This window comes from Caulobacter radicis, from assembly GCF_003094615.1.
In the GTDB taxonomy this organism is placed as follows: Bacteria; Pseudomonadota; Alphaproteobacteria; order Caulobacterales; family Caulobacteraceae; genus Caulobacter; species Caulobacter radicis.
This window is the reverse complement of the sequence record NZ_QDKO01000037.1, coordinates 1-57,671: the sequence shown is the minus strand read 5'-3', so window position 1 is coordinate 57,671 and position 57,671 is coordinate 1. Positions and strand designations below refer to the sequence as shown.

The 57,671-nt window shown below is 68.4% G+C and carries 41 protein-coding genes (1 of these 41 running past the window's edge); 12 read left to right on the top strand and 29 right to left on the bottom strand.

From position 1 onward, the window contains the following. Window positions 1-790, bottom strand: the 5' portion of a protein-coding gene (locus tag DDF62_RS20225) for an MFS transporter (RefSeq protein ID WP_116490771.1). It extends 452 nt beyond the left edge of the window; 790 of the gene's 1,242 nt are visible here — the first part of the coding sequence; its start codon is at window positions 788-790; the stop codon falls past the left edge of the window. 327 nt (window positions 791-1,117) lie between these two features. On the opposite strand from DDF62_RS20225, the gene DDF62_RS20220 reads away from it, so the two are divergent. Together DDF62_RS20220 and DDF62_RS20215 are read left to right on the top strand one after the other, a co-directional pair. Further along, complete coding sequence (locus DDF62_RS20220; protein WP_101717966.1) at window positions 1,118-1,348, top strand: DUF5961 family protein; 231 nt, start codon at window positions 1,118-1,120, stop codon at window positions 1,346-1,348. A gap of 54 nt (window positions 1,349-1,402) precedes the next feature. After that, window positions 1,403-1,582: a hypothetical protein gene (locus tag DDF62_RS20215; RefSeq protein WP_133244793.1), complete on the top strand. Its 180-nt coding sequence runs from the start codon at window positions 1,403-1,405 to the stop codon at window positions 1,580-1,582. A gap of 6 nt (window positions 1,583-1,588) precedes the next feature. Here the strand turns inward: DDF62_RS20215 and DDF62_RS26515 are convergent, their stop codons facing one another. The 4 genes from DDF62_RS26515 to DDF62_RS20195 form a co-directional block, all read right to left on the bottom strand. Beyond that, window positions 1,589-3,610: a S9 family peptidase gene (locus DDF62_RS26515; RefSeq protein WP_116490769.1), complete on the bottom strand. Its 2,022-nt coding sequence runs from the start codon at window positions 3,608-3,610 to the stop codon at window positions 1,589-1,591. Window positions 3,611-3,663: 53 nt separating this feature from the next. Beyond that, on the bottom strand, window positions 3,664-6,777 hold the full coding sequence (locus DDF62_RS20205; RefSeq protein ID WP_116490768.1) for a TonB-dependent receptor: 3,114 nt from the start codon (window positions 6,775-6,777) through the stop codon (window positions 3,664-3,666). Between the two features lie 105 nt (window positions 6,778-6,882). After that, on the bottom strand, window positions 6,883-7,830 hold the full coding sequence (locus tag DDF62_RS20200; protein ID WP_165832317.1) for a FecR family protein: 948 nt from the start codon (window positions 7,828-7,830) through the stop codon (window positions 6,883-6,885). Further along, the gene (locus tag DDF62_RS20195) at window positions 7,824-8,297 is read right to left on the bottom strand and encodes an RNA polymerase sigma factor (protein ID WP_116490766.1); all 474 of its coding nucleotides are present in this window, start codon (window positions 8,295-8,297) and stop codon (window positions 7,824-7,826) included. Before DDF62_RS20195 ends, DDF62_RS20200 begins: the two co-directional genes overlap by 7 nt. A 241-nt stretch (window positions 8,298-8,538) precedes the next feature. Here DDF62_RS20195 and DDF62_RS20190 point away from each other — a divergent pair, with 241 nt between their 5' ends. After that, the gene (locus DDF62_RS20190; RefSeq protein ID WP_116490765.1) at window positions 8,539-9,339 is read left to right on the top strand and encodes a universal stress protein; all 801 of its coding nucleotides are present in this window, start codon (window positions 8,539-8,541) and stop codon (window positions 9,337-9,339) included. Here the strand turns inward: DDF62_RS20190 and mnhG are convergent. From mnhG to DDF62_RS20160, 6 genes are read right to left on the bottom strand one after another with little or no spacing between them, the layout of a single operon-like run. Further along, window positions 9,336-9,680, bottom strand: coding sequence for a monovalent cation/H(+) antiporter subunit G (mnhG, locus tag DDF62_RS20185; RefSeq protein ID WP_116490764.1), 345 nt, complete (start codon window positions 9,678-9,680; stop codon window positions 9,336-9,338). The two genes, DDF62_RS20190 and mnhG, sit on opposite strands and share 4 nt — an antisense overlap. Further along, window positions 9,677-9,958 carry a K+/H+ antiporter subunit F gene (locus DDF62_RS20180; RefSeq protein WP_116490763.1) on the bottom strand — a complete coding sequence of 94 codons (282 nt, stop codon included), beginning with the start codon at window positions 9,956-9,958 and terminating at the stop codon, window positions 9,677-9,679. The genes mnhG and DDF62_RS20180 overlap by 4 nt, the downstream gene beginning before the upstream one ends. Beyond that, window positions 9,955-10,446, bottom strand: a complete 492-nt coding sequence (locus DDF62_RS20175) for a Na+/H+ antiporter subunit E (RefSeq protein ID WP_116490762.1) — start codon at window positions 10,444-10,446, stop codon at window positions 9,955-9,957. The genes DDF62_RS20180 and DDF62_RS20175 overlap by 4 nt, the downstream gene beginning before the upstream one ends. Next, window positions 10,443-12,035, bottom strand: a complete 1,593-nt coding sequence (locus DDF62_RS20170; protein WP_116490761.1) for a monovalent cation/H+ antiporter subunit D — start codon at window positions 12,033-12,035, stop codon at window positions 10,443-10,445. Before DDF62_RS20170 ends, DDF62_RS20175 begins: the two co-directional genes overlap by 4 nt. After that, the gene (locus DDF62_RS20165; RefSeq protein WP_058347490.1) at window positions 12,032-12,376 is read right to left on the bottom strand and encodes a Na+/H+ antiporter subunit C; all 345 of its coding nucleotides are present in this window, start codon (window positions 12,374-12,376) and stop codon (window positions 12,032-12,034) included. The genes DDF62_RS20170 and DDF62_RS20165 overlap by 4 nt, the downstream gene beginning before the upstream one ends. Then, window positions 12,373-15,300, bottom strand: a complete 2,928-nt coding sequence (locus DDF62_RS20160) for a monovalent cation/H+ antiporter subunit A (RefSeq protein WP_244286887.1) — start codon at window positions 15,298-15,300, stop codon at window positions 12,373-12,375. The genes DDF62_RS20165 and DDF62_RS20160 overlap by 4 nt, the downstream gene beginning before the upstream one ends. 204 nt (window positions 15,301-15,504) lie before the next feature. Here DDF62_RS20160 and DDF62_RS20155 point away from each other — a divergent pair, with 204 nt between their 5' ends. After that, window positions 15,505-16,983 carry a glycosyl hydrolase family 28 protein gene (locus tag DDF62_RS20155; protein WP_165832316.1) on the top strand — a complete coding sequence of 493 codons (1,479 nt, stop codon included), beginning with the start codon at window positions 15,505-15,507 and terminating at the stop codon, window positions 16,981-16,983. Window positions 16,984-17,043: 60 nt separating this feature from the next. On the opposite strand, the gene DDF62_RS20150 is transcribed toward DDF62_RS20155, so the two are convergent. From DDF62_RS20150 to DDF62_RS20120, 7 genes are all read right to left on the bottom strand, one after another. After that, on the bottom strand, window positions 17,044-19,953 hold the full coding sequence (locus DDF62_RS20150; RefSeq protein ID WP_116490758.1) for a TonB-dependent receptor: 2,910 nt from the start codon (window positions 19,951-19,953) through the stop codon (window positions 17,044-17,046). Window positions 19,954-20,178: 225 nt separating this feature from the next. Next, window positions 20,179-22,491 carry a heparinase II/III domain-containing protein gene (locus tag DDF62_RS20145; protein ID WP_133244962.1) on the bottom strand — a complete coding sequence of 771 codons (2,313 nt, stop codon included), beginning with the start codon at window positions 22,489-22,491 and terminating at the stop codon, window positions 20,179-20,181. An 83-nt stretch (window positions 22,492-22,574) separates the two neighbouring features. Then, window positions 22,575-23,237, bottom strand: coding sequence for a putative 2OG-Fe(II) oxygenase (locus DDF62_RS20140; RefSeq protein ID WP_133244961.1), 663 nt, complete (start codon window positions 23,235-23,237; stop codon window positions 22,575-22,577). Window positions 23,238-23,252: 15 nt separating this feature from the next. Continuing rightward, window positions 23,253-25,598, bottom strand: coding sequence for a hypothetical protein (locus DDF62_RS20135; RefSeq protein ID WP_116490755.1), 2,346 nt, complete (start codon window positions 25,596-25,598; stop codon window positions 23,253-23,255). A gap of 90 nt (window positions 25,599-25,688) precedes the next feature. Further along, a complete protein-coding gene (locus DDF62_RS20130; protein ID WP_165832315.1) occupies window positions 25,689-28,514 on the bottom strand; it encodes a TonB-dependent receptor plug domain-containing protein in 2,826 nt (941 codons plus the stop codon). Window positions 28,515-28,905: 391 nt separating this feature from the next. Beyond that, on the bottom strand, window positions 28,906-29,193 hold the full coding sequence (locus DDF62_RS20125) for a GntR family transcriptional regulator (protein WP_116490753.1): 288 nt from the start codon (window positions 29,191-29,193) through the stop codon (window positions 28,906-28,908). A gap of 18 nt (window positions 29,194-29,211) precedes the next feature. Next, window positions 29,212-30,642 carry a glycosyl hydrolase family 28 protein gene (locus DDF62_RS20120; protein WP_116490752.1) on the bottom strand — a complete coding sequence of 477 codons (1,431 nt, stop codon included), beginning with the start codon at window positions 30,640-30,642 and terminating at the stop codon, window positions 29,212-29,214. 266 nt (window positions 30,643-30,908) lie between these two features. Between DDF62_RS20120 and DDF62_RS20115 the strand changes: the two genes are divergently transcribed. The 3 genes from DDF62_RS20115 to DDF62_RS20105 are packed head-to-tail and all read left to right on the top strand — an operon-like array spanning window position 30,909 to window position 34,314. Continuing rightward, window positions 30,909-32,186: an oligosaccharide MFS transporter gene (locus DDF62_RS20115; protein WP_116490751.1), complete on the top strand. Its 1,278-nt coding sequence runs from the start codon at window positions 30,909-30,911 to the stop codon at window positions 32,184-32,186. Between the two features lie 2 nt (window positions 32,187-32,188). Beyond that, window positions 32,189-33,385, top strand: a complete 1,197-nt coding sequence (locus DDF62_RS20110) for a glycoside hydrolase family 88 protein (RefSeq protein WP_116490750.1) — start codon at window positions 32,189-32,191, stop codon at window positions 33,383-33,385. Further along, window positions 33,382-34,314: an ROK family protein gene (locus DDF62_RS20105; RefSeq protein WP_116490749.1), complete on the top strand. Its 933-nt coding sequence runs from the start codon at window positions 33,382-33,384 to the stop codon at window positions 34,312-34,314. The genes DDF62_RS20110 and DDF62_RS20105 overlap by 4 nt, the downstream gene beginning before the upstream one ends. Here DDF62_RS20105 and DDF62_RS20100 read toward each other — a convergent pair. Further along, window positions 34,311-35,411, bottom strand: a complete 1,101-nt coding sequence (locus tag DDF62_RS20100) for a LacI family DNA-binding transcriptional regulator (protein ID WP_116490748.1) — start codon at window positions 35,409-35,411, stop codon at window positions 34,311-34,313. The genes DDF62_RS20105 and DDF62_RS20100 overlap by 4 nt on opposite strands. A 188-nt stretch (window positions 35,412-35,599) precedes the next feature. On the opposite strand from DDF62_RS20100, the gene DDF62_RS20095 reads away from it, so the two are divergent. Together DDF62_RS20095 and DDF62_RS20090 are read left to right on the top strand one after the other, a co-directional pair. After that, window positions 35,600-36,622, top strand: coding sequence for a LacI family DNA-binding transcriptional regulator (locus DDF62_RS20095; protein ID WP_244286886.1), 1,023 nt, complete (start codon window positions 35,600-35,602; stop codon window positions 36,620-36,622). 102 nt (window positions 36,623-36,724) lie between these two features. Next, window positions 36,725-38,428, top strand: a complete 1,704-nt coding sequence (locus DDF62_RS20090; protein ID WP_244286885.1) for a glycoside hydrolase family 43 protein — start codon at window positions 36,725-36,727, stop codon at window positions 38,426-38,428. Between the two features lie 166 nt (window positions 38,429-38,594). On the opposite strand, the gene DDF62_RS20085 is transcribed toward DDF62_RS20090, so the two are convergent. From DDF62_RS20085 to DDF62_RS20060, 6 genes are all read right to left on the bottom strand, one after another. Continuing rightward, the gene (locus DDF62_RS20085) at window positions 38,595-40,544 is read right to left on the bottom strand and encodes a glycoside hydrolase family 97 protein (protein WP_116490747.1); all 1,950 of its coding nucleotides are present in this window, start codon (window positions 40,542-40,544) and stop codon (window positions 38,595-38,597) included. 150 nt (window positions 40,545-40,694) lie between these two features. Continuing rightward, entirely contained in the window at window positions 40,695-42,575 is a 1,881-nt protein-coding gene (locus tag DDF62_RS20080) for a coiled-coil domain-containing protein (protein ID WP_116490746.1), read from the bottom strand. A 36-nt stretch (window positions 42,576-42,611) separates the two neighbouring features. Beyond that, on the bottom strand, window positions 42,612-43,496 hold the full coding sequence (locus DDF62_RS20075) for a hypothetical protein (protein ID WP_133244960.1): 885 nt from the start codon (window positions 43,494-43,496) through the stop codon (window positions 42,612-42,614). Between the two features lie 247 nt (window positions 43,497-43,743). Beyond that, on the bottom strand, window positions 43,744-46,683 hold the full coding sequence (locus tag DDF62_RS20070; RefSeq protein WP_244286884.1) for a TonB-dependent receptor: 2,940 nt from the start codon (window positions 46,681-46,683) through the stop codon (window positions 43,744-43,746). Window positions 46,684-46,836: 153 nt separating this feature from the next. Continuing rightward, window positions 46,837-47,829 (bottom strand): FecR family protein, encoded by a 993-nt coding sequence (locus DDF62_RS20065; RefSeq protein WP_116490744.1) that lies wholly within the window; start codon window positions 47,827-47,829, stop codon window positions 46,837-46,839. A 76-nt stretch (window positions 47,830-47,905) separates the two neighbouring features. Beyond that, a complete protein-coding gene (locus tag DDF62_RS20060) occupies window positions 47,906-48,415 on the bottom strand; it encodes a sigma-70 family RNA polymerase sigma factor (RefSeq protein WP_208866906.1) in 510 nt (169 codons plus the stop codon). 281 nt (window positions 48,416-48,696) lie between these two features. Between DDF62_RS20060 and DDF62_RS20055 the strand changes: the two genes are divergently transcribed. Genes DDF62_RS20055 through DDF62_RS20045 form a run of 3 tightly spaced genes read left to right on the top strand, consistent with a single transcriptional unit; the run spans window position 48,697 to window position 50,445 of the window. After that, a complete protein-coding gene (locus DDF62_RS20055) occupies window positions 48,697-49,293 on the top strand; it encodes a biliverdin-producing heme oxygenase (RefSeq protein ID WP_116490742.1) in 597 nt (198 codons plus the stop codon). Further along, on the top strand, window positions 49,277-49,687 hold the full coding sequence (locus DDF62_RS20050; protein ID WP_116490741.1) for a YbaN family protein: 411 nt from the start codon (window positions 49,277-49,279) through the stop codon (window positions 49,685-49,687). The genes DDF62_RS20055 and DDF62_RS20050 overlap by 17 nt, the downstream gene beginning before the upstream one ends. After that, a complete protein-coding gene (locus tag DDF62_RS20045) occupies window positions 49,684-50,445 on the top strand; it encodes a TonB family protein (protein ID WP_208866905.1) in 762 nt (253 codons plus the stop codon). The genes DDF62_RS20050 and DDF62_RS20045 overlap by 4 nt, the downstream gene beginning before the upstream one ends. Before the next feature lie 12 nt (window positions 50,446-50,457). Here DDF62_RS20045 and DDF62_RS20040 read toward each other — a convergent pair whose 3' ends face one another. From DDF62_RS20040 to DDF62_RS20025, 4 genes are all read right to left on the bottom strand, one after another. Then, a complete protein-coding gene (locus tag DDF62_RS20040) occupies window positions 50,458-51,573 on the bottom strand; it encodes an acyltransferase family protein (protein WP_116490740.1) in 1,116 nt (371 codons plus the stop codon). A 9-nt stretch (window positions 51,574-51,582) separates the two neighbouring features. Beyond that, window positions 51,583-53,892 (bottom strand): alpha-N-acetylglucosaminidase, encoded by a 2,310-nt coding sequence (locus DDF62_RS20035; RefSeq protein ID WP_116490739.1) that lies wholly within the window; start codon window positions 53,890-53,892, stop codon window positions 51,583-51,585. A gap of 108 nt (window positions 53,893-54,000) precedes the next feature. After that, window positions 54,001-56,682, bottom strand: coding sequence for a TonB-dependent receptor (locus DDF62_RS20030; protein WP_116490738.1), 2,682 nt, complete (start codon window positions 56,680-56,682; stop codon window positions 54,001-54,003). A gap of 478 nt (window positions 56,683-57,160) precedes the next feature. Beyond that, on the bottom strand, window positions 57,161-57,671 hold a 511-nt coding region (locus DDF62_RS20025; RefSeq protein ID WP_165832314.1), incomplete at its 5' end, for a PTS sugar transporter subunit IIB.

Sequence of the window (57,671 nt, the reverse complement as noted above, 5' to 3'; positions counted from 1 at the left end):
GGCTGAGCGAGATCGCGGCCACATCCAGTCCCGACACCTGCTCCAGCACCGGCCGGACGTAGGTGAAGCCGGCGAAGTGGCCCGAGATCACCAGCAGCACGCCGACCAGGGCGGCGGCCACCGCCGGACGTCGCGCCACCTCGACCAGGCCGCCCAGGCGCGGGACCGAGGTCGGGGCCAGGCGCGGCAGGGTGAAGGCCTGGGCCGCCAGCGCCGCGAGACCCACGACCCCGGCGATCACGAAGGCCGCCCGCCAGCCCAGGGTGTCGCTGACATAGGCCCCGACCGGCGCGGCCGAGACCGTGGCGATCGACACGCCGGCGAAGATCAGCGACATCGCCTTGGGGATCGCCGCCTTGCGCACGAGCCGCATGCCCAGGGCGGCGGCCATCGACCAGAAGCCGCCCAGGGCCGCGCCCAGCAGCACCCGGGCGACCAGCAGCACCGGCAGGTTGGCGGCGAAGATGGTCAGCAGGTTCGATACCGCCAGCACCACCATCAGGCCCAGCATCACCAGGCGGCGATCGAACCGACCGGTCAGCACCGGCGTCAGGGGCGCCGCGAACGCGCCGACCACGGCCGTGGCCGTCACCGCCTGCCCGGCCGCCCCGACACTGACCCCGAGGTCGGCGGCCAGCGGCGTCAGCACGCTGGCGGGCAGGAATTCCGAGGTCACCAGGGCGAATACGCCCATCGTCAGGGCGATCACGCCGGGCCAAAGGGCGGGCGGCTCGACCTCCGTCGCCATGTCCACGTCGTCGACGCGCTCGGCCAATACTGAACTCTGCATGCTACCCTCCACCGCGACAGGCGGGAGCGACCCGGCCTGGACTGGTCGGTTAGGTAAGGCTGCAACCTGACCTTTGCCGCTCCACGGCCGGCCAGAAATTCAGGGCGGAGACGCAGAACTTCTCAGGCGGCCTCGACGACTCAGGCAGAGGGCGAAACATTCCGCTATTCCAGCGCCTTAGTAGCGACTTGAGAGAAGCCGATAAGGCTGTTGAGCCTTACTCGCTTGGCCGGAGGCCGGAATTCGACGTCGCCCACTGGACGGCGAACCGCGACGGGCGTTGAATCCTCCACGCTCGCCATGCGTTGGATGTCCGGAGGAAACGCCATGTTCGAGACCCGCACCTTCCGCGTCCACGCCCTGCACGACGGCTGCGACCACGCCCACGGCGTCGACGCCGAGACGTTCGAGGAGGCGGCCGTGGCCTTCATGGAGGCCTGGCATCCCGAGGTGGATTCCTACGGTCAGGCGTCCGTCGTGGTCCGCGACGTCGAGACAGGCGTCGAGCACTGCTTCCGCGTCGACTTCGAGAGCGGCGAGACCTCGGCCTGCCAGTAGATTTCGGCGAACCTGCGCCATGGACCCGTGCGTTGGTAGATCATGGACATGCTCATGACCGATCCGATCGCGCCGCCGCAACCCGATCCCACACCCGGCCGTCCGCCGCCCGAAATCCCGCCGGACGGCCCGCCGCCGGAGATCGACGATCCGGTCGTCCCGTTCGAGGATCCGCCAAGGTCGCCGCCCGTCGATCCCGACGAGCAGCGCCCCTACGACACGCCGTTGCAATAGGCGGTCTCAGTCGGTCTCGTCCTTGGCGTCGGGGGCCGCGCTCCAGTCGTAGTCCTGGCCAAGGACGCGCTTGCTGAACCAATCCATCTGCACGTTCACCTGGAACAGGCGGTGGCGCAGTTCGCGGAAGTTGTGCGGCTCGCGCGGGGCCAAATAGAGCTCGGTCTCGACGCCAAGCGCCTTCAGCGCCCGGTGCAGCATCACCGACTGGGTCCAGGGCACCCGCTCGTCCTCGGCCCCGGCCAGGATCAGGGTCGGGGTCCTGACCTTGTCGAGCTGGCTGAGTGGGGAGTTGTCGACATAGAGATCGCGGCGAGCCGCTGAGCCATAGGGCGGAGTCACGAACCACTCGCTGCGCTGCCAGCGGGTGTCGGATGTCAGGTACATCGACGGCCAGTCGACCGCGCCGGCGCCCGAGGACGCGGCCTTGAAACGGTCGGTGACGGTGATCAGGCGGTTGGTCATATGGCCGCCGGCGCTCCAGCCCATCACGCCCAACCTGTCGGGATCGACCAGCCCCTTGGCGATCAGGTTGTCGACGCCCGACAGCACGTCCTTGTCGGCATGACGGAAGTAGCCGGCGTTCATGCCTTGCAGGAACTCGTCGCCGTAGCCCGTGCCGCCCCGATAATTGACGCTGAGCGTCATCACGCCCTTGGCCGCCAGCAGCGGGTTGAAGCGGCCATAGGCGAAGATATTGAACACGTCCGACGAGCGCGGCCCGCCGTGGCTCTGCACGATCAGCGGGTAGCGACGGCCCGGCTGGTAGTCGAGCGGATAGGTGACGAGGCCTTCCAGCGCCTGGCCGTCCGGCGCGGTCCACTGGATCGCCTCCTGGCGCGGCAGGCGGAAGCGGGTCGCGATATCGTCGTTGAGGTGGGTGACCTGCGCCGGCGCCGGCCGCGCCGGATCGATCCGGAACACCTCGCCCGGCGAGGTCGCCGAGGCCTTGAAGAACACCAGAGCCTTGCCGTCGCGGGTCAGGGTGACGTCGCCGGCGGCGTGGTCGCCCCGGGCCAGCGGCCGCACCGCCTCGCTCTTGACGTCGATCGCGAACAGTTCGCGGCGAACGCCGGTGGTGGCGGTGATGTAGATCTCGCGGCCGTCGGCCGACCAGACGGCGTCCTCGATCTCGTAGGGCAGACCGTGGGCCAGTTCGCGCGGCGTCCCGCTGGCCGCCGGCAGCACGAAGAGGTTCGGATTGACCGTGCCGTAGCGGCCGTTCTCCGCCGTGGCCAGGAACAGGACCGAGCGGCCGTCGGGCGACAGGCGCGGCGTGCTTTCCTGGAAATCGTTGTCGGTCAGGCGGCGATCAGCGCCCTTCCCTTCCTTGAGCCACAGCTCGGATTTGGGGTTGTCGTCCAGCAGGTCGGACGGCGCGCGGCGATAGAGGATGGCCTTGCCGTCGGCCGACAGGTCGAAGGCCTCGACCTCGAACTCGCCTTCGATCACCGGCTCGGCCTTGCCGTCGGCGAGCGCGATCCGCCACAGCCGGCCGCGCCCCTGCGGGGTCTCGAACGACAGCATGTCGTCCTTCTCGCGCTTGCGCTTGGCCAGGGCCTTGCCGTCCGGCGCGGCGGCCAGGAAGTAGATCGCCGAGCCGTCCGGCGACCAGCGCAGAGAGGACGGGCTGGTGCGGACCTTTCCCAGGCGCCTGGGCTCGCCGCCGTCGATGGGCGAGATGTAGATCTGGCGCGTGGCGTCGCCGTCGCGCTTGGCCACGAAGGCGAAGCGCCCGCCATCGGGCGCCCAGGCCGCGCCCGAGGCGGGCCCCTCGACCATGCGGCGGGGGTCCGAGCCATCGAGGCCGACACGCCACAGGTCGTCCTGAACGGCGTTGGCCTTCCAGTCGACACGGCCGACCGAATAGAGGACGAACCGGCCTTCGGGCGAGACCTTCGGATCGGATAGCTTCTCCAGCCCGACCAGGTCCACCGCAGTCATGACGCGGGGGGCGGACCAGGCCGACGGCGCGGAAAGCGCGAGCAGGCCTCCGGCGGCAAGGGCCGCCAGGCGGGACAGGGTCATGGGAAGCTCCGGAGAAAGAGGTCGCCGGCGCCCGAAGGCGCCGGCGAGATGCGTCAGAACGCCAGTTGCAGACCCAGGGTGAAGGTCCGGCCAGTGACGCCGTAGACGGCGCTGTAGTTGTAGTCGTTGCCCGACTCCGTGCCGCTGGGCAGGAACGGACCTTCGTTGTCGAACACGTTCCGCACGGTGCCGAACACGCGCAGGTCCTTGTTCTTCGGATCGGGCGAGAACCGCACCGACAGGTCGTGGCGCCAGAAGGCGGCGACGTTGGAGAACAGCGGCGTGCCCAGGCCCGATTCGGCATAGGCGGCGGCCAGGTCGTTGTCGTCCACGGCCTTGCCGATGTAGGTGGCCGACCACTGCAGGTTCCAGTGGCTGTTGCGCCAGGCGATGCTGGCCCGCCCCTCGTGCTTGGACGAGCCGACTTCGCCCAGGTCGTCGTTGAGGATCGTGCCGTCGATGCCCTGGTAGCGGGTCTCCAGCTTCAGGCGGCGGCCGTAGTTGGCCCGGAAGGTGAAGTCGCCCGGCACGTTCCAGCGGTCGAGGTCGAAGCGGTAGCGCACGGCCACGTCGACGCCGCTGGCGCGCAGGTCGTCCAGGTTTTCCTCGAGGTTCAGGATCCGGGTGATCTGGCCCTCGGCGTCACGGGTGATGACGTTGCAGAACCGGTTGTCCGTGCCGCCGGTCGAGCCGTAGCACTCGGCCATCAGCTGGGCGTTCGACAGCGACGAGATCGCGTCCGAGATCTTGATGTCGTAGTAGTCGAGGCTGAGGTTGAAGCCCCGCAGGAAGGTCGGCTGAAGCACGAAACCGACCGTCAGGGTGTCGGCGGTTTCTTCCTTGAGGTCGACATTGCCGCCGTTGGGCGCGTTGACGCTGGTGACATCCGAGACGAACGCGCCGTTGGCCGCGATCGCCGCGGCGATGCCCGGGTTGGCGCGGCAGTTCTGAGCGATCGTGCCCGACGAGCTGGCCGTGACGCCCGAGCAGATGTCGACGATCGAGTCGAAGTCGTCACGCGGCGGCGAATAGAGCTCGGTGGTGTCGGGCGCGCGCTGGGCCCGGCTCCAGGCCGTGCGGAAGCGCAGGCTCTTGACCGGCGCCCATTGCAGGCCGGCGCGATAGCTGAGCGTCGTGCCGACGTTTTGCAGGTTGTAGTCGGCGACACGCACGGCGCCGTCGATTTCCAGGCGATAGGCGAACGGCAGGTCCTTCACCAGCGGCGCGGAGGCCTCGATGAAGGCTTCCTTGGTCTTCACCACCCCGCTGTATTCGGGGATGTAGGCGAAGTTGGTCAGGCCGTTCTGGGTCAGCTCGTCGGTGGTGGTGCGGGTCTTGTCACGACGCAGCTCGAAGCCGAACGCCGTCTGGATCGGGCCGGCCGGCAGCTGGAACAGCTCGCCGGTCATGTGACCCTCGACGGTGTCCTGGCGATTCTGGGGCCGGTACCAGACGTTGGCGCGGATGTAGTTCGCCATCTCCGGCGTGATCGAGCCGATGCCGAACAGGTTCAGGGGCACGCAGCCGTCGGCGCGGGCCGCGGCGTCCCGGCACTGGACCACGCCGGCCGATGTGCGCTCTGCGTTCAGGGCGTTCTTGACGTTGGCCATGTTCAGGCCGTTACGGCGGACCTGATAGCCGTCGTACTCGCCGTAGCCGTAGGTCAGGCCCCAGTCCCAGTCGCCGAACGCCTTGCCCTCGGCGCCGGCCCAGCCGCGCAGGGTGGTGCGGCGGTTGTAGATCTCCAGCTCGCCGACCTCGGTCATCCGACGACGGAAGTTGATCGTGGTGGTCGCCGCCGAATAGATCGCGGCGGGCACGAACGGGTTGGTCCGCGAGATGTTGCCGATCGTGAACTCGTCGTTCACGCCGTAGGTCGTCGAATTGTAGAGGCCGTACGGCTCGCGCACCGAATTGGTGGTCACGCGCGAGGCCTGGAACTGGGCCCAGATCTTCAGATCGGGCGTCACGTCATAGGCGATCTTGAGCGCGCCGGACGAACGCTTGGCCGGCGTGATCAGGGTGCCGTTGGTGCGGGTCTCGTAGCCGTTCACCGCGGTCACGAAGTTCTGCTTCAGGCCGCCTTCGTCATAATAAAAGGCGTTGGTGCGGAAGCGGCCGCCCGGCGTGTAGGTCGACAGATCGGGACCCGAGACCGTGTTGGTGTCCGGATCATAGACCACCGACTGGAGCGCCCACTTGCGGTCGGTCGCGTTGAGAGCGTCCTGCTTCTCGAAGGTGCCGCCGGCCATGACGAACAGCTTGTCGTTCAGGAAGCGCTTGCCGGCCGCGATCGAGTATTCGGTGCTGCTGCCGCCGCCGTCGTCGGTGGCGCCGGCCACCACGCGGGCCTTCACGCCGTCCATCTTGGAGGTCGTGATGATGTTGACGACGCCGGAGATGGCGTCCGAGCCGTAGACAGCCGAGGCGCCGCCGGTGCTGACCTCGATGCGATCGACGAAGAACTGCGGGATGGAGCTGAGGCTCACCGCGTTCATGTTGCCGGCGTTGGACACCGTGCGGTGGCCGTCGATCAGGGTCAGGGTGCGGTTCTGCCCGAGGCCCCGCAGGCTGACGGTGGACAGGCCGTTGTCCTGCACGGCCGACTGGCTGGTCGACAGGTTCACGCCGATGTCGACGCCGGGCATGTCGGTCAAGGCTTCGGCGATGTCGACATAGCCGCTTTCCAGCAGGTCCTCGCGCTCGATCTCGACCACGGGCGACGGGCTGTCGAAGGTGGTGCGACGAAGGCGCGAGCCGGTCACCACGACTTCTTCAACCTCGACAGAAGGGCTTTGATCTACGGCCTGGAACGAGGCCGGCTGCAGGGTCGCGGCGGGCGCGGCGCCCGGCGCGCGGACGATCAGGGCGCCGGCGCCGTCCTCGACCACTTCCAGGCCGGCCGAACCGGCCATGCGGCGAGCGGCTTCCAGAGGAGTATACTTGCCGACCACGGCGGCCGAGCGGCGGCCCGAGACGGTCTTGGGCGAGAACAGGATGTTGGTCCCCGTCTCCTTGCCCAGTTCGCGCAGCGCCTTGTCCAGCGATTGCGCCTGCACGTCCACGGTCACGGCCTGGCCGAAGGCCGCCCCGGCCGTCAGCAGAACGCCCACGGCGGCCGATCCGGCCAGCATCCGGCGCAGACGGCCGTCTTTCCCCATCGTCATGAAATTCTAGTCCCCTCTCGGCCCGACGTTTTCGGGCTTAAGAGGCCTGACGACGGAGGTCGATTTTTCCTCAGCAACTTTTTTCGAGCGGTCCAGGCGACCGGTTCATGCCCCGCCGCGCGGCTCGATCAGCAGGCCGCCGCCGCTAACGCGGACATCCAGGTCCAGCAGGGTCGCCACGGAACGGGCGAAAGCCTCGTTGTCGCCAGCCTTGTAGACGCCGCTGATCCGCAGGTTCTCGAGCGCCGGGTCGGACAGCACGATGCGCCGGCGGCTGTAGCGGTTCATCTCGGCAAGGGCCTGGGCCAGGGTCTGGTCGTCGAACACCGCCTGGCCGAACCGCCAGGCCGTGGCCGACTGTACGTCGGCGGCCTCGCGGCGTGCGGGTCCCTGCCCCATGGCGATCACCCGCTGGCCGGCCGAGGCGGTGATGCGCCCGGACGGCTGGCCCGGCGTCATCACCAGCACCTGCCCCTCGACCGCGACCACCGACACCGTCCGCGACAGCACCGAGACCCCGAAGGCGTCGCCGCCGTCGCCGACGATCTCGCGCCCCTCGGCGGCGACCACGAACGGACGGGCCGGATCGCGCGCGGCGCGGAAGAAGGCCCTGCCCTTGTCGAGCCCGGCGCGGCGCTGGCGGCCGTCGATGCGCACGCTGAGCCGGCTGTCGGCGTCGAGCAGCACCGACGAGCCGTCGTCCAGGTGCAGGGTCCGCGTCTCGCCAACACCCGTGGCGTAGACCTCCGGCGCGAAGGCCAGCCAACCCAGGCCGACGGCCGAGACGCCGGCGCCGGCCAGCACCGCCCGGCGGGCCAGGCGCGCCGGTTTGCGCGGCGTCGCGGCGACGATTTCCGGATCATGGCGCAGGGCCCCGGCCAGTTCCCAGGTCGAGGTCAGGGCGTCGAAGGTGGTGCGATGGTCCTCGGCGCGATCCAGCCACGCCTTGAAGCCGGCCTCGTCGCGTTCAGTGCGTGAGTCGCTTCTGAGGCGCGCCAGCCAGTCGGCCGCTTCGCGGCGGACGGCTTCCAGATCGCGCTGCGGCTTCACCACGTCTCGGTCCATTTCGTCAGGAACAGGGCCGCCTTGGCCACGTGCTTTTCGACCGCGCTGACCGTGATGCCCAGCCGTTCGGCGATCTCCCGATACTTCAGCCCTTCCAGCCGGTGAAGCAAAAAGACTTCGCGTGTCCGAGGACTGAGGCGCGCCAACCCCAGCTTGAGCCGCGCCAGGCGCTCCCGCGCCCGCAGGACCTCGTCCTGCAGCGGACCCGCATCGGCCAGGGCGTCCTCGACGAAATCCAGGTTCTCCTCGGGGCGGCGAGCGCGCTGGCGTCGTTCGTCGATCGCCAGGTTGACCGCGGCGCGAGCGACGAAGCCTTCCGGATTGCTGAGCGTGTTGGCGCGCCGGTATTCCAGCATGCGCACCATCGCCGACTGCACGACGTCCTCGGCGCCCGAAGGATCACGGGTGATGCGCGTGATCCGGCGCACGAGCCCGCGCCACCCCTCGTCCTTCAAAACCGCTCGCCTCTGCCCGCCCTCGGTGGCGCGCTTCTTCTGTTCCGGCGCGCCGATCCGTCAACGCCCTAGCTCTGCAAGCGGACGTCGGGCGCGTCAACTGCCCGTCATGCAGGCGCCGAAATAGCCGAGCAAAGACAAGGCGAAGGACCATCGCAACCCCAGATGACAGGCCTTTTACATTGCAACGCCCGCGAGCCAGGGCCAACCTCGACGCGCCCAGCCAGTGAGGAGTTCGTCGATGACCCACCCCGTTCGCTCGATCCTGGTGGCCACCGACCTCACCGCCCGCAGCGACCGGGCCGTCGACAGGGCGCTGGAGCTGGGCCACGAATGGAACGCCGACGTCCATGTGCTGCACGCCATCGAACGGGACGCCCCGACCACGGCGCTGGACGTGCGCCGAGCGCTGCCCGATCCCGGCGCCAAGGCCAGCGTCAGCCTGCCCTACGGCCCCGCGCCCAAGGCCATCACCGACACGGCCCGCGAAAGGGACAGCGATCTCGTCGTCACCGGCGTCGCCCGCTACAACGATCTGGGCGACTACCTGCTGGGAACGGCGGTTGACCACGTGGTTCGCAACGCCCCCTGCCCGGTCCTGGTAGTCAAGCAGAGGGCGCACGGTCCCTACCAGCGCCTGCTGGTCGCCACCGACTTCTCCAAGGGGGCCAGGGCCGCGCTGCTCGGCGCGGCGGCGCTGTTCCCCGAGGCCAGGCTGCACCTCGTCCACGCCTACCACGTGCCGTTCGAAAGCCGGATCAAGTCGGAGGAGGTCCGCGACATCGCTCGCTCGGAGGCCCAGCAGAAGCTCGACGCCCTGCTGGCCGACCTGCCCGAGAGCGTACGAGTCCGTGTCGAGCCTCACCTGACGGCGGGCGAGCCCGGCAGCGTGCTCGACCAAGTCGCCCGCGAGGTCTGGCCCGACCTGGTGGTGATCGGCGCGCGCGGCGTCAGCGGCTTCGTGCAGGCGGCGCTCGGCAGCGTCGCCTCGACGCTGTTGCAACGCATCCCGGTCGACACCCTCGTGATCAAGGAAGACTAGGCGTCGTCCGAAGCGTCGTCGCGCGCGAACTCGGTGCGGTCGCGGAACAGCGCCGCCCGTCCCAGCAGGATCAGGGTCACCGGCGTGGTCACCGTCAGGAAGACGCCGATCAGCAGCTCCCGGGGCATGAACCGTCCCTCGACCAGGGTGAAGAACAGGATCGAGGCGGCGACGATCAACGCCATCCCCAGCGTCGCCCCCAGGGTCGGGGCGTGCACGCGCTCGTAGAAGGTCTTGAAGCTGCACAGGCCGACTGCGCCGAGGAAGGACAGCGCCGCTCCGGCGACGGCCAGCAGGCCAACCGTCACGCAGGCCCAGGCGGGCAGGTCCGCGACAGTCATTCGATCACCTCGCCGCGCATCAGGAACTTGGCCAGGGCGACGGTGGCGGCGAAGCCGAGCATGCCGATGATCAGCGCCGCGTAGAAATAGATCGCGCCGCCCGTGCGCACGCCGAACACCAGCAGCAGAAGCATGCCGTTGAGATAGAAGGTGTCGAGGCCCAGCACGCGGTCCTGGGCGCGGGGTCCGTGCGCGGCGCGCCAGGCGGCCATCGCCATGGCCGCGACCAGCAGGCCCTGGGCCAGGGTCAGGCACCAGAACAGGATCGCCTGGCTCATTCGAAGATCTCCATCAGGCGGCGCTCGTAGCGGTCCTTGATCAGGCGGATCCACTCCTCCTCCTCGACCAGGTCCAGCACGTGCAGCAGCAGGCGGCCGGTGGCGCTGTCGTACTCGACCCACAGCGTGCCGGGGGTGGCGGTCAGGATCACGGCCAGCACCGCCAGGGCGTAGCGGTCCTTCAGGTCGAGCGGCACGTGGATGAAGCCCGAGCGACGCTCATGCCGCCGCCGGCCCAGGATGATCGCCGACACCGCCCAGTTGGAGCGCAGCACGTCGATCACCACGCAGCCGGCCAGGGCGAGGATGGCCCGGGGCGAGCGGATGCGGATGGTCTGGGCGTCGAGCGCCCGCATCACCTGGGGCGTGGCCAGCGCCAGCACCGCGGCAAGCGCGATAGCCGGCGGCTCGACCGAGCCGCTCATCAAGAGCGAGGTTGCGAACAGGCCCAGCGCCAGGAGCGGATGGGGAAACAGCGCACGGATCATGGCGTGGTCCCCAGCACGGCGCGGATATAGGCGTCGGGACGGCCCAGCCACTCGGCGGTGTGCTCGGCGAAACCGAGCCCGGCGCCGCCGAAGATCGCCAGCAGCACGCAGGCGGCCAGCAGACCGCCCATGCCGGCAAGCTCGGCCGCGCCGACCACCAGTTCGGGCGCGTCCTCGTCACGGGCCCAAAGCGCGCCGACGCCCAGGCGCGTCAGGCCGATCAGCCCGCCCAGGCTGGACAGCGACAGGCCCACGATCACCGCGACGCTGGCCGGCCCGACCGACCGCGCCAGGGCGTCCAGCATGGCCAGCTTGCCGACGAAGCCCGACAGCGGCGGCAGGCCGGCGATCATCAGGGTGCAGATCAGGAAGGCGCCGCCCAGCGCAGCGACGGCGGCGGGGATGACGAGGCCGGGCTCGTTGCGCTCGTCGTCGTCGAACGGGTCGCGGTACTCGTCGTCGAACACCGCCCGCTCGCGCTGGCCGCCGGAGTCGACGCCGCGTTGCAGCACCTCGGCCAGCAGGAACATCGCCCCGCAGGCCAGGGTCGAGCCGATCAGGTAGAACAGCGCCCCGCCCAGCACGGCCTGGTCGCCCACGCCCGCCACGGCCAGGATCGTCCCGGACGAAACCATGACGGCATAGGCCCCGGCGCGCGACAGGTCGCGGGCGGCGATCAGGCCCAGGGTTCCGAAGGCCAGGGTCGCAAGGCCCATGACCAGCAGCCACGACTGGCCGAAATGGGCCGAGGCCCCGGCGTCGTCGCCGAAGGCCAGCAGGCTGAGCCGCAGCACGACATAGACGCCGACCTTGGACAGGATGGCGAAGGCCGCCGCCGAGGGCGCGCTGGCGGCGGTGTAGGTCGGGGCCAGCCAGAAGCCCAGCGGCCAGGCCGCGCACTTGATCAGGAAGGCCGTGCCCAGGATCGCCGCGCCGACGTGCAGCAGGCTGCGGTCGTCGGGCGCGATGGTCCGCACCTTCAGGGCGAACTCGGCCATGTTCAGCGTGCCGGTCACGCCATAGAGCAGCGACACGCCGATCAGGAACAGCAGCGAGGCCGTCAGGTTGATGGCGATGTAGGTCAGGCCCGCCCGGATCCGCGCGTCGCCAGAGCCGTGCAGGGCCAGGCCGTACGAGGCCGCCAGCATGATTTCGAAGAAGACGAACAGGTTGAACAGGTCGCCGGTCAGGAAGGCGCCGTTGACGCCCATGATCAGGAACAGGAACAGGGCGTGGAAACGCGGCCCCGCCCGATCCCAGCGGGCCAGGGCGAAGGCCAGGACGCCGGCGCCGAGCACGCTGGTCAGCGCCACCATCATCGCCGACAGCCGGTCGGCCACCAGCACGATGCCGAACGGCGCCGACCAGCCGCCCAGGCTGTAGACGCGGGCGGTGTCGCCGCCGTCGGCCGCGCCGGTCATGCTTTCGTGCAGCAGGGCCAGGGCGACCAGCAGGATCGCGGCCATGGCGGTCAGGCTGATGACGCTCTTGAGCCGCCGGCGACGCTCGTCGAACAGCAGCATGGCCGAGGCCATGACCATCGGCAGCAGGATCGGCAGCAGGATCAGGTGATGGTCCCAGAGGCTCATTCGGCCGGCTCCCGTCCATCGACGTGGTCGCTGCCGGTGGCGCCGCGCGAGGCCAGCAAGACCACCAGGAACAGGGCCGTCAAAGCAAAGCTGATGACGATCGCCGTCAGCACCAGGGCCTGGGGCGTCGGGTCGGCATAGAGCTCCGGCCGCTCGGCGCCCTTGGCCGTGATCGGCGGCATGCCCGAGCGCAGGCGGCCCATGGAGAAGATGAAGAGGTTCACCGCGTAGGACAGCAGCGACAGCCCCATGATCACCTGGAAGGTGCGGGGCCGCAGCAGGAGCCAGGTCCCGGCGGCGGACAGGACGCCGATGGCGGCCGCGAGCACGAACTCGGTCATGCGCCCTCCTCCGCTTGCTCGGTTTCGGAGTCGTCCTTGGCGCGGCGCAGCGACTGGTGGGCCAGGGCCACCAGCATCAGCACCGTGGCGCCGACCACCAGCAGCACGACGCCGAGGTCGAACACCACCGCGCTGGCCAGCGGCACGCGACCCAGCAGCGGCAGTTCGACATACTTGAAGGCCGAGGTCAGGAACGGCCGGTTGAAGCCGATCGCCACCAGGCCGCAGCCGGCGGCGATGGTCAGGCCCCAGCCGATCCAGAGAATGGGGCGCAGCAGAAGCCGCTCCTCCACCCAGCGCGCACCGTTGGCCATGTATTGCAGCAGCACCGCGATCGACAGCGCCACACCCGCCGCGAAACCACCGCCCGGCTGGTCGTGGCCGCGCAGGAAGAGGTGCACGGCCAGAACGATGACGAACGGGAACATCCAGCGCATGACGACGCGCGGGATCAGCATCGTGTCGCGCAGGGCGTCGACCGCCTTGCGGCCTTCGGCGACGGGGCCCGTGCGCTCGCGCGCCTGCTTCTGGTTGGGCGCCGGCAGGCTGTCGCTGGCCGGGCGGAAGCGGCGAAGCAAGGCAAGGACGGTCAGGCCGACGATGCCCAGGACGGTGATCTCGCCGAAGGTGTCGAAGGCGCGGAAATCGACCAGGATGACGTTGACGACGTTGCGCCCGCCGCCCTCGCTGTAGGCTCGCTCGACGAAGAAGCGCGATATGCCCTCGACCATCGGCCGGGTCATGACCGCGTAGGAGACGAAGGCCAGGGCCAGGCCGACGATGGCGGCGATGACGAGATCCACCCGCCGGCGACGGCGCGAGCGGATCAGCTCGGACCGCGAGGCCTGGATGTCCTCGCGACGCTTGGGCAGCCAGCGCAGGCCCAGCAGCAGCAGAACGGTGGTGACCACCTCGACCAGCAGCTGGGTCAAGGCCAGGTCCGGCGCCGACAGCCAGACGAAGGTGATGCAGCTGACCAGGCCCGCCCCGCCCATCAGCACCACCGCGGCCAGCCGGTGATACTTGGCCTGCCAAGCGGCCGCGATGGCGCAGGCGCCGCCGGTCAGCCACAGGCCCGCGAACACGAACTCGGCGGCGCCGGGCGTCGACCACGAAGGCCGGATCGCCACGCCGCCCGCGAAGGCCGCCGCCGCGCCCGCCGCCAGGGCGGCCAGGACGACGAGGCGCAGTTGCGGCTGCATCCGCTCGGTTCCCAGGCGGCTCTCGACCCAGCGCGCGCCCTTGACGATGCCCGTCATGGCCTTCTCGAAGAGATAGCCGCCGTTCAGGCGCTTGAGCCCCCAGGGCCCGCCGCGCGGATTGGTGTTCAGCTTCTGGCCGAAGACCGCGTAGGCGGCCACGCCGCCGGCCAGGGCCAGCACGCTGAGCAGCAGCGGCATGTTGAAACCATGCCAGAGCGCCAGGCTGTAGTAGGGCAGATCATCGAAGCCCAGCACGGCGACGGCGGCGCTGCGCAGGAACGGACCCACGGTCAGGGCCGGCAGCACGCCGACCAGCAGGCACAGCGCGACCAGGATCTCGACCGGACGGCGCATCCAGGCCGGCGGCTCGTGCGGGACCTTGTCCAGGGCCGTAGGCGGCGGGCCGAAGAAGGTCGCCAGGATGAAGCGCAGCGAATAGAGCACGCCGAACGCGCTGGCCAAGGTGGCCAGCACCGGCAGGGCGGCGTTCAGGGCGTGGCCGTCGCTGCCGGCCACCACCTCGGCCAGGAACATCTCCTTGGAGAGGAAGCCGTTCAGCAGCGGCACCCCGGCCATGGCGGCGGCGGCGACGATGGCCAGCGTGCCGGTGATCGGCATGAACCTGTAGAGGCCGCTCAGCTTGCGCATGTCGCGCGTGCCGGCCTCGTGGTCGATGATGCCGGCGGCCATGAACAGCGACGCCTTGAAGGTGGCGTGGTTGACCGTGTGGAAGATCGCCGCGATCGCCCCGAGCGGCGAGCCCAGGCCCAGCAGCAGGACGATCAGGCCAAGGTGGCTGATGGTCGAATAGGCCAGCAGGCCCTTGAGGTCGTGCTGGAAGATGGCGCACCAGGCGCCGATCAGCAGCGTGGCCACCCCCGCCCCGGCGACGACGAAGTACCAGAGCTCGGTCTGGCCGAAGATCGGCCACATGCGCAGCAGCAGGAAGATCCCGGCCTTCACCATGGTCGCCGAGTGCAGATAGGCGCTGACTGGCGTCGGCGCGGCCATGGCGCGCGGCAGCCAGAAGTGGAACGGGAATTGCGCGCTCTTGGTCAGGGCCCCCATCAGCACCAGCGCGAGGGCCACCACGGACCGGGGATCGGCGAGGATCACGCTCTTGGCGGCCAGCACGTCGTCGAGGTCGTAGCTGCCCGCGATCGACCCGATCAGGATCATGCCGACCAGCAGGCACAGCCCGCCCAGCGCGGTGACCGTCAGGGCCATGCGCGCGCCCTCGCGGGCCGAGGGGTTCTGGTGCCAGTAGCCGATCAGCAGGAAGGAAAAGAGGCTGGTCAGCTCCCAGAAGACCGCCAGCTGGATCAGGTTGCCCGACAGCACCACGCCCTGCATCGCGCCCATGAAGGCCAGCAGGAACGAGAAGAACCGCGGCACCGGGTCTTTGGGCGACATGTAGTAGCGGGCGTAGAGCACCACCAAGGCGCCGATCCCGAGGATAAGGGCGGCGAAGATCCATGACAGCCCGTCCAGCCGCAGGATCAGGCTGACGCCCAGCGACGGCAGCCAGGGAATCGCCAGCCGCAGCACCTCTCCATCCGCGAACCTCGGCCAGAGCGCGGCCAGGCTCACCAGGCAGACCAGCGACACCAGCCACGAGAGAATCGCCGCCGCCGTACGCGCATGTCGCGGAAGGCCGGCCGCCACGGCCGCGCCAAGGAACGGCGCCGCCAGGATCACAAGAAGGAGCAGGTTGGAAGACAAAACGGTTGGGGGCCTCCTGCCACGGAACGGGTCTAGCCGGGGTCCGACGCCTAACAGGCCTCGAGGACCACCATAGGAAGACCGTTCCAATGCGTCAAAGCGACGGTTCCGAAAGTCACGCTTCGTCACACATGTCGACGTTATTGATATCGATATCATATCGATATCATAATGACCCATGCTGCCCCGTCCTTGGGAGGAAACATGAGCCGACAGAAGAACCCGGCCCGCCGCGCCGCCACCGCGCTCGCCGCCATGCTGCTGACAGGCGCGGCCGGCCCCGTCCTGGCCGACACGCTGCTGACCTACCCCGTGCCGCCGCAGCTGATGTACGCGGCGCACAACGACGACTTCACCGTGCGGGTGCGCACGCCCGGCGGCGAATGGCGCGACCTCTACGAGTACCGGGTGCAGGTCGACACCGACACCAAGCAGAACGCCTCGCTGGTCTATTTCGACTTCGACGGGACGGTCGAGCTGGAGGTGATGAAGAACAACGGCCGCTTTTCCGAAGTCTCGGTCGCGCCGCTGTCGAGCGTGGTGAAGCCCCGGCGCGAAGGTTCGATCCTGCGCATGACGCTGGGCAAGCCCGAGCGCTTCTCGCTGCAGTTCGACGACGACCGCCTGCGCAACCTGCACATCGTGGCCGGCGCCCCGCCCCCTGCCCGCCCGACCGGCGCCGACGTCGTCTATTTCGGCCCGGGCTTCCACGTCCCGCCGGCGGGCCTCGACCATTTCCCGGTCAAGTCGGGCCAGCGGATCTACATGGACGGCGGCGCGGTGCTGAAGGGCGCCTTCGACCTGGATGGGGTCAGCGACGTGAAGATCTCGGGACGCGGCCTGTTGTGGGATCCGGGCCGGGCGATCGACCTGGAAAAGGCCCGCGATGTCGAGGTCTCTGACCTGATCATCGTCAACAGCGACCGCAAGGACGCCGCGCGGGTGATGAACATCCGCAATTCCGAGAACGTCACGATCAGCCAGCTGACCGGCTTCACCTCGGGCAAGTGGTCGGACGGCATCAACATCTCGACCTCGCGCCACGTGAAGGTGCGCGACGGCTATCTTCGGGTCTCGGACGACGCCGTGGTGGTCTACGCGGTGGCCGACTGCCCGATCTGCCGCCAGAAGGCCGCCCAGACCGGGATCCCTGATTCCAACCCGCCGGGCGACACCTTCGACATCCAGGTCTCGAACATGCGCCTGTGGGTCGACGTCGCCCACGCCCTCTATATCGGCCACTTCGGCGACAACGCCGATCCGCGCACCATCCGCGACGTGACCTTCGACAACATCGACGTCGCCAACCTGGACGAGGACGATCCGGACTGGGAGGGCGTGATCGCCGCCTATTCCGGCGACAGCACGCTGATCCGCGACATCACCTTCAGCAACGTGCGGGTCGACCGCATCGAGGAAGGCAAGCTGATCAACATCGTGGCCGGGAACAACCCGCGCTACAACAAGGCGCCCGGCCGCGGGATCGACGGCCTGACGATCCGCAACGTCACGTTCACGGGCGAAGGCATGCCCAGCCCGTCGATCATCCGCGGCCTGTCACCCCAGACGGCGGTGAAGAACGTGACGATCGAGAACCTGGCCATCGGCGGCAAGCCGTTGAAGGCGGCCAAGGACGGCGACATCGCGGTCAGCGGCGAAGTCTTGGGTCTCTCCTTCCGCTGAACGTAAAAAGAAGGGCGCCGTCATCGACGGCGCCCCAGGCGGGACTTGATGCGACGGCGATCAGCCGCCGAACTTGTAGCGAAGGCTGATCCCGTAGACCCGGCCGTTCATGAAATACTGGCGCAGGATGTCGGTGTCGTAGCCGCCGTCAGGCTCGCCGACGTAGCGGATCGGGGCCTTGTTGGTCAGATTCGAGGCCGTCAGCGACAGGGTCAGGTCGTCGCGCAGGTTCAGGTTCATCGAGGCGTCGAGCAGGCCATAGCCCTTCAGGTAGCGACCATCGATCGGATTGGGCGAGATCCCGAACAGCACATAGTCCGACCGGTAGGTGTAGACGAGGCGCGCCGAGACCTTCTTGTTCTCGTAGAGGCCCGCCAGGCTCCAGTTCTGGTCTGATTGGAACGGCTGGCGCACCTTGACGACCTGGCCGCCGATCAGGACCGGCAGCTCGGTCTTGACCCAGGTGTACGAGCCCTGGACGCCGAAATCGTGCAGAACCTGCGGCAGGAAGTCGTAGTCGAAGAAGGTCTGGGCGGCGAGCTCGACGCCCTTGGCATAGCCCGGGTCGGCGTTCTGGGTCTGGGTGATGCGGAACTGGCCGGTCGGGCAGTTGTTGGGCGTCACGCCGCTGTAGGGCTGCGAGGTGGCCACCGTCTGGCAGCTCTCGACGCCGATCGGGAAGCCGTCGACCTTCTTGTAGAACGCTGCGGCCGACACGTAGCTGGTCGGTCCGAAATACTTCTCCAGCGACAGGTCGTAGCTGTAGGCGCGCAGCGGCTGCAGGTTGGCGTTGCCCTGGCTGCCCGTGCCGCTGGTCAGGTTGACCGTCACGGTCGGGTTGATGTCGCCGACGCTGGGCCGGGTCATGCCCTTGCCAAAGCCGAAGCGCAGCAGCAGGTCGTCCTGGATGTAGCCGGTCAGGTTCAGGGTCGGCAGGACGTCGGTGTAGCTGTTGCTTTGGCTGTTGGGGACGATCACCGCCGCGCCGCCGCTGGTGTCGGTGACCCGGGCCTCGGCGTCCAGATTGGTGCGCACGACGCGCACGCCGGCGTTGCCGCGGATGCGGTCGTTCAGGAAGGCGAAGTCGACAACGCCGTAGCCGGCCAGGGTCTCTTCCACCGCCTTGCGACGCGACAGCAGCACCTCGGGCAGCGAGTCCTCGGCGGGGACGCCGGCCAGAGCGAAGCGGTTGCGGACATTGTCGCCCAGCAGCGCGTCGGGCGAGAAGGTCAGGAATCCGCCCGAATAGCCCGCCTCGCCGTCGAACCAGTTGGTGTGCGAGCCGGCGACTAGGTCCTGCACGGTCGAGGCGAGGATACCGTTCGACTGGCTGGCCGTAAGGGCCAGGCCATCGGTGGTCAGGTTCTTGCCGCTGAAGGAGTAGTTGTAGAACTTCGACTTCTTTCGGTAGTAGCGCGCGCCGAACTTCACGGCCTTGATGAAGCTGTCGTTGATGCGCAGCTTGCCGTCGAACTGGGCGGCCAGGCCGGCGTCGTCATAGACGTTGTTGGTGCCGTTGGCGTAGTTCAGCAGCACCCAGTTGGCGGGGTTGGACAGGTCCGGCCCGCTGATCGACAGGGTCTGGGGCGTTCCGACCTGACGCGTCACGTTCCAGCCCAGGCCAGCGCGCGGGGTCATGGTCACCGAGCGGTTGTCCTGGTGCTGGTCGGCCTTGACGTAGGACAGGTCGGCCTTGAGGTCGAGGTCGTCCGTCGGCGACCACTTGGCGCCGCCGGCCAGGATCCAGGTCTTGTAGATGCGGTGCTCGTCACCGCCGATCGACGAGAAGCTTGAGCCCAGGAACGTGCCGCTGTTGAAGCGCTGGCCGGCCAGCACCGCGTCCTCGCCGCCGTTGGCGTTGCGGTTGGCCAGGCCCTCGGTGGTGCTGAACGGGGTGGTCGCCAGGCCCTGGACGTAGCGGCTGTCGGCGCCGTTCAGGAAGCGATAGCCCTGGTGGTAGAGGTAGGAGTTGTAGTTGCCGTCGACATAGAACTCGAGGCCCGGGCGGACCTTCCACTGGAAGGCGCCGGCGAAGCCCTTGCGGGTGCGCTGGATGTCCTCCTCGTTCACGTTGATCTGCACGCCGGCCATGTTGACCAGGTTGGCGCGGTCGGCGGCGCCGAGGGCCAGCGGATTGGCCACGTCGGCCAGGAAGGCGACGTCGCTACGGCCGGCATAGGCCTGGTTATAGGCGCTGTTGCCGACGTACTCGGCGCTGTCGGCGCGCACCACGCGGCGCAGGTTGGTTCCGCCGGGGCCCGGCGCGTTGTCGGAGCGGTTCCAGCTCTTCTGGTAGTTGGCGCCCAGCAGCAGGCCCATCTCGCCGTCGCCGACGTCCCACTTGTGCGAGACGAGGCCGAAGTATTCCGGCTGCATCTGCTTGACCATGTCGTTGTAGCGGCCCGAAATCGCCACGCTGCCCGACATCTTCGGCAGGTCGAGCGGACGGCGGGTCTTGATGTCGACGAGGCCGCCGATGCCGCCCTCGATGTGCTCGGCCGAGGGGTTCTTGTAGACGTCCAGGCCCGCGATCATGCCGGGGATGGCGGCCTCGATATTGAACTCGCTGCCGCCGGCGGTGAAGTACGAACGGCCGTCGACCTGCGAGGCGGTCTGGCCCGACAGGCCCCGGATCGTCAGGCCCGAGCCGGCGCCGACAGGCGAGGCCCCCTCCCCGCCGTAGCGATAGCCCTGCACGCCCGGGATGCGGGTCAGGGTCTCGGCGACGTTCGGATCGGGCAGCTTGCCGATGTCCTCGGCGCGGATGGAGTCGACGACCTCCATGGTGTTCTTCTTGACCTGCACGGCCGATTGCAGGCTCTGGCGGATGCCGGTGACGACCACCTCCTCGACCGCCTCGTCGGCGGCCGGAGCCGGCGCGGTCTGGGCGTGGGCGGCGCCGAACGCCCCCAGCGCGACGGCCAGCGTCGAGACGGTCAGGAACAGACGCGATTGAACTTCGGACTTCATGGCTTCCCCTCCTGCGGAGCCTACGCCCGATAAGCCGGCGCGGCCCGTCAGATCCCGCCCGAGGCGGGTTTTCCCTGTTGGCTAGGGCGCTTGACGCGCCCTCTCTGTTTCACTCCCGGGTCGGGGCGTCGCCTGAGCGGCGATCTTCTCCAACCACATAATCTTGTTATCGATATCACAGATCGCTGACAAGCGCTTTTGTCAGACAAATGAGATGATTGCGATTCAGTTGGGCGGCGTCGATCGACGCGCCAACGCCACGTCGCCAGAGCAAGCCTTGGCGACGCCGTCGACCTTGATCGAGCGCGCCCCGTCGCAGGCCAGGCGGATGGCGTAGGTCGGCTGACCCTGGATGCTGGCCTCGACGCCCTGCCCCGCCCCGTCCTTGACCACGAAGGCCTTGGACAGGCTGTCGAGCTCGATGCGCCCGTCGCGGCGCAGATAACTGCCGTCGGCCACGAACCACCGCCGCGGCTTGGCCGCGCTGCCCCCCTCCGAATAGGTCAGCGCGAGAATGTAGGCGTCGGTCTGCCAGCCGCCGAGATCGGCGTTGGCGTTGCGGTGGCGGATGCGGCCGTCGGCCAGCAGGTTGAAATAGACCTCGGTGACCTCGCCCTTCTGGGTGATCCGCACCATCAGCCAGTCCTTGGTCTCGACCTTCTCGATCCTGGGCGCGGGGCTCGATCCGTTCGGCGTCAGGGCGACCACGAACTTGGTCCGGTCGGTCACGCCCGGCGCCTGCAGGCGCAGATAGGGCTGGACCTCGTCGGGGGCGTGATCTTTCAGGCCCTTGCCCTCGGCCATCCGCATCAGTTCCGGATAGTCGGTGAACAGGCCAGCGTCCGGCAGGGTCTCGGGGAACAGCGGCCGCACCGCGACCTCGGCCTCGCCATTCCTGACGGTGATCACCTGTCCCTGGCGCCTGGCCTCGCCCTCGTAGTGCATCAGCCATTCGAACTGGCCCGGCGCCCAGCCCTTGAGGTCGTCGATGACCAGGATCACGTCGCCGATCCACATGAAGCTGCGGTACTTGCGCTCGAAGGTCCGGGCGTTGGGGCCCGTGGCGTCGGCCCACACGAAGCGCAGGTCGCCGGCGTCGACCAGGTGATCGACCCGTCCGACGAAGTGCGAGCCGTTATAGGTGTTGCTTTCCGGCTCGGCCTTGCCGTCCAGGGTGACGACGTTGTGGGCGACGCTCTGGCGGTAATAGCCGTCATACTCGGGCCGGGCGTAGCTGCTGTTGCCGGAGTCGATCAGCAGCTGCTTGCCCTTGTGCCAGAGGATGAAGCTGCCGGCGTCGGCGTGGTTGTGGTTCCAGGTGAAGCCCGAACGCAGCGCCAGGAAGGTGGCGTCCGGCGCCCAGGACGAGCGCAGGGTCGCCGCGCCGAGATCGCTGTCGATCCAGCTGGTCGGCAGGCCCGGACCTTTGCCAACCAAGGCCCGGGCCTTGGTCGAGGGCCACTGGACCATGTTCTCCGGCTCGGCGAACACGTCCTGCTTGGGATCGGGCCGTACGGTGTTGAGGTACCAGAGATAACGCGACTGCTGGTCGCCCGTGGCCCACAGGTTGGCGATGGCGCTGGCTCCGCTGGAGGTCGGATTGCCGTCGCCGAAGTTGGTCGACAGGAAGCCGCCGGTGGTCGGGTAGAGGTTCTGGATGAAGTAGTCGCCCAGCCCCTCAAGGCGCGGCGTCGCCGCGGGCTTTTCCTTGAAGGCGTCGAGCCACGCGCGCTTGAAGCGCAGATAGCCCTCGGCGGCGAAGTCGGCGTAGTTGATGCTTTCGACGAAGGCCCCGTTGGACGCGAAGTGCGCCGGCTTGGTCTCGATGGCGCTGCCGTCGTAGTTGGCCCACTCCTCGGCGGCCTCGTCGATGCGGCGGATCCAGGCGTCGGCCTGGGGCTCCTCGGTCCTGATGGCGATCGCCGCCACCCCGGCCCCGAAGACGATGTGGCTGAACCAGTTGTGGCCCATGGTGTCGAGGCTGTGGATCCGCTCCTTGCCGTCGATCCAGTCGTTCAGGGTCGGGCGGATCGCGCCCTTGACCAGGGCCTTGGCCAGGCGGACGCGCTCGGCGGGGCTGAGGGCGTCATGGATGGCGTCGAACGTAAGCCCATAGGTGTAGGCGCTGGTCCCCATGCCGAGGTCGGAGTTCCAGACCGGACTGCGGGCCAGGAGCGGCTTGTCGGTCACCCAGTTGGCACGGTTCGCATAGACGTCGAGCAGGACCTTGGCGCGATCGGCGTACTTGCGCTCGCCGGTCATGCGGTAGGTCAGCGAAAGGCCCATCAGCGCCGCGTTCAGCTCGCGGTCGTTGGCCGGCTTGCGGGTCAGGGCCGCGTCGGCGTCGACGCGGGCCTTGGTCCAGGCGGCCTTGGCGTCGGGATCCTCGGCTACGCGGGCCTTGAACTGCGAGACGTGGGCGTCGCTGAAGGTCAGGTAGGGATGGCTCGATTTCAGGGTCTGGGCCCAAGCCGCTCCCGCCAGGAGACAGGTCGCCAGGGCCAGGCCCGACACCATCAGCTTTGCTCGGCTCTTCACGCGCTTCTCCCCGTACGCTTCTTGTGACTTCAGATTATGATATCGATATCATTTACGGGCGCAAGCGGCTCCGCGCGCGCGTCTCAGGCAAGGGCGAGATTGATCGCCATCGACCGCCGCACGCCCGGACTGCGAAACGGGTAGACGCAGTGCAGCATCCACGAGGGCCACAGGTAGAAGTCGCCGACCACCGGCTTGACGGTGAAGAGGTTCTTCACGCCGACGGCGCTGCGGCTGTCGATGAATTGCAGGCAGCCGGCGGTGTTCTGCCTTGCCTTGTCGGCCGCGAACTCGGCTTCGTAACCGGGCGGAACCCGCAGGAAGCCGACGCTGGAATAGAGGCAGCCCTGGTGGAAATGGGCCGGGTTGTAGTCCCCGGCGACCATGTCGTTGATCCAGCCTTCCTTGATCTCGATGCGCAGCTTGCGGGCCTCGAGTTCCTCGGTGCGCTCGTAGTCGCTGTAATGCATCAGGGCGTTCTCGCACCGGTAGGTATAGGTGCGGGCCACGTCGAACAGGAAGTCGGTCAGTTCGACCGTCTCGCGGATCACGTCGGTGAAGCGGATCTCGGTGCTGACCGCGCCGGCCAGATGCGCAGACCAGTCGCGGGCGGCCACCTCGTCCTGCCGCGCCACGATCTGGTCGATGCGGGCGTTGAGGCGCTCGACCACGCCCGGCGGCATGGTCGCCTTGATGATCGTCGGGCTGAACGGCGCGACCAGCCGCAGGTCGTGATCGTGGCTCACCACCACCCCTCCTGACTATCGAGACGGCGCGTAGATCACCGCCGTCTGACCCGGCGCGAGGCTGAGCGATCCGACGCCCGCTGCAATCTTGCTCCTGGAGACGAGGTCCACCCGGCCCTTTTCCGCTTTCGGCAGCGTGACGTTCATTGTCTTGTCGGCGCTGGCGTTCATGGCGATCAGGTAAGGCCCGTAAGTCGCTTCGTAGTAGTAGCCGCGGCCCGCATAGGGGTTGTCCTGGTCCTTGTAGCGGGCCTCGGGCGGCCCCTTGGCCACCGGCAGAACTTCACCCTCCAGCGCCGCCGGCGCCTCGCCCGGATAGGCGACGATCGGGATCGAGCCGGCCGAGATGTGCGGCGTGGCGCGGCGCACGCAGGTCTTGCCGCTGGCCTCGAAGTCCACCCTGCCAGCAATGGTGGCGATGCGGTCCACGCTCGGGGTCTGGTAGTGGAACCGCGCCAGGCGGTTCACCCCGCAATTGGCCCGCCAGTAGAGCGAGGCGTACAGCACCTCGTCGCCGTTCTTGATCGCCACCACCCCGTCCTCGGGATCGGCGAACACGAAGTCGGGCTGGCCCGGCGTCATCGGCAGCTTCACGTCGGATTTCGGCCAGGCCTTCACGGCCAGCCACTCGTCGTAGGCGTCGAGCAGGCCGATGGTCGTGCGCTGGTTCTTGTCCTTCAGGCGGTCGCGCAGCACGGCGTAGTACTGGCCGTCGTCCAGGGTCTGGCGGGCGATCGCCATCAGCTGCGGATCGCGGGTGGCGACGGCGACGTTGAAGGGCGTGTTGTCCCAGCCGGACTTCTGCACATAGGTCGTCGCGCCCGGATAGACCGGGTCGCGCCAGCCGATCGGCGCCTCCAGCAGCATGGTGCGGGCGCCCTCGGCGTCGATCCCCGGATAGCGGAAGGCCATCCGCGCCCTGGCCATCTTCAGCAGTTGGTCGCGCAGGACCGGATCGCCCTGCCCGCCCGGCGTTGCGGCCGTGGCCTGGTAGATGCTGGTCGCCCAGTCGAGGATCTCGCCGTAGCTGCCGACGAAGCCCAGCTCCTTGGAGAGCCCGGCCTTGGTGAAGAGCCCGTAGTCGTTAGCCGAGCGGAAGCTGCCGGTGTCGGCGGCGGCGCTGGAATAGGTCGGCTTGCCGGCCTCGTCGAGGCTGCCGGTCCAGGGCGCAAGACCCATGGACTCGTAGAAGAACCGCCGCATCGCCGGTTCGGGCCGGGCCAGCGGGCTGTCCAGCGACCGCAGGCCCTCGTTGCTCCAGTAGATGCCCAGGTCCACGATCATCGACTGGTTGGTGTAGAGCCGTCGATGGGTCTGGATGTAGCCGAGCCCGGCGTCGAGCATGCGGGCATAGGCCTCGCGACGCGTCGGAGCGCCCTGCCCGCCCGCGACCGGCGTGTCGAGATAGGGCGCGACATCGGCTTGCAGCAGGCGCAGCGCCTTGCCGAACGGGCCCATGGCGTCCCAGTCGGCGTTGGTGCGGCTGGCGTCGACATAGACGCTCTTCGGATCGGCCAGGAAGCGGGCGTAGAAGGCGTCGCCGCTCTCGATCACCTTGCGGGCCACGGCCGGATTGGCGTGAGCCCTTGTCCACGACAGGCCGGCGGCGCGCGCCAGGAACTGCACCTCCAGCACGTTCAGCGGGCCGGCCTGGGCCAGCTTGCGGTCGATCTCGCGGTTCACCCGGACCTTGAGGTCGTCGAGCACCTCGGGGCCTGCCGAAGGCGCGACCGCCAGCGGCGGGGCGGCGCCGGCCTGATCACCGCTGTCCAGGAACGGGTCGGCGTGGACATAGAGCGCATAGACCGGCCGCGAGGCCTGGCTCATCGGCTTCTGGAAGCTCTCGAACTGCTGGGTGTAGACGGCGTAGGGCCCGCTGGCGCGGATCGCGCAGTCCAGCGCCTTCTTCCCCCTGGTCAGGGTGATCGGCAGCGGGAAGGTGCGGTAGGTGAAGCGTCCCGCGAAGGGCGGCGCCTGGGTTCCGATGTCGAGGATCTCGACGTCGCCCAGATGGCGATAGCCGACCTGCCTGCCCTCGCAGAACAGGGTCAGCTTGCCGTCATTGACGTCGCCGCCCCACAGGCGGATCGAGGCGTAGTTCTGGATCGCCGGATCGACGGCCAGGCGGAACTTCAGGTCGCCGCTGAACCGCGCGCCGGGCTCGCTTGGCGGCAGACGTCGCGCGGCGAGACCGAGGCCGCCCTCGACACGCTCGGACGCTGAGGCGTCCACCGCGTGCGCGGCCTCGGAAGCCGCGTCGCCGAACACCACCTTGTCGATGAGCGGCGTGGCCGCGCTGGCCTGCGTCGCCAGAAGGCCGAGCAGAGCGCTCGCGCCGAGGATCAGCCGATGGCGGGTCATGCGCCCCTCGTTCGTGATGCTTGGGATCGGAGCCTGGCGAGCGAGGACTAGCATCCTCGCTCGCCAGGCTGTCGTGGTTCCGGCCGGGACCTAGAACTCCTTGCGGACCGTCAGCCACACCGACCGCGGCGCGTTGCGCTTGATCAGGAAGCCGGACTCCGGCAGCTGCTCGACGACGTCGTAGACCTGCACGTTGGTCGGCAGGTTGGTGCTGATCATCGGGTCGTAGGCCGAGATGTAGTCCTTATCGAGCACGTTGCGGACGTCGAGCGTGACCATCGTCTTCTTCAGGCCGCTGTACTGGACCGAGACGTCGAGATTGTCCTGCGCGGGCAGGAACCGATGGTCGAGCGAGTTGGTGTTCAGCTTGCGCTCGTCCATCCAGCGATGGCGGACGTTGAAGCGGAAGTCCTTGTAGCGATAGGAAACCGTGTTGCTGAGCGTCCATTTCGGCGAGCGGGCCAGGAGACCGGCGTCGACCCGCAGCACGTCGTCGGCCGCGCCGTTGCCGTTGGCGCCGGTGTTCAGCCAGACATAGGCCTCGGTGGTCTTGCCGTTCAGGAAGGTCACCGACGGATTCCACTCGAGGTTCTTGGTGACCCGCCACTTGGCCCAGGTCTCGACGCCGCGCGTGAAATACTTGTTGAAGTTCTCCGGCAGCAGGTAGGTCGAGACGTTGTCGACATCGACGCCCGTCGGATAATCGTTCACCGCGAAGTTCTGGTAGAAGTAGGTGACCTGGCCGTTGAAACGGCGATCGCCGAAGGTATAGGCGAACTCATGGCCCTTGATGTAGGCGGTCGGGCCTAGCGGACGCACCAGGGTGGCGGCGGTCGAATAACGGTTGACCACGCCCGACGACGGCTGCTTGGCGTCGGTGTAGCGATAATAGATCTTGTGCTTGTCGTTGAAGTTGTAGCCCAGGGCCACGCTGTAGTCGACGAGGCTGACCTTCTTGTCGGCGCCGATCACCTTGGCCGCGGTCTTGGTCATGTAGACGTTGTCGTAGACGGTCAGCGGGTCGCCATCGAGGCCGCCGTTGGTCAGTGACGCCGCGCCCGGGTTGCGGGTGTCCCACGTCTCCGAATAGGTCCGGGCGTGGAAATACTGGTACTTGATGCTGGCGTTGAAGTCCCAGTGCTTGGTCGGCGACCAGGCCAAGCCCGCATAGGGCGACAGCTCCATGATCCGCGCGCGCTGCGAGACGGTGGTGAACAGGCCGCTGCCGTATGAGCCCCAGCCGCCGGCGTCGGTCAGCTGATAGTTCGTGCCGTTCTGGGTGACGTACTTGACGTTCAGGTTCTGCACCTGGCCGTCGGCCCAGGCCGAGACGCCCAGGCCGTTGGCCCAGTTGTCGTTCACCTGTTCGGAGCGCGACAGGTAGAGGCCGCCGTTCACGCTCCAGGTCTCGCCGCGATAGGTGGCCGTGAAGTTGCCCATGTAGTCGACGGATTCACGGTAGTTGTCCTCGGCCCGGGTCAGCAGCACCAGATCCTGCGAGCTGGTCCCGGTGGGCACCGTGCCGGAGTTGTAGCTGCCGTCGGCGCTGGGGATGGTCGCCGTGACCAGGCCGCCGCGCATGTCGATGTCGCGGTTGGGCAGGGTGTTGCCGACGATGCAGAGGCTGGCGGTCTGCCAGGTGGTCGCCGTCACACGCGGACAGGCCGCGCCGGTGCGGTAGTTGGTTCCCAGCTGCGAGCCGGCGACGTTGTTGGCGACGCGGGCCACTTCCTGGCCGGCGGCGTTGGTGAAGACGTAGTAGCCCGGCGTGCGGTCCAGGTTGTTGATGTTCAGGCCGAAGCGCTCACGCGTCGCCGCCGCCGAACCCAGCGAGGCCAACTGCTGGGGCTTGTAGGACTGGCCGCGATAGGTCGACTTCTGGATCCGCGCCGCGCCGGTGAAGGTCAGGCGCTCGCCAATGTCGTGGTTCCAGCGCAGCGACAGGGCGTCCTGCTTGTAGCGATAGCCGTCGGACGGATCGAGCGTGTGGCTGCCGGGCTTGAAGTAGTTCGGAACAGTCTGCTTGCCGCCGTTCATGAACAGGTTCACGTCGCGCCCGAAACCCGGGATCTCCTCGGGGTTCTGGTAGCCATAGGTCGGCTGCTGGAACGTCGTCAGTTCGGCGTTGGTGTCGTCCAGGTGCTTGTAGACCAGATTGAACGAGCCGCCGCCGTTGTCGGTGTTGTAGTCCTTGTAGAGGTTCACCCGCAACTGGCCGCCGTGGTTCAGGTCGAAGCCTGGATCCACCTGGCCGCTGGACCGGCGATAGAAACCGCTGACGCCGACGCCCAGATCGCCCGCCTCGTTGACCCAGCCATAGGCGCCGTCGACCTGCTTCCACGACAGGTGCAGGTCCTCGCCCTCGAAGCCCACGCGTGTCTGGATCACCGCGCCCGGCTTCACCTTGCCGGTGATGTAGTTGAAGGTCGCGCCCACCGAGGTGGTGACGCCGGTGGCCGACGAACCGCCGCGCACCGACTCCACCCGGCTGGTGGAGATGTCGGCGCGATAGAAATAGCCGTCCTGGAAGCCGCTGAACTTGAACGGCACGACCGGCAGGCCGTCTTCCAGGATCGTGGTCCAGAAATAGCCGGAGGTATTGGCCCCGGTGCCGATGGTCATGCCGCGGGTGAAGACCTCGTTGCGGGCCACGCCATCGTTGGACTCGACCACCACGCCGGGCATGTCGCGCAGCATGTCGTCGGCGCTGATCGGCGTGAACTTGCTCATGTCGTCCTCGTTCAGCACCGAGAACGAGACGTTGGCCTTCTTGGCGGCGGTGCCGACCATCACGCCGGTGACGATCACTTCGTCGACGGCCGTGGTCTCGACCGTGACCGGCTTGTCGGCGGTCGCCTGGGCGTGCGCGGCGCTCGCCGACAGCGCGCCTGCGCCCGCGGCCAGCGCCAGGACCATGTGAGAAACTTGCAGCGCGCGGTTGCGACCGCGCTGAGGGTTGAGACCACCCATCCTATCCTCCCCTTCGGACTTTAGTCCGACGTCGCTCTGCGCCGAGGCCGACACCCCGACCGCGCGCCGCTTTCGGAGGCATCGTGACGACGGCCCCGATCGGCTTGTTGTTATCGATACCAGTGCATTTCAAGAACTGTCAACGGGATTCGCGACGTTGCGTTCTCTTAGCATTCGCTAACGGCATTACTGACCCATGCCCGCCTCATCCACGAAGAGCGGAACAACTTCCACCACACCGTCGCGAACTGGCGCTCGATCCGACACAGGTCGGACGACCATCATTATCCAGGGATGCATTGCGCGGACGCTACACCATTGCGACCAGCATCATCGATTACATAGACAGAGCCGAGTTCACGCCCTGACAGGCGCCGTCGCGAACCACGGTGCCGTGTCGTCGCCGGCGCGAGATCAGGTCGTCGGCCGCCAGCAGGTCCAGGGCCGCCCGGACGGTGATCCGGGCCACGGTGAAGCCGCTGGCCAATTCGCGCTCGGTCGGCAGGCGACGCTCGCCGTCGAGGATGGCCGTACGCAGCCGATCGGCGATCTGGCGGTAGAGCGCCACGCGCCCCGTGCGCTGCAACGGCGCCCAGCAGACGCCTCGGCCAGACGGATGAACCACTCCAAACGCCCTCCCCGGCTACTTGAAGTTCACGCCTTCGACATTGGGCCCCACCTCGATCACCGTGGGATCGGCCGCCTTCAGGCGCTTGCCCGCGATGGTCACGTTCTCGAAGCTGATGTTGCGGACAGGACGATCGGCGCCGAAGCCCGAGATCGTCGACGGACTGGGCCAGCCCACGCCGGAAAAGCGGATGTTCCGGAATCGCACGCCGTCGACCAGCAGGCCCGGGCTCGTGCCGTACTTGGCGTTGAACACCGTGCGCACGTTGAACAGCTTGCCCTCCTCGATCTGCTCGACGCGGATGTCGTCGAACAGCACGTCGCGGACCGTGTTGTCGTCACCGGCGCTGATCGCCAGCGCGCCCTGGTACTCGGGATCGTCCTCGTCGAGACCCAGGATGTCGATGTTCTCGAAGCGCAGGTCCTCCAGCACGTTGCGCGCCTTGGTGTCGCCGTGCAGGCCGATGAACACCGCATGCGCCACGTCGGGCCAGAAGATCGAGTCCCGCACCCTCACCCGCCGGGTGTCGCCGACGCCTAACTTGCGGGTGGCGTAGACCGCGACGCTGTCGTCGGAGGTGCGGATGAAGGCCCGCTCGACGGTCACGTCGCTGCAGGCGAAGACGTTGACGCCATCCGACCACGAGCCGTTGCTCAAGGTCTTGATATCCTTGAAGGTCACGTTGCTGGACGAGGCGCAGGCGATGGTGCCGTGCTTGGGCGTCAGGAAGGTCAAGCCTTCGACGGTCACGTTCTTCGAATCCTGCACGACCAGCTGGTCGGCTGGCCGGTCGATGATCCCCCGGCCGATGATGCGGACGTTCTCGACCTTCTCGGGCTTGAAAGCCCCCTGCAGGATCGCGCCGCCGGCGACATAGATCGTCTGGCCCGACTTTACCGGGAACACCCCGCCGGGCGGTGCGTGCAGGCCCGGCTCGTAGAAAACCACGTCCGGGCCGGGCGCGGGCCTGGCGATCGGCGCGCCGGCGAAGATGTGCAGGTTGTGCAGCCGGTCGCCATCGAACTCGACCGACAGGTTCTGCGGCCCGTCGATGGTGAACAGCACGACGCCATTCTCGACCTTGTGCTTGATCGTCTTGCTGGCGGGCCGCACCTCGACGCGCTTGAAGTCGCCGTTGTTCTTTCGCACCCCGATCTCGACCGTTCCCTCGAAGTCGAACTGCACGACCGAGACGTCGCTGGGCCCGTCGGAATCGACCTTGGCGTTATATTCGTAGAGGTCGCGCCAGCGTCCGCCCGGCTTGCGCACCCGCACGGTGAAGGTGTCGTTGTGCATGCTGTAGAACAGGCCGCCCGGCGGCAGCGGGTAGACATACAGGCCCGAGGCGTCGGCCTGGTCGGCCGCATGGGCCGATCCGGCCAGCCCAGCCAGCGCCGCGGCGCCGGCAAGTCCCGCCCAGGACGCTTTTCGCGCTGTGAACCCCATCGTGAACTCCTCCCCAGGCGACGCTCTGCCCGCTCGGCGGCGTCGTTGTTTTCGGCATCGAGCGCCGGATCGACGCCGGGGCGTCGAAAAGCCTTGCGGATCGCTCGAACACGAATATTGATATCGATATCACATCGCTCACGCAAGCCCCGGCCCAGCGAGCGAGAACGACGCCGAAAGAACTTGGTATCGTTATCAGATCAGTCTATGACCGAAGGGTCGGACCAGTCGCGCCACGCAGCGCGGCCGGCGCGGGAGGCAGACGCATGGCCATCAGGAAGAACTACGCGCTGCTGAGCGCCTTCCTCTTCTTCTACTTCTTCGCCCAGGCCATGAGCATCTCGCTGCTGGCCCTGTGGCTGAAGCGGACGCTGGGCCTTTCCGGCGCCGAGACCGGCGTGGTGTTCGCCGCCAACTTCATCTTCGCGATGATCTCCCAGCCCCTGTATGGCTTCGTCTCCGACAAGGTCGGCCTGCGCAAGACCGTCCTGTGGCTGATCAGCGGGCTGGTCGTGCTGTCGGGCGCCTTCTTCGCCTTCGTCTACGGCCCGCTGCTGAAGACCAACCTCCTGCTGGGCGCGATCGCCGGCGGGGCCTATCTCGGCGTCACCTTCATCGCCGGCAGCTACGCCCTGGAGTCGTTCGTCGATCGCGTGGGCCGCAAGTACGGCTTCGAATACAGCCGCGCGCGCCTGTGGGGCTCGCTGGGCTTCGCGGCGGCGGCGTTCTTCTCGGGCCGGCTGTTCAATCTCGACCCGCTCTACAACTTCGCCCTGGCCTCGTGCGCGGGCCTGATCCTGCTGCCGCTGCTGGCCTTCGCCAGGATCGAGCCCAGCGCCGACGAGCGCGAAAGCTCCAGCGCCCTCAAGCCCGCCGACGCCATGGCGATCTTCAAGCTGCCGAAGTTCTGGGGCTTCATGGTGCTGATCCTGGGCGTGACGAACCTCTATCTCGTCTACGACCAGCAGTTCCCGGCCTTCTACGCCTCGCACTTCGCCGACCCCAAGCAGGGCGCGGCCATGTTCGGCTACCTGAACTCGGCCCAGATCTTCCTCGAGGCCGGCATGCTGTTCGTGGCGCCGTTCGTCGTGAACAAGATCGGGGCCAAGAACGGCCTGCTGCTGGCTGCGGCGATCATGATCGTGCGCATCGCGGGCTCGGGCCTGGTGCACGGCCCCGTGCCGATCTCGGCGATGAAGATGCTGCACTCGCTGGAACTGCCGATCCTGGTGGTGTCGATCTTCCGCTACATCGCCTTCCACTTCGAAAACCGCCTGGCCTCGACGCTCTACCTGGTCGGCGTCAGCTTCGGCCACTCGCTGGGCCTTGCGGTCCTATCGCCGATCGTCGGCAAGAGCTACGACCTGATCGGCTTCCCCAGCACCTACCTGCTGATCGCCCTGTTCGCCGCCGCGTTCTGGGTCGCCTCGGTGTTCGCCCTCTCCCCCACCCCGCGTGAAGCCCCGCCCGCCAAGGACGCCGAGCCCGATCCGGCGCTTGCGCAAGCCGACCTGGGCGGCGGCGACGTGGCCAAGGTCAACTGACAATGTCCCAATCCGCTTCCAGCGCCGCCCCGCGCGAACCGCTTAGCCGTGCTCAGGAGATCCTGGCGCGCCCCCGCCCCGACCGGGCCAAGCTCGACGCCATCTTGGCGGCCGTCTTGGCCCGCATCGACGCCAGCCTCGACCTCTTCACCGACGTCTTCCCCAAGCCCTCCAGCGAGGGCGGGGTCTATGCGCCGATGGACAACACCGAGTGGACCAACGGCTTCTGGACCGGGATGCTTTGGCTGGCCTTCGAGACCACCGGCGAGACCCGCTACCGCCGCGCCGCCGAGCGCCAGGTCGAAAGCTTCCGCGACCGGATCGAGCGCGAGGTCAATGTCGACCACCACGACCTGGGCTTTCTCTACTCGCTGTCGTGCGTAGCGGCCTGGAAGCTGACGGGCAGCATGAGCGGCCGCGAGGCGGCTCTGGCCGCCGCCCGCCGGCTGATGACCCGCTACCTGCCGGCCGCCGGCATCATCCAGGCCTGGGGCGATCTTTCCGATCCGCAGCAGGCGGGGCGGATGATCATCGACTGCAACCTCAATCTCCCCCTGCTCTACTGGGCCAGCGAGGAGACGGGCGATCCGACCTTCAGGATCGCGGCCGACAGCCACATCGCCCAGGCCGCCAAGCACATCGTGCGGCCCGACGCCTCGACCTTCCACACCTTCTACATGGATCCGAAGACCGGCCAGCCGGTCGGCGGCAAGACCCATCAGGGCTTCAGCGACGCCTCCTGCTGGGCGCGGGGCCAGGCCTGGGGCGTCTCGGGCTTCCCGCTGGTGCACCGCTACAAGGCCGATCCTGGCCTGATCGACGTGGCGGCGCGCCTGGCCAACTACTTCCTCAACCGGCTGCCGGACGATCTCGTCTGCTGCTGGGACCTGGTGTTCACCGACGCCGAGCGCGACAGCTCGGCCGCCGCCATCGCCGCCTGCGGCCTGCTGGAGCTGGCCCGCGCCCTGCCGCTGGCCGATCCCGACCGTGAAGCTTACGAGGCCGCGGCCCTGGCCATGGTCGAGACGCTGGGCGAGCGCTACCTGCTGCCGCTGGGCCAGCCGGGGACCGGGATCCTCGCCCACGGCGTCTACCACATGCCCAACCGCGTCGGCGTCGACGAGGCCTGCATCTGGGGCGACTACTTCTTCCTCGAGGCGCTGGTCCGCCTCACCCGGGTTTGGGAGCCCTACTGGTGATTCAGATCGGCGTGGATTTCGGCGGCACCAAGGTGGAGGCCGCCGCCCTGGACGCCAGCGGCAAGCTGCTGGCTAAGGCCCGCGTTCCCAACCCGGGCGACTACGACAAGGCGCTGAGCACCGTCCGCGACCTGGTCGGCCAACTGGAACAGAAGCTCGGCGCGCGCGGCACCCTGGGGATCGGCGCGCCTGGCTCGATCTCGCCGGCCACCGGCGTGATGCGCAACGCCAACTCGCTGTACCTGAACGGCCGGCGCTTTCGCGAGGATCTCTCCGAAGCGCTCCAGCGGCCCGTGCGGCTGGCCAACGACGCCAACTGCCTGGCCCTGTCGGAAGCCGTCGACGGCGCCGGCGCGGGGGCCAAGGTGGTGTTCGCCATCATCCTGGGCACTGGCTGCGGGGGCGGGCTGGTGGTCGACGGCAAGCTGATCGAGGGCGAGAACGGCATCGCCGGCGAATGGGGCCACATGCCCCTGCCCTGGCCGACGATCGAGGAGCGCGAGGGTCCGCGCTGCTGGTGCGGTCAGAACGGTTGCCTGGAAATGTGGGTCTCGGGTACGGGCCTGCGGCGCGACTTCGAGGCCTCGACCGGCAGGGCCCTGAGCGGCGAAGAGATCATCACGGCCTGGCGAGCCGGAGATCCGGCGGCGACCACCGCCTTCGACCAGTTCATGGACCGCCTGGGCCGCTCGGTCGCGGTGCTGTGCAACATCCTCGACCCCGACGCCATCGTCATCGGCGGCGGCCTGTCGAACGTGCCGGAGGTGCATGAGCGCCTGCCCGAGCTCGTCGCGCGCCGGGTGTTCGCCGACCGCTGGAGCACGCGCATCAAGCCGGCCGTCTGGGGCGACGCCTCGGGCGTGCGCGGCGCCGCGCGGCTGTGGAGCCTGGACGAGGCCCGCCAACTCCTGGCCGAGCCGGCCGCCTAGGGCGGCGCTGGGCCCGACGAGTCGCGCTCCATCAGGGTGAAGGGCAGCAGGTGGTGAACCGGGGCCGGGTCGGCGCCGGTCTTCCTGGCGCGGATCTCATCGACGATCAGCCGCACGGCGGCGCGCCCCATCTCGGCGATCGGCTGATGGATCGTCGTCACCTCGGGCCAGACCGTGGTGGCGACGGCGGTGTCGTCGAAGCCGCAGATGGTCAGGTCGCGCGGCACGACGATCTGCCGTCCGTGGGCCACGGCCAGGGCGGCGGCGGCCATGTCGTCGTTGCTGGCGAAGATCGCGCTGGGACGCAGCCGCGCCTCGAACAGCTTTTCCGCCGCCGCCAGGCCCGAGCGGTAGGTGAAGAGGCCTTGCGCCACCCACTCCGGTCGCACCGCCAGCCCCGCCTCGGACATGCCGGCCAGGAAGCCCTCGTAGCGGAGCTCGGTCGGCGTGTGCTGGGGGTCGCCCTTGATGAAGGCGATGTCGCGGTGGCCCAGGGCGATCAGGTGACGGGTCATGGCCAGCGCGCCCTCGAAGTCGTCGATGCGCACGCTGGAGACGTCGATCATCGGGCGAGCGGTGGCCAGGGCCAGCACGGTGACGCCCTCGGCCCGCAGCATGTTGATGGTCTGGCGGGAGTCGCACAGCGGAGGCGGCAGGATCACGCCGTCGACCCCGGCCGCCAGCAGGCGCTTGACCGCCTGCTTCTGCCCGGCCAGACCCTCGCAGCGCTCCAGGATCAGGTGGCTGGCGAGCCTCGAGCTCTGCTCCAGTCCGCCGACCATGATCTCGCTGAGATAGGAGGCGCTGGGGTTGCTGTAGAGGATCCCCACCCGCGCGGCGGCCGAGCGCGAGCGCGTAGCCCGGGCGGCGACGTTCACCTGATAGTTCAGGACGCGGACCGAGGCCTCGACCTTCTCGCGCATCGCCGGGCTGACATTGCCAGCCCCGCGGATCACCCGCGACACGGTCATCGAACCGACGCCGGCATGGCGGGCCACGTCGTGGATGGTGATCGTCTTCGGGCCCGGCCGCGCGGCCGGCGACGCGCCGCGCACGGAAGACGGCTCGGCCGTCTTGGCTTTGCGGGGACTTTTCAACGACGCACCATCATTGTTTACGATACCAACGCATCCTAGCGGCGCGAGCGGTCCACACCAGAGCAAAAACGGATGTTTGGCCTGCAACCGCTTATCGAGCGCCGGCGCGCTCTCGCTTGGACTTATCCGGCCGGTCTTCGCTAGACTGCGCGCCGACCCGCAGAGAGTCGTATTGAGGCGAGGATTCCTTGACCACGCAGAGGCGACAGGCGCCGACCATCCATGACGTGGCGCAGCACGCCGGCGTGTCCTCGATGACCGCCTCCCGCGTGGTCAACGGCTATCCCCACGTGCGGCCCGCCGTGCGCGAGAAGGTCGAGGAAGCCATCAAGACGCTGGGCTATCGGCCCAACTCGCTGGCCCGGGCCACCCGCACCGGCGTCTCGCAGATCGGCATGCTCTATTCGAACGCCAGCTCGTCGAACCTGTCGAACTACCTGATGGGCGCTTTTCGCCAAGCGAGCCTCAGCGGCTGCCAGTTGCTGATCGAGCCCAGCCAGGCCCATCCGACGCCCGCCCAGGCGGTGCAGAAGCTGGTCGACGCCGGGGTCGGCGCGGTGATCCTGCCCCCGCCCCTGTGCGATGACGCGGCGATCCTGGAGTCGCTGGAAAAGGCCGGCGTCGGGGCGGTCAGCTTCGCGACGGCGCGCCCCCGCGAGGGCGCTCCCGCCGTGTTCATCGACGACTTCGAAGGCGCCCGGATGATGACCCAGCACCTGCTGGACCTGGGCCATGTGGACATCGCCTTCGTGCGCGGCGATCCGGCCCACTCCACGGCCCAGCTGCGCGAGAAGGGCTTCCGCGAGACCATGGGCGCCGCCGGCCTGACGGTGAACGAGGGCTATGTCGCCGACGGCGGCTTCAGCTATCGCGGCGGTCTCGACGCGGCCCGGCATCTGCTGGGCCTGCGTCGCCGTCCGTCGGCGATCTTCGCGGCCAACGACGACATGGCCGCCGCCATCAGCGCGGTCGCCCACGGCCTTGGCCTGTCGATCCCGGCCGACCTCAGCATCGCCGGCTTCGACGACACCTCGGTGGCGACGACGGTCTGGCCCGAGCTGACCACCATCCGCCAGCCGATCGCCGACATGGCCGCATCGGCCGTGCTGCTGGCCATGGATTTCACCCGGACGGGGGCCGAGCCCGGCGGCCACGTGCAGGCCGAACTACAGTTGATCCAGCGCGCCTCGACCGCCCCGCCTCCGGCCTGAGCGCCCTTGCCAAAGCCTCGCTCCATGTTACTGGTAACGATATCATAACAAGGGATGGAAACGCGGATGGCTGGGTTTCGTCGTGGCTCTACAGGGCTCGGATTGGTCGCGGCCGCGGCCTTGCTGGCGGCCAGCGCCTCGGCGGCTGACGCGCCCAGGACCGAGCGGGCCTGGCTGCCCGACCAGGGCGACGGAACCTACAGGAACCCCGTCCTGGCCGGAGACTATTCCGACCCCGACGCCATCCGCGTGGGCGACGCCTATTACCTGGTCTCGTCCTCGTTCACCAACGTGCCCGGCCTGCCGATCCTGAAGTCGACGGATCTCGTCAACTGGACGATCATCGGCCACGCCCTGACCGCGATCACGCCGCAGGCGCATCACGCCACGCCCCGTCGCGGCGGCGGCGTCTGGGCGCCGGCCATCCGGCATCGCAACGGCGAGTTCCTGATCTACTACCCCGACCCCGACTTCGGCGTGTTCCTGGTCAGGGCCAAGGATCCAACGGGTCCGTGGTCCAAGCCCGTGCTGGTCGACGACCGCCGCGGCGTCATCGATCCCGCGCCGTTCTGGGACGACGACGGCCAGGGCTGGCTGGTCACCGCCTTCGCCCGCAGCCGGGCCGGCTTCGCCAACGTCATCACCGCCCGCCGCCTGAACAAGGCCGGCGATCAGGCGGTCGGCGAGGCGATCACCCTGGTCGAGGGCGACAAGCAGCCCAAGGTCGCCACCTCGCGCGGGCCGTTCCCGTGGATGACCACCGAGGGGCCCAAGCTCTACAAGCGCGACGGCTGGTACTATCTCTTCGTGCCCAGCGGCAGCGTGAAGGGCGGCTGGCAGGGCGTGTTCCGCGCGCGCAGGCTGGAAGGCCCCTACGAAGGCCGCAACGTCCTCGACCAGGGGGCCACCGAGGTCAACGGCCCCCACCAGGGCGCCTGGGTGACCACCCCGACCGGCGAGGACTGGTTCCTGCATTTCCAGGACGCCGATTCCTACGGCCGCCGGGTCTGGCTGCAGCCGATGGCCTGGAAGGACGGCTGGCCGATCATCGGCGAGGACAAGGATGGCGACGGCATCGGCCAGCCGGTGCTGGCCCACCGCAAGCCGGCCTCCAAGACCCCCTCCCCGCGTCTCGCGCCGCAGGACAGCGACGAGTTCGACGGCGCGCTGTCCCTGGCCTGGCAGTGGAACGCCAACCCGGCCGACGACTGGGCCGACCTGAAGGCCGCGCCAGGCAAGCTGCGCCTTAAGTCGATCTCTTCGCCGGAGAACCTGTGGGAGACCGGCGCCCTGCTGACCCAGAAGCTGCCGGCCGAACGGTTCACGGCGACCACCCGGCTCGATTTCGCGCCCAAGGCCACGGGCGAGCGCGCGGGCCTGGTGATGTTCGGCTCGGACTACGCCTGGATCGGCCTGCAGAACACCGCGAACGGGCCGGCTCTGGTGCGCGTCGATCGCACCGGCGCCGACAAGTTCCAGCCCGAGCGCGTCGAAGTGATCGAGGCCAAGGCCCCGACCGCCGTCTGGCTGCGCATGACCGCCGAGCCGGTCGTCGTGGCCGATCCGGCACCGGACTTCTCGCCCTACTGGCCCTCGATGCTGCGTTCGATGCACGCCAAGGTGACGCTGAGCTACAGCACCGACGGCAAGACCTTCGCCAGTGTCGGCGCGCCGTTCGTCAGCCGCCCGGGCCGATGGGTCGGCAGTCAGGTCGGCATCTTCGCCCAGGCCCCGGCCGGCACGGCGTCGAACAGCTCGACCCGCATCGGCTGGACCGACTTCGACGGCTTCTGGGTGACCCCCTAGAAGCCGTCGAAAGACGCCTCGACGAACGCCGATCGCTTGACTTCGACTTCAATCTTGATATCGATATCAGGCCTTCGGTAGCGTCCTGCGACGCCGCTCTCTTGGATCTACTTCCTCCAACACTCCCAAGGCGGGCGCCCTCTGCAGGCGCCCTTTTTTTTTCACCTCAGGTGGGCTCGAAGCGGATGGCCTGGCCGCCGGCTGCGTTGAGCTGGAGGCGCAGGCGGGTCTTGGCGTCGACGGCTTGGCGCTCGATCACCACGCGGGTGCGATTGGCGGGCCTGGCCAGGTCGCCGTCCTTGTAGCGCACCGCCGTCCAGCGCCCCTGCCCCAGGAAGCCAAGGTCGAGGTCCACGCGCCGCTCCATCTCGTTGGTCAGCGCGCCCAGATACCAGGCGCGCCCCTTGCGCCGGGCGATGATCACGTACTCGCCCAGCTCCCCGGCGATCGCGCGGGTCTCGTCCCAGGTCGTGGGGCAGGCGTCGAACCACTCCAGTTCGGGCCAGGCCTTGTCCTCGTACTTCTCTGGCTTGTCGTACCAGTAGAGCAGCGTCAGCGGGCTGTAGCAGGTCACCGCCAGGGCCAGCTGGTGGGCGTTGGTGGTCTGGTTGCGCTCCTGGGCGTAGCAGATGGTGTAGTCGATCGGCCCGGCGATGGGCCGGGTGAAAGCCAGGTTCACGTGGTGGCGCGCGGCCGGGAACTGCTCATTGCCCTTCACGCCTTCCAGGGTGAGGTAGGTGGGCAGGGTCCGCTCCAGGCCGGCGGGCCGCAGGTTGTCGTGCAGGTTCACGACCATGCCGTGCTCGCCGAAGGCCCGCACGACCTTGGTGATGAAGTCGACGTCGGACTGGCGGCCTTCCCACATGAAGCCAAGCTTCACGCCGGCCAGCCCCCAGCGCTGGTAGAGGCGGCACATCTCGGCCAGCGCCTTGGTCACCGCCACCCGGTCGATATAGACCAGCACGCCGATATTGCGGGCCTTGGCGTAGTCGATCACCCTTTGCAGATCCAAGGCGGCGATCGGCGCGGTGGGGTCCGAGGCGTCGGTCCCGTCACCGTACCAGTGGGCGTCGAACAGCACGTAGGCGATGTTACGCTTCTGGGCGAAGTCGACCGCCTTCAACGAGGCCTGCGTCGAATAGGGCTTCATGATCCGGAAGGCGTGGCCGGGCTTCACCCACGAAACGTCGCCCAGTTGGTTCGGCGTCGCCAGGGTCGGAACCACGTGGTGCAGCTCGATCAGGCCCTTGGCGCTGTCGGCCGCCAGCAGCACGCGCCACGGCGTCTTCTGGCCGATCTCGATCTCGAAGGTCGCTTCTTCGGGCGTATCGTCCTCGCCGCCCCAGCCGGTGGCTCGCCCCGGATAGCGCATCAGGTAGGTGACGAGCCCGCCCTGCTCGTGGGCGCGGACCATGCAGCGCGGATAATGCAGCCGGTCGGACTCGGCCATGAAGCCGAAGACGCCGTTGCCCAGATCGACGGTGATCGGCAGGTCGGCAAAGTGACCCTTGTCGGACGAGCCCGTCAGGTCCGGGTGCTCCAGCGGCGCCAGGCCCGCCTGGGTGGAGACATGGATATCGCCCTCGTCGCGGCTGGCGTAGAGGCGCGCGGTGTCGGGAAAGCGATAGCGGGTCCGCTCGCCCATCAGGGCCAGCTTGGCGCCCTTGGGCAGCCCGGTCAGGACGTAGCGCACGGCCGCTGCACCGTTCAGCACCCGCAGGACGATGTCGAACCGGATACCGGCCTTGGGATCGACCATGTGCAGGGTGACCTGCCGGCCGGACTGGTCGTAGCGCTCCGACTGGCCGAAGGCCGGCCGCCAGTCGCCCTCGAAGCTTTCGGGCGTCGATCCGGTGAGCTTGGCCCCCTCGCCCAGCAGTCGCCCCTCGGCCAGCCAGAGACCGAGCTCGGACGGCAGCAGCAGCGGCTTGCCGTCATAGGTCGCGCTCCATTTCGGCGCTCCGCCGGAGACGTCGATGGTCGCCTTCAGGCGGCCATCGGGCGAGGTGACGACATGCCCCCTGGAGCCCTTGGCGGTCGCCGCCTTGGCCCCGGCGCCGGTCGCGGCGCTCGACATCACCGCCAGCGCGACCATGTCTCGACGTGTGGGCTTCATGGCGTCGCCTCCCCTTTGGATCGCCTTATCGATTTCGGGGCAGGCTACACATAATGATATCGATATCAAGCCCGAGCGAAGCCGGGAGACGCGGCCTCGCCCTCGGCCGAGGACTGGCGTCCCCAACCGCGAGCGAGGCCGCCCCGGTCGTCAGGCCGCCGCGTCGTCGCGCAGGACCTTGCGATAGTCGTCCAGATCCAGCAGCCGCGCCTTGGCCGCCGCCTGGCGTTCGGTGGAGATCTTGGTCAGCAGCGCCGCGGCCTCGGCCAGGTAAGCCGTCAACTGGTCGCCGGTGACGTAGTTGCCCTGCAGGCCGTTCAGCTTGGTGAAGCCGTCCGAGAAGCTCTTGTTGAAGGCCTCGGACACGACGCCGACCGCTCGCCATTCGCCGGCCTGGCGGATGAAGAACTCGTCCGTGGACCTGACGATCCGCTCCAGGCTGGCCTTGCCGATGGTCTGCTGCTTGAGCAGGCCTTCGACCACGGTGATCTCGATCCGAGCCTCCTCGGTGACTCGCTTCATGAACTGGACAAACGAGTCGAAGAAGCAGGCGATCTCCTCGATGATCTCCTTGGTCCGCTTCAGGGCGCTGATGCTGACGTTCAGCGACTTGATGGTCAGCTTGATCGTCTCCTCGCGCGACAGCCGGCCCTTCAGCAGCGCATTGATCCGCACCAGCTTGGCGGCCTGTTCGCGGCGCTCGCGCTCATAGGCCTCGGCCTTGTCCAGCATCTTCATCTGAATCTCGCGCAGGCCGGCCGCCTCGTCCTTCTGCTCCTGAGACAGCTCGCCCAGGCCCTGGGCCAGCGCGTTGAGCGAAGCCTGCAGGCCCGACAGCACGCCGACCAGCGCCACCACCTTGCTCTCGTCCTCGGACAGGGTCTGCTTGGCGTCCTTCAGGCGTCCCTTGACGCCCTTGACCACCTCGGAGTCCTCAGGCTGCTCGACGGTCTCCTTGGCGCTCCCGGCCTCGGCGGGCTTGCCTTCCTTTTGCTGGGCCTTGGTGAGGTCCTGGCGCAGGTCGGCGACCTTGTCCTTGCTCGCGACGACCTTCTGCTCGGCAAGCACGAGCGCCGCCTTCTTGGTCGCGATCTCGCCCTTGGTCTTGAGCACCTCGCTGGTGTTGTCGGTCTCGGTCTTGGGCTTTTCTTCGGGCTTACCGGCCTGGGTGATCGACTTCATGGTCGCCGCGGCGATCACCGAGCCGCCGCCGGTGGCGCCGGCGCCCAGCGCCATGGCGATGGGCGGCAAGGCCGCGGCCACCACCTGGGCGCCGACCTTGATGATCTGCATCACGAACGCACGCTCCTCGGCGGTCGTCGCGCGCTGCTCGTATGAACGGGCCTTGGCCTCGAACTTGCGAACCTCGTCCTGCAGATCCTTGACCAGCGACTCCATCTGGTCGCGATCGGCCTCGGCCTCGCTGATCTCGGCCAGGACCACCTTCTGGTCGGCCAGGCGACCGGCGAGCACCTGCTGGCTGTTGCGCGCCGCCGTCGCGGTGTCGGTGATGATGCCGTCATAGGTCGTGGCGATCTTCGACAGCGCCTCGCGCACGTCGTTCGCCTTCTGCTTGATGTCGGTCGCGGTCGCCAGCAGGTCCTGGGTCAGGAAGCCCTTGATGCCCGCGACGTCGCCGTCTTCCTTGGCGTCCAGCCAGGCCGGCAAGGCCATGTCCAGGAAGGTGATCACGTCGCCGGCCGCATCCACGGCCTCGCTCATCACGCCCTTGCTGGTGCGCTGGGCCCTGAGCAGCCGGTCCATGATCTGCTCGATCTCGACGCGGGTCTGCCCCTCCTCCTGCGGCGTGGTGTTGTAGGCGATGTAGAGCAGGTCGATGGCGTTGTCGGTGTCGGTCTTGGCGCGACGAACATCGTAGCGGCCTTCGATCTTGGCGACGTAGTGGCCGACGATGGCCGCGTCGGCCTCGGGCAGCTCCAGCGGCTTGACCGCGCGCAGCTTGGCCACCTCGGCGTCGATGGCCTTGGCGATCTTCTCGGCCTTGTTCTCGAAAGGAACGGTGTCGGGCATGGTTTCCCCTTCTCGTATGGACTTCGATGTTCGGCGCTACTTGAAGCAGGCCGATAGCTGCTGGGGCGTCAGGACCTTCCCGGCCCTTTCCTGCAAGGTGGACGCCTTCTCCTGGACGCCGTCGATCTTGCCGGCGAGCATCCGGACCAACCGGGCGGTGCGCGCGCGACCGTCGGCGGTGTCGACGCGCCCGGCGTCGCGAAGCGCGCCGCTGAACTGGCCCAGCAGCTCGACGTTCTGCAGGGCTTCGGGCCGCAGGATCGCCAACGCCGCCTTCAGGCGGCTGATGGACGCCTCGGCGACGTTGATCTGATCGGTGGTCTGGACGGCGTCGGACACCGCCTGGCTCAGCAGCGTCTGGCTCTGCTCATAGCGCTCGTTGGCCTTCTGCATGCCGGCGACGGCGTTCGTCATCCGCTGCTCGGCCCGGGCAATCTGGTCGTCGTTGTCGTGGATCTGGCCGATCAGCTTGGCGATCTCCATCGAGAAGTCGCACATGAAGCCGAAGAGGGCCCAGGACTGCTTGCAGCGGCGCAACGCCTCGTCCTTGGCGGCCTTGTAGCGTCGCAGGTCATCCAGATCCGCAGCGAGCTGGCTCACCAGGCCGTGGGCCTCGTTGTATTCACGCAGGAACCCGTCGTACTCGTCCCGGCGCTGGACCAGCTCGCCCTCCAGCGCCTTCTTGTGCGCCACGAGCGTTCCAAGGCGCAACTGGTCGGCGTCGCGCTGCGCGACCATTGCCGTGTCCTGGGCCTCGAAGCACGCGACCCGTTCGGCGATGCCCGCTTGCGCGACGCGCGCGCCTTCCAGCCGCTGTTCGAAGGCGGCGATCGCTTCAGGCGTGAGAACGTCATCGGCGAGTGCGCCGGTGAAGCCAAGGCCCAGGAACAGCGAAAGCGACGCCGCCAGGGCCATGGCCACGCGGCGGCAAAGTCCCCCGCCTTCGCCCGGCCGACGTCCAGCCGGCCTTCCGCCCGATGACGGCCGCGCCATTGATCTCCCCCCGACCCGGCGCGCCTGGCGCACGGCGTCAAATCGCCCCGAAAACGATCGTGAGAAAGACGTCCCGGCAGAGGGATTTCTGTGAAAATCGTCACTCCCGCCGTGCGGCTGTCAGCGCCGGCGAAGCGCGCGCGAGGGCTAGGCAAGACCCCCGCGCTCCGTGGCCTCAGTAGCGCCAGGTCAGGGCCAGGCGCAGGGTGCGTCCCGGCGCGGGAACCACCGCCAGCGACAGCGGGTCGAGGTAGTATTCGTCCCCGACATTGTCGAGATTGGCGTCCAGGGTCACCTGGTCGGTCACCTTGTAGGTGGCGAAGAGGTCGTAGACCGTCGCCTTGCGATAGAGCTGCTGGATCGCCGACAGGCCGACGTTCCACTCCTTGTCGAGCTTGCTGATCGGCCCCGAGTTGGCGACCATCCGCCCCCCCACGATCAGCCGCTCCTGGAACAGCCGCGTCCCGACCGTCAGGTTGACGTTGTACTTCGGCGGGTTCTGGGTGTTGGTGTAGGATCCCTCGAAGCCCCCGGCCACGCAGTCGGGCGTGTTGATCAGCTCGTCGATCCCGCGCTGCTGGCCATAGGCTCGGCGCTCGGCGGCGATGTCGGGCGCGCAGGTCTCGGCCTTGAAGTAGCGGTGGGCCGACAGGTCGGCGAACACCCGACCCATGTCGTAAGAGCCCTGAATCTCCACGCCCTCGACGTTGAATCTGTCGACGTTGCGGATCAGGCCGGCCGACAGGGTGCGATAGTCGCGGGTGATCAGGTCGCGGATGCGGGTGTCGAAATAGGCGACTTTCAGCGCGCCGCGGTCGCCCGCCTTCCAGAGGTCGCGCTGCAGGATGCTGGCGCCGACTTCCCAGCTCTTGCTGCGCTCGGGCTTGAGGTCGTCGGTCGGCTTGGCGGCGGTGAACAGGCCCAGCGTCGCCTCGAACAGGCTCGGCAGCTTCACGCCCTCGGCGTACTTCACGTAGATCAGGCTGTTCTCGGTCGGCTTGTAGCTGGCGCTGACCGTGGGCATGAACGCGTCGGCCTTGCGGCGGATCGGCTTGGACCACGTCCAGGACGTAGGCCCTTCCAGGTCCTCGGCCGCGTTGGCGCGATAGGTGGTCCAGCCCTTGATGTCGCCCACCGTGCCCTTCTCGTAGGGCGAGGAGAACAGCGAGGCCTCGGTGAAGTTGCCCTGCGCATCCGGGAACCAGTAGACCCGCGCCACGCTGGTCAGCGCGCCCGGCCGGGTCGGGTTGGGCATGTAGAAGGTGGTGTCTCGATAGCGGCCGATCACCTCATAGGGCCCTTCGGTGGCCGTGCGGTTGCGATCGCGGATGTCGATGCGGTTGAAGCGGCCGCCCGCCGTCAGCTCCCACTGGTCGTTCGGGGCCCAGGTGACCGAACCGACGAGGCTGTATTCCTTGCGCTCGGCGTTGCGCAGATAGCGGTTGTTGCGCAGGTCCTCTTGCAGGATCGGCGAGTTGGGGCCGGGCTTGATGTCCTCGCTGGTGAACGAGCCGCCGTAGGTGAAATCCAGCCGGCCAAGGCCGGTGAACACGCGCGAGGTGTTGGTCACGTCGCCGCCGAAGCGTTCGATGGAGAGCTCGTTCCAATAGGCGTCGCGGTACCCGTCCTCGGTGTTGAAGGTCGGGCCGTCGTACCACTGGGTCGGCCGGTCGAGGAACCAGGGGGTGACGCCGGTCAGGCCGTTGTAGGCCAGGCTCTCGGCCTTGGTGAGCCAGAGGTTGGCCTTCAGGTCGATCAGGTCGTTGGCCGGCCGGTAGCGGTAGCGCAGGTTATAGGCGTCCAGATCCATGTGGCCCAGCGCCCACTGCGGCACGCGCTCGCGGTTCACGCGGATGATCTGCGAGGCCATGATCTCGCCCTGGCGACCGTCGAAGTGGCGGTAGCCGGCCTCCAGCACCTGGTCGTCGCTGATCTTCCAGGTTCCCTTCAGCAGGAAGGATTCGGAGCTGTTGGAGGTGTTGAAGACCTCGGTCTTGGCCGGATTCAGCGTCGCCAGCAGGCCGCGGCCGGTCGGGAAATCCCCATAGCCCTCGGAGCCCGAGAAGTAGTTGCCGTTCTCGCGCTTGGCATAGGCGGCCACCACGTCGAACCGGTCCCAGCTCTTGGCCACGGCGAGGTTGTAGAAGTGGCTGCCCGGACGGGTGATGTCGTTGCGGCTGGGGTTCTGGAAGGCGCTCCAGGCCGGCAGGTCCTTGGTGCTGGCGTCCGAGATCCCGGCCCGCACGCGCACGCCGAAGTCCTTGCCGGCGCGCAGGATGTCGGCGGCCTTCAGCGTGTCCATGACCACCACGCCGCCGATGCCGCCCGAGGCGTTGGCCTCAAGGCTTGGGCCCTTGGTGATGCTGACGCTGCTGATCAGGTCGGGGTCGAGATAGTTGCGCTGCGACTGGCCGGCATAGCCGCGATAGGTGTCGATCGTCGACTGGCCGCCGTCGATGACGACGGGGATGCGCCCTTGCCCCTGCACGCCGCGGATGTTGAGGTCCAGCGCGTTGGCCGAGCGCGGATCGCCGGCCGTCACACCCGCAACGCCCTTGACCATGTCGGCCACCGACGCGCCGCGAAATCGTTCCAGCGTCTCGCGGGCGATGTAGGCCGACGAGCGGGCCTTGGAATAGACGGCGTCGGCGCGCGCCTGGTCGCTTTCCTCGTCGGCGAACGGCGCGCCGGGCGTTCCGCCCTGCCCCACGGCGGCCACGTCGCCCTGCACCCGCAGCGCGCCCAGCTGCGTCGCGCCCTCGGCGGTCGGCGCCGGCGACAGGGTCAGCACGTCGCCCTGGATGCGGTAGGTCAGGCCGGTGCCGGCCAGCAGGCGGCTGACGGCTTCGCTCGCCGACAGCCGGCCCGAGACCGCGCCCGAAGTGCGTCCCCGGGCCAGGGCGGCCGGAACGCTGACTTGCAGGCCGGATTGGCGACCAAAGGCGGTCAGCGCCGAAGGCAGCGGCTGGGCGGGAATGTCATAGGCGCGCTGGGCGCTTTCCTGGGCGAAGGCGGGCATGGCCGCGCCCGTCCCGGCCAGCGCCGTCGTCAGCATCAGCGCCGCCGCCAGCGCCGCCTGCCGACCGCCCGTACGCACTCGATTGGAAAACCCCACGACCGTCTCCGAAACTTGCGAAAAACTAAAGATTGCGACGCATGTGCAATCTGTTCTTCCCAATCGACGACGCAGGCTCGGCTTTTTCCGAAAAAACTTCGCGACATCTGCTCCGGGAGAAATTTTCCTCACCGAAACAACACCTTGCGGGCGTCAGCGCTCGGAGATCACCAGGATCCAGGGCGTCACCCGTGTGACCTCCAGGTCGTAGGCCTGAGCCAGGGCGCTGGTCACCGCCTCGGGGTCGCGCAGATTGTAGACGCCGGTCACCCGGCGCTCGGACAGCGCCCTGCCCCGCACCAGGACGATGTCGCGCGTCCAGGGGCGCAGGGCCCGCACCACGTCGCCGATGGCTCCGTTCTCGACCACCATCTGGCCGTCTCGCCAGGCCGCCACGGCGTTCGGATCGACCGGCGCGCGCAGGAACCGGCCATCGCCCCCCACGGCGACGCCGCGGCCGGCCGGCACGCGTTCCATCCCCTGGACACGTCGCGAGGTCACCCCCACCAGCCCCCGCTGCACCACGACGCCCGGCGCCTCGGCGTCGACCTCGAAGGCCGTGCCCAGCACCTCGGCGGCGACGTCGCGCGAGGCTACCTTGAACGGGCGCGAGGGATCGTGGCGGACATCGAACCAGGCCCGCCCCTTGACCAGCCTCAGGTCGCGCCGACCGGCCGAATAGTCCACCGCCAGGGCCGACTCCGGCGCCAGGCTGACCCGGCTGCCGTCCTCCAGACGCACCTGCCGCACCTCGCCGACGCCGGTGACGTAGTCCGACTGCAGCAGGACGAGCGCTCCAGGCGCCAGCACGGCGACAACCAGCGCCGCGGCCGAGGCCGCCAGGGTCGCGACCAGCCGGCGCCGACCAGGATTTCGGCTCGCCGCCCGTCGCTCGCGACGCGCGCCAGAGACCATCCGCCCCTCCCCGCCAGGCAGCCGCGCCCAGCGGCCGGCATGGACCGGCGGAACCTCGCCGATGGCGGCATAGACGCCGGAAGCTTCGTCCCAGGCCCGCCCCCGCACGGGATCATCGGCGCGCCAGGCCTCGAACCGCGCGACGAGCTCGGCGCTCTCGGGCTCCTCGTGCAGGACCAGCAGCCACTCCAGGGCTTCGGCGTCCGCGCGCGCGACGTCTTGCTCGGCCATTCGGTCAGGTTCCTGCGGCCCGGACGGCCGTTCGTTGCAATAGACGTTCGAGCATCGGGTTTTTCCGAAATCCGGTTCAGCGGCGCCGAAGCCGGTCGCGGCAATGGGCCACCCCGTCGACCACCAGCTGGTGCGCCGCCGAGGTCGAGATCCCCAGCTCGGCGGCGATCTCGCGCAGCTTGGCGCCGCCCAGGCGGTGCATCTCGACGGCGATCCGCGTCCGTTCGGGCAGCTCGGCCATGGCCGCCAGCAGGCGCTCGTAATCGTCGCGCGCCAGGGCGGCGGCTTCGGGCGACGGCTGCTCGTCGCGCGCGCCCTCGATCAGGGGCTCGGGGTCTTCGGCGTACCGGCGACCGTCGCGCCGCCTCTGCCTGCGGCCGTCGAGCGCCAGGTTGCGGACGATGCGGAAGAGATAGCGGCCGGGATCCTCGAGCAATCGCCTGGTCAAGGCCTGGCCCAGGCGCAGATAGGCCTCCTGCACCACGTCCTCGGCCTGGTCGCGGTCGCCGGTGATCGTCTGGACATAGCGGACCAGCCCGTCGCGGTGGGCCAGGTAGTGCGAGCGGATCATCTTCTTCTGCGTCACGCGCCCGCCAGACAGACGAAAACGCCCGGATCGCGGGCGCGCCACCGGCGGCCGACGCCGGAGCGCGGCCCATAACACTTGAGAATAAGTCGCAACAAGACTTGTCTTGCGTCGCGATCCCTGGCACGCAGGCCCGCGAAGCCGACGAAAACGAAAAGATCGGAGCGCTCGTGCGATTTTCTTTCGGAAAGCGGCGGGCCTGAACCGTCATTCCCTCGTGAGGCGCGAATGCGATGCGATCGCCGGCGCGCCCCGAAGCTCCCGACGCTCCGGAAGGCCCCATGAACGCACACGTCTCGATCCACGACCCGTCCCGCGCCAAGCGGCTCAAGGCCCGCACCCACAGCACCCACGAGGCGCTCGACAGCCGCATCATGTCGCTGGAGCCGTTCCGCGACCGCGATCGCTACGGCCGGTTCCTGAAGGCGCAGTGGGGTTTCCATCGCGAGATCGACGCGCTCTACACTCACCCGGACCTCGTGGCCCTCGTGCCGGACCTGCCCGAGCGTCGCCGGCTGGACCTGATCGCCCAGGACATCCAGGACCTGGGCCAACCCGCGCCCAGCGCCGACACCCCGCCGATATTCGGCCAGGGCCCCGTCGACGCCGCCGAAGCCTTCGGCTGGCTGTACGTGGCCGAAGGCTCGAACCTCGGCGCGGCCTTCCTGCTGAAGGCCGCCGCCGCCCTGGATCTGGACGAGACCTTCGGCGCCCGTCACCTGGCGCCGCATCCGGAAGGTCGCGGCCGCCACTGGCGCGGCTTCGTCGCGGCGCTCGACGGCCTGCCCTTCGGTGATGTCGAGGAAACCCGCGCCGTCGACGGCGCGGCCGCCGCCTTCCGCCGCGTGCGGGGACTGGTCGATGACGCCTTCGCCTGAGGAAGCCCCCTCCCGGCCGCGCCTAGCCCGCTGGATCTGGCTGGTCCTGGGCCTCGTCTGCGTAGCCCTGGGCTTCATCGGCGCCGTCGTGCCGCTGATGCCGACGACGGTGTTCCTGATCATGGCCGCCGGCTGCTTCGCCAAGTCCTCGCCCAGGCTGGAGACCTGGCTGCTGGACCATCCGCGTTTCGGCCCGACCTTGCGCGCCTGGCGTCGGGACCGCGCCATTCCGCCGGCCGCCAAGCTGATGGCCTGCGGCGGCATGGCCTTCGGGCTCGCGATCTTCTGGTGGGGCGCCCATCCCAAGTGGCCGCTGCTGCTGGTCGTGGCGACGATCATCGGGCTGTGCGCGGCCTATGTGGTCTCGCGTCCGTCGCGGGGCGCGCGGGGGTGAAGCCGATCGCCCTGGCCAGGCAGGAGCCCGCGTCGTTCCAGGGCGCGCCGATCTCGGCGCCGCTCGCGCTGGACCGCGCCTCGTCCCGACGTGGCTCGCGGACCGCGACCGGCGTGGCGCTGTCGGTCGCCCTGCACGGAGCGCTGGCCGGCGCGATCCTGTTCGGCGGCTTCGCGCCCGCCCTGATCGCTCCCCCGCCCGCCGCGCCGATGATCGTGGCGCTGGAGACCACCTCGCCGCCGGTTCCGCAACTGGAGGTCCCGCCAGGTCCCCAGCAGCAGGAGCGCCAGGCCGCGCGGCCGACGCCGCCCAAGCAGCCGCCCGTCAAGACCGCCCAGGCCTCGCCTGAGCCCGTGTTCTTCACGCCGCCTCGCCCCAGCGCGCCCGTCGATCCAGGGCCGGCCGCTCCGCAGACGACCGCCCCGCCGGTGCAGCCTGCGCCGGTGGCGGTGCGGACCGCCAGCAACGCGGTCGCCACCTGGGAGGGCCAGGTGCTGGCCGCGCTGGAGAAGAAGCGCCGCTATCCGCCGGCCGCCCAGGCCCGTCGCCAGCAGGGCGTCGCCCACGTCCGCTTCCGGATGAACCGAGCCGGCAATGTGCTGTGGACGCGCCTGGAGCGCTCGTCCGGCTTCGGCGAACTCGACCGCGCCGCGGTGGAGACGCCCAAGCGCGCCCAGCCCCTGCCCCAGATTCCGGCCGACCGTCCCGAGGAGGTCGAACTGGTCGTGCCGGTGGAGTTCTTCCTGGCCCGCCCCTGAGGCCAGTCCCGCCTAGAGCTTCACCACGATGTCGCGGCGATACATCACCCATCCCAGCAGCCAGCACACCAGCATGTAGGCGAGCGCGCAGAGCAGCGAGCCCAGCCCTCCCGGCGCGATCGCCTGGAAGACATGCACGCCCACCCACTCGTAGGGGTCCTGGCCCGGGGCCACGTCGAACTGGCGCAGGGTGATCACGAACAGCTCCGAGAACAGGTAGATCACCAGCGGATTGAGGCCGAACACCTGGAAGAAGCGGGTGACCGCGTTCGGCTCGCGCCCCTCCAGCAGGGCCGCCAGGGCGGCCAGCAGGATCAGGTCCAGCCCCACGGTCAGCAGCACGAAGCTGCTGGTCCAGAGCTTCTTGGCGATCGGGAACCACGGGTTCCAGGCCAGGGCCGCCAGGACCAGCACCCCGCCGAGGCCCGCCATGCGGATCAGGGTCTTGCGGGTGTCGCTCGCCTGGCGAAGGGCGCGGGCGGCCAGATAGCCGGCCAGCACGTTCACCGTCGCCGGCAGGGTTCCCAACAGGCCCTCGGGATCGAAGCCGCCGTCCTTGCGATAGAGGTGGTCACGGCCGACGACCAGCAGGTCGAGCTTGGTGCCCGCATTGCCGAGCTTGGAATAGGAATCGCCGTCGCCGACCCCCAGCAGGATCGCCCAGTAACCCAGCAGCAGGCCGCCGCAGAGCGCCAGGATCCAGCGCGGCGACAGGAACCGCGCGGCGAAGGCGGCGATCAGGTAGCACAGGGCGATCCGCTGCATCACGCCCATCACCCGGGTCTGGGAAAAGGGGCTGAGCGCCCAGTGCCCGTCCGCGTAGTGCACGAACGGGTACCAGTACATCAGGAAGCCGAGCAGGAAGATCAGCGCGGCGCGCTTGAGCACCTTGGCGCTAAAGGCCGGCAACGGGATCGGCCGCGAGAACGCGAAGGCCATCGAACAGCCAACGGCGAACAGGAACGAGGGGAATACCGCGTCCGCCGCCGTGAAGCCGAACCACTTGGCGTGGACCAGTTGTTCGAACGGGCGCGCCCCCGGTCCCGCCGTGTTGACCACGATCATCAGGCAGACGGTCAGGCCGCGGAAGACGTCAAGCGACAGGAAGCGAGGAGCCGGCTTGGTCATGATCGGCTCCTAAGCCCGGTCGATGCGCGCGATCAGCCCGCCGACCCCGGCGACGGGATCGGCCGGCGGGGTCCGACGATAGGCGACGTCGGCGGCGACCCAGGCCTTCTCCCAAGCGATGCCGTCCTTGACCACGGCCGCCTCGTCGAACTGACCACTCCCGGCCGTCTTCAGAGCGTCGAGGAAGCGGCCCCAGCGCGGCAGGTAGAAGTCGGCATAGAGCCCCTGCCAGGCCTTGGAGGCATAGTCGTTGAGGTTGCCCTCCCCGCCCCAGATCGTGACCTGGGCCTTGGCGTTGCTGACATAGGCGGCCTTGTCGGCGGGGGTATCGCCATAGGCGCGGGCGTCGTCGATCCAGGTGGCCAGGGTCTCGGGCTGCACGCCCAGAAGGGCGTCGATCGCCCGGGCCAGGTCCTCGACCTTGCGACGAGCCGCATCGCCCGCTGCCGCGTCACCCTGGCGATAGGCGGCCACGGCGGCCTGCAGCTGGACGTCGATCTCCAGGCTGGCCAGTTGCCTCGCCGCATCGACCAGATCGAGCACGAACAGCGGCTCGTTCGCATAGGCCGGCGCCAGCGCCGCCAGGGCGCGGACGGCGGCGTCGAGCTTGCCGCGGTCGCCCGGATGGCCCGGAAACTCGCCGATGGTCGCCGTCGGACGCTTGAAGAAGAGATAGGCGCCGGCCTTGCTCTTCCACCAGCGCGAGCTCCAGTAGCGGGTCGAGTAGGCGCCCTGGACCAGCAGCGCCATGGCCGCGTCGAGTTCGGGGCTCGTCTTGCCGTAACGCGCCTTCGAGCGGCTCGACAGCCAGGCGGCGGCGGAGGCCCCTCCCCCGTTCCAGGCCAGGTCGTAGGTCGCCTCGTAGACGATCGAGTTGTTGTGCAGCCCTTCGGGGAACATCCCGAAACCCGACAGCTTGCCGGTGTCGGGATTGGCGACCAGGGCCGCGATATCGGTCCGGTAGTAGTCGAGGTCGCCGTAGACCGGGTTGCTGCCGCCGTAGTTATGGACGTAGCCGTATATCCACGGCTTGCCGCCGAAGGCCTTGGCGTTCTTCCAGACGGCCGGATAGCGGTCGTTGCCGATGTCGAGGATCATCAGCCTGTCGTCGGGCACGCGGCTGAGATAGGCGCTGACCGCCGCCGGATCCCAGAAGTGGCTGTCGGCCCCGAACAGCCAGCCCTGCATCACCCACACCGCGTCCGGGCGGCTCTGGCGGATGGAGTCGTAGATGGCCTTGCCGTAGGCGGCCAGGCGCTCGGCCTTCAGGGCCGGATCGACCTCGACCTTGGTCTTGGTCGCCGCCGTGTTGGCCGCGCCGTCGCCATAGGCCGCGTCGCGCGCATCGGCGCCGTCGGCGTTGATCGGCGGCAGCATCTCGTTGAAGGAATCGGCGAGGTAGTAGGTCCCCGCGCCATAGGTCTTCGTATAAAGCGCCAGGAACCGGCCGGCGATCCTGGCGAACAGCGGGTCGGCCGGGTCCAGCCAATAGGTCTCGTGGAAGCCTTCCCACGGCCGCATGCGGTAGATCCGAGCCTCAGGATGCTTGGCGGCGAAGGCCTTGGGCACATAGCCGCCAAAGGCCGGCAGGATCGGCGTCATGCCCAGATCCCGCATCCGCCGGAGGATCCTGACCTGCAGGTCCTTCTTCTTGTCGATCCAGGCGGTGGGCAGCGGGGCGGCGTAGCCCTCGATGTTGCCCATGCGATGCCAGGGCGTGAAGGCAGCGCCCGAGAAGTAGTCGGCCAGTTCGGCCTCGCTCAGCCCGAACTCGCGCCACAAGGCTCGCCAGACATATTCCTGGCCTTCCATGGCCAGCGGCATGTCGACGCCGTGGACAGCCATCCAGTCGATCTCGCGGCTCCAGCGGTCCCAGCCCCACCAGGGCGTGGTGTAGCCGTAGGTGCAGGTGTTCAGGTAGGCGCGATGGGCGAACGGACTCTCCACCCGGCCCGTATCCGCGTCAGGCAGGTGGGCCGGCAGAGCGACGCGGTCGCCTTCCCAGCTCACCTGCGCCGCGCCGGCCTCCTTGAGGTAGGCGTAGGCGCCCCGCACCAGCGCCACCGGCGTGTCGCCGCTGATCGACAGCTCGCCGCCCGTGGCCCGCACGGCGTACCAGGGCTTCTCGCTCGCGGTCGACGCCAGCGCTAGGTCGAACTTGTCGGCGCGCGGACCGAACCGCCGCTTCAGCACCGCCCGCGCCGCGTCGAGCCCGCTTTCACCGCGCGTCGCCGCGCTCGCCAGCGAAGGCATGGCGGCCATGGCGACGGCGGCGAAGGCCTGCTTCAGGGTCTGGCGGCGCGAGGGTCGAAACGACATCGAGACAACTCTTCTTCTGAAACGAAAATCTGGTCGCCGCCCAGGAGTCAGGCGGCGACCAGCAGTTGCGCCGCACGGACGGCGTCTCCGGGGAGGGAGATCGGAGGGCTACATCTTGTACTGGAACGACAGGTAGTAGCTGGGGCCGGTGACCGAGGTCATCTGCCAGCGGCTCTTGTCGAGCAGGTAGGCCTTCTCCTGGGCGTTGTTGATGTTCATCGCCGCGAAGGACAGGCTCAGGCGTTCGTTGATGTTGTAGCCGAGGTTCAGGTCGAACTGGGTGCGCGAGGCGACCGTGTGGCCCAGCGGACCGGAGAAGAAGCTCTCCACCGAGGTCTGGTCGTAGGCGCTGCGGTAGTTGGCCGACAGGCGCGCGCTGAAGGTCTGGTTCTCCCAGTAGACCGTGCCGTTGGCGGTGTGCTCCGACAGGTTGGCCAGCTTGAAGCCCGTCACCGAGGTCGCCGGATTGACGTGGGTGTAGTTGGCGATCAGGCCGAAGCCCTCGATCGGCAGCCAGGCGTCGAGCGACTGCTGCCAGTTCACCTCGTAGCCGTGGATGTCGACCGTGCGTCCGTCGTTGAAGCTCTGGGTGATGTTGTAGGTGTCGCCGGCGCTCGACAGGCAGACGCCGCCGCTGTCCCGGGTCAGGGCCGTGCCCTCGTACGAAGCCGGACAGGTCAGCGAGGTGTAGACGCCGTTCTTGACCTTCTTTGAGAAGAAGCCGGCCGACAGGCCGTTGCCGCCCCCGTAGTACCACTCCAGGGTCACGTCGATCTGGTTGGCCGTCATCGGGTTCAGGTCGCCCTGGCCGATGGCGATCGAGTAGACGCGGTGGCCGGTGGTGTCGACGGCGCTGGTCACGGTGGTGGCCAGTTGGTTGCTGGAGTCGATGATCGGACGCACCAGCACCTTGGCGGCGGCGAAGCGCAGCAGCAGGTTGTCGGTCAGGTCGACGCTGATGTTCGCCGACGGCAGCACGTTGTCGTACGACTTCTTGGTCGTGTAGGTCCCTGCGACCAGCTTGACCTCGGTGTTGCGCGGGTTGGCCGCGCCGCCGATGTAGCCCTCCACCGTCTGGTCGGTGCTCTCGCTGCGAACGCCAAAATTGCCGCGGAAGGTGCGCGAGAAGATCTCGCCCTTCAGATTGGCCATGGCGTAGAACGAGGTCAGGTCGCGCTCGACGCGATAGGTGCCCGCCGGATCGAAGGCCTCGTAGACGCTGATCCCCTGCGCCTTCAGCGCGTCGCGATAGGCGTCGAGGTTCGGCGACACCCAGGTCGACGGCAGGGTCATCCCGCCGTCGAGGAAGTTGCTGACGGTGATGCCGGTGGCGGCCATGGTCGGCGACCACGAGGCCGGGATGCTGTCCGAACCGTCCCTGCGCACGACGTAGCGCTTGAGCACCTCGTGGCGGATCTTGGCCCCCGCCTGCACCGACTCCAGGATGCCGAAGTTCAAGAACCGCTTGGCGTCGAACTGGCCGGCGTCCTCATAGGAGTCGATCGTGCGGTAGGCGCCGTTCGGATAGGTGTTCCGCACCAGGGTCGCCGGATTGTATTGGGCCGTATCGCTCAGCGCCGTCGAGGTCGTGAAGACGATGTTCTTCGGGTTGCTGATGTCGACCGTCGCGCTCGGGATGTTGATCCCGAGGATCGCCGCCTCCTCGTTGAAGATGGCGTGGCCGCGGGAATAGTGGGCGACGGCCTTCAGGTCCCAGTCCTCGAAGCCGGTCCAGCGGGCGCTGGTGGTGAAGGCGCCGGTCGACTGCGGGCGGGTCTCGTGCTGGTGGTTGTTCTCCAGGCGGAAATTGGCGACCCGCACCTGGGTGGCGGTGTTGTTGGCGGTCGCCAGGGTGGTGACGTTCGAGGCCGACGGCGTCGTGAACAGGAACACCTGCTGGTGCAGCTCCTGCGTCGTCTCGTCCTTGGCGTAGGTGGCGATGGCGTCGATCTGCAGACCGTCGATCGGCTTGAACTGGATCGCGCCGTTGATCATGCTGCGCTTGGTCTCGCGGTCGATCCGGCGATAGCGCAGGCGGGCGGGCGTGTAGACGCCGCTGTTCACCGTCCAGCGATCCATCCAGAGATAGTCGCCGCGGTCCTTGAGCTCCTGGTAGCCGGCGCCGAGGAAGACCCCGATCTTGTCGTCGAGAAAGTGGTCGACATAGGTCGCGCCGTACTTGCCCGTCGGGCTGCCGCCGATCAGCTCCTGCTGCTGCAGCTTGCCGGCGAAGATCAACTGGCGGCCCTTCACGTTGAACGGATGGACGGTGTCGATGTTGACCGTGCCGGCCAGTCCGCCGGCGTCCATGTCGGCGGTGGGCGACTTGTAGACCTGGATGCCCGAGGCCAGCTCGGTCTGGATGACGTCGTAGCGGAAGCCGTCGGTGAAGTTCGAGCTCTTGAAGGTCTGGCCGTTGACCGTGGTCAGGGCGTACTGGGGCCCCAGGCCCCGGATGCTGATCGTCGAGCCGCGGCCGTTGATGTTGGAGATCTGCACGCCCGGAATGCGCTGGATGGCCTCGGCGATGTTCTCGGACGGGAACTTGCCGATGTCCTCGGCCGAGATGCCGTCCGACACGCGCACGTCGTTGCGCTTGGTGTCGAGCGCCGTGGCCAGGCTGCGGCGGAAGGCGGTGACCACCACCTCGTCGACGGCCTCGCTGGGCGCCGGTTCGGGCGCGGCCTGGGCCAGCGCCGAACCCGCGAAGCTGGCGCCGGCCAGCAGGGCCAGCACGAAGGCCTTGCGCAGCGCGTCGGGCCGGGAAGTCGTAAGCTTGTGACCGATCATGATGCTATCCCCTCAAGCGGACGCGGCGCGCGCGCCCAGTGAGCGCCGCTCCCCCGCGGCGCCGTTTTGGACAGACCATTTGAAGACCTTTTTTCGCTGCCCACTGGAACCGTAGGCGCCGCCCGGAAGGCGGTCAAAGCTTGCAACCCGCTCTAATGCTTGAATTTAACAGCCGACCGCCGGATAGGCGCCGATGGTTTCGGGCTCAACCGCCCAGAAACCACTGCCCCACCGTTAAATATCAGCATTATCAATGCAATGAGTGGATATCAGTCGCGCATTCGCGCATGAGGCATAATACCAATTTAATGCCTTTTTTGCGACCATTCGCGCATAGCGAGCGCGGCCCGCGCAGCCGTGGCGCGCAATTGGCCGACCAGCGCTCGCCCAGCTTGCAACCAAGCCCCAAAAAGCAAGACGCCCGCGCTCCGATCCGATCGGAACGCGGGCGTCGATGCCCCGAGTCGCGGCGCCCTGACTAGCGGGCGCCGCCCTTGGAAAGCGCCACACAGACCGCCTCGGCCTTCGGCCCGATCACCAGATGCACCACGGGCCCGTCGAGGCGGACGAGGGCGCGCACGCCGGCGGCCTTGAGGGCCGCTTCGTCGAGCTTGGCGGGGTCGGCCAGTTCCAGGCGCAGGCGGCTGGAGCAGGCGCTGACAGAGAGGATGTTGGCCTTGCCGCCGAGGCCGGGCAGCAGGGCCTTCGCTGCTTTCGGGGCCGCTTTCGGGGCCGCCTTCGGATCAGCTGTCTTCACCGGCGTCGCGACCACCGCGGCCGACGCCTGGACGCCTCCCGCCCCGACGGCGGCGCGGATCTCGCCGGCGACGGTGTCGGCGATCGGGCCCAGCACCACCTGCAGGGCCTTGTCGGAGGGGCGGACGATCCCGCGCGCGCCCAGGGCCTTGAGGCGCGGCTCGTCGATGGCCTTCTGGTCGGCGACGATCAGGCGCAGGCGGGTGGTGCAGGCGTCGATGCTGACCAGGTTG

Coding starts and splice junctions, on each gene's coding strand:
- DDF62_RS20110 (WP_116490750.1), top strand. CDS start 32,189: ATGTCCCAATCCGCTTCCAGCGCCGCCCCGCGCGAACCGCTTAGCCGT.
- DDF62_RS20205 (WP_116490768.1), bottom strand. CDS start 6,777: ATGACGATGGGGAAAGACGGCCGTCTGCGCCGGATGCTGGCCGGATCG.
- DDF62_RS20120 (WP_116490752.1), bottom strand. CDS start 30,642: ATGGGGTTCACAGCGCGAAAAGCGTCCTGGGCGGGACTTGCCGGCGCC.
- DDF62_RS20130 (WP_165832315.1), bottom strand. CDS start 28,514: ATGGTCCTGGCGCTGGCCGCGGGCGCAGGCGCGCTGTCGGCGAGCGCC.
- DDF62_RS20220 (WP_101717966.1), top strand. CDS start 1,118: ATGTTCGAGACCCGCACCTTCCGCGTCCACGCCCTGCACGACGGCTGC.
- DDF62_RS20170 (WP_116490761.1), bottom strand. CDS start 12,035: ATGAGCCTCTGGGACCATCACCTGATCCTGCTGCCGATCCTGCTGCCG.
- DDF62_RS20190 (WP_116490765.1), top strand. CDS start 8,539: ATGACCCACCCCGTTCGCTCGATCCTGGTGGCCACCGACCTCACCGCC.
- DDF62_RS20135 (WP_116490755.1), bottom strand. CDS start 25,598: ATGACCCGCCATCGGCTGATCCTCGGCGCGAGCGCTCTGCTCGGCCTT.
- DDF62_RS20155 (WP_165832316.1), top strand. CDS start 15,505: ATGAGCCGACAGAAGAACCCGGCCCGCCGCGCCGCCACCGCGCTCGCC.
- DDF62_RS20180 (WP_116490763.1), bottom strand. CDS start 9,958: ATGAGCCAGGCGATCCTGTTCTGGTGCCTGACCCTGGCCCAGGGCCTG.
- DDF62_RS20085 (WP_116490747.1), bottom strand. CDS start 40,544: ATGAAGCCCACACGTCGAGACATGGTCGCGCTGGCGGTGATGTCGAGC.
- DDF62_RS26515 (WP_116490769.1), bottom strand. CDS start 3,610: ATGACCCTGTCCCGCCTGGCGGCCCTTGCCGCCGGAGGCCTGCTCGCG.
- DDF62_RS20065 (WP_116490744.1), bottom strand. CDS start 47,829: ATGGCCGAGCAAGACGTCGCGCGCGCGGACGCCGAAGCCCTGGAGTGG.
- DDF62_RS20030 (WP_116490738.1), bottom strand. CDS start 56,682: ATGATCGGTCACAAGCTTACGACTTCCCGGCCCGACGCGCTGCGCAAG.
- DDF62_RS20080 (WP_116490746.1), bottom strand. CDS start 42,575: ATGCCCGACACCGTTCCTTTCGAGAACAAGGCCGAGAAGATCGCCAAG.
- DDF62_RS20040 (WP_116490740.1), bottom strand. CDS start 51,573: ATGACCAAGCCGGCTCCTCGCTTCCTGTCGCTTGACGTCTTCCGCGGC.
- DDF62_RS20050 (WP_116490741.1), top strand. CDS start 49,277: ATGACGCCTTCGCCTGAGGAAGCCCCCTCCCGGCCGCGCCTAGCCCGC.
- DDF62_RS20035 (WP_116490739.1), bottom strand. CDS start 53,892: ATGTCGTTTCGACCCTCGCGCCGCCAGACCCTGAAGCAGGCCTTCGCC.
- DDF62_RS20215 (WP_133244793.1), top strand. CDS start 1,403: ATGACCGATCCGATCGCGCCGCCGCAACCCGATCCCACACCCGGCCGT.
- DDF62_RS20150 (WP_116490758.1), bottom strand. CDS start 19,953: ATGAAGTCCGAAGTTCAATCGCGTCTGTTCCTGACCGTCTCGACGCTG.
- DDF62_RS20165 (WP_058347490.1), bottom strand. CDS start 12,376: ATGACCGAGTTCGTGCTCGCGGCCGCCATCGGCGTCCTGTCCGCCGCC.
- mnhG (WP_116490764.1), bottom strand. CDS start 9,680: ATGACTGTCGCGGACCTGCCCGCCTGGGCCTGCGTGACGGTTGGCCTG.
- DDF62_RS20175 (WP_116490762.1), bottom strand. CDS start 10,446: ATGATCCGTGCGCTGTTTCCCCATCCGCTCCTGGCGCTGGGCCTGTTC.
- DDF62_RS20055 (WP_116490742.1), top strand. CDS start 48,697: ATGAACGCACACGTCTCGATCCACGACCCGTCCCGCGCCAAGCGGCTC.
- DDF62_RS20115 (WP_116490751.1), top strand. CDS start 30,909: ATGGCCATCAGGAAGAACTACGCGCTGCTGAGCGCCTTCCTCTTCTTC.